The organism is Methylobacter sp., assembly GCF_036845245.1.
In the GTDB taxonomy this organism is placed as follows: domain Bacteria; phylum Pseudomonadota; class Gammaproteobacteria; order Methylococcales; family Methylomonadaceae; genus Methylobacter_A.
This window is the reverse complement of record NZ_DAIUEH010000016.1, coordinates 1-57,671: the sequence shown is the minus strand read 5'-3', so window position 1 is coordinate 57,671 and position 57,671 is coordinate 1. Positions and strand designations below refer to the sequence as shown.

Genomic DNA, 57,671 nt, shown 5'->3' with positions numbered 1-57,671 from the left:
GGCACCCTCATTGCCGATTATTTCCGAGCTTGCTGTGAGGCTGCCAGTGCCTCCCAGGTTATATATACCCTGCCGCCCGTTCAAACCACCTACCAGCAAGCTGCTTGCGGTGAGCGCATCCTGCAGGTGATTCAGAGTCATGTCATCGCCGCCTATTACTACACCATCGTCGACGATGATGTCCCCGCTGATTGTGATGCGTCCCAGCAAGGGATTGTTACCAGGGTTAACGTATTGAACGGTGTTCAACAGAGTAGGATTGATGATGTTCGAGAACTGCAAAAGTGCGTTGTCGCCCGCGATGGGAATGCGCTGAGGATTCTCGGGCGGCGGTTGAGGACTCTCGGGCGGCGGCTGCACAAACCAATTAGTTGCAATGTTCCAGTCTGTCGAACCACTTTCCGGTCCGGTCCAGTTCACGTCCGCAGATTGCCCCGAGGATGAAAATGCTACGCTGACAGTAAAAGCGACCGTCGATGCTATCTTCTTCGTTCTTCTTGTGTTCGCCATAACCAATCCCCTTAGATGACTTGGTATTTCTGACGTTGGGATAGGAAGTCCAATCCACACGTCAAAGGTTTTTAATCTGTAGCTCGTTTAAATTCAATTTCGTAGAATTTACTGAATCCACCGGAAAGCCCCTTGAGCTGTTTATGTGATCTCAACTAACTAATGAAGAAGGACTCACAATTTTTCCTGTTTTCAGTGGGGCAGACGCTAAGCCAACCTAGCGCGTCTGTAGCTCTTCTACCAAGCCTTGAAACGGATCACTCATCATGTACATGCTGAGAAAACACATAAGTTCTACGTAATACACAAAGGTATTTAAGCTACGCCTCGGCAAAGTTATCCTTCTAAAGCCATAAACTGCTTATAAGTCTGAGTATGTTTTTCTCGGAAAATTGTCACTGTGTTAATCAGGTGAGATGTTCCGAGTCCGGCTATGTTGGTCTTTGCTGAATGAAAAACTTTAACCTGATTTGCAAGACACTTCAGCCAAGCATTAAATCAATGAACAGTGGATGCTGAACTCTATCTATTAATCTACAAAAAATCAGTCGGCATGGGTGAAGCGAGTTCAGGGTAGAGGAAGCAATCAACTTAAACAATTAGTAGAAATACTTGTTCTGCAGCAAAATAATCAGCGATGGTGCAATGAGGATTTTTCGGGATGTGGCCGTCCCGCCAATTCACTGCCCAGATTGCCGATCCGTTTTGCCATGGGAGCGATACAGAACCGGCGGAGCGCTTCGAATTTGAGGAAATGCCGTCTGCACAAGTACAGCATCAGGCTTTTTTATGAGGTAATCCGACGTTTTATTGTGCATTACTGATTACCCGTTGTACCCGTTCTTTCAGCGAACGGGGCTGGTCTATGCAACTCGGCGATAATTTGCAAATCGACGAGCTACCGGCGTATATTCTTAAACAAGACGGCGAAGCTATGTTGCGGCCTCATACTGAAGTTTATTTGAGTGAAAATGCTGTAAAAAAACATTTTAAATCAGTGTATTATGTTATTTATCAGTTATTGCGGCAGCGATATTGCACGCATGGCCAGGTTTCAGTCCGTGTCAGAACTGCTAAAAATCTTAGCTGGGCCATAGGGCTAATGATATTGTATTCCCAGAAGCATTAATGGGAGACGCGTTTGGTTGGCGCGTTGTCAATTATCACTCTATGGGTGCAGAATAAGTTCTTCCAAAGCCTATTGTTACATTCGGTGCTGGTACGATGAAACAAGTTCAATCGGTTATCCCTCATATCATTGATCAACATGCTGAAGAAGCGGCATTTCTTTGGCTATTAAGGCATAACGCGGTTTATGCGCCACACTATAACTTAAAAGATCTGACCAAATTGGATGGGCGCATCGAAGCCCATATTGATGGGTTGAGAATTGCCGGCGATTATGGCTGGGAGACTTGTTGTCGTAATCTAGAGTTAAAAGAGCGTGGAGAGGTGTTTGCCGCAGCTATTCTCGCCTTAGAGGGGAATCATATTGATCGAATTAACAAGGTTTATCAGGTCGCTGAGGACGCACCGGAGACTTTAGCCGGTCTTATTTCTGCGTTCGGCTGGGTAGAGCCTCAAGCATTGCAGGGCAAAGTAAGCGGTTTACTCATTTCAGAAAATCCTCTATGGCGACAGGTAGGCATCAAAGCATGCGCCATACATCGTGTTGATCCGGGGAGATTTCTTGATCAGGCCATTCAGGATGATGATGTTCGCTTGAGAGCCTATGCGCTGAGGGCTGCCGGTGAATTGGGGAGGGTTGATCTGAAACCTGCATTGTTGGAACAGGTTAACAATCAAGATCCTTTTGTCGGGTTTTGGGCTGCATGGTCAGCGGTGTTAGTGGGTAATCGTGGCAAAGCGCTATCTTTATTACAGAGCAAAATCATTGATGATTCGACTTTCTCTGTCAAATCGATGCAAGTGGCTCTTCGTGTACTTAATCTGCAACAGGTTAAAGAGTTGTTAAAAACACTGGTGCAGAGCGATCATAGAATCCGGGAAGCCATTATCGGTGTCGGCATATCGGGCGATCCAAGCTACATTCCTTGGTTAATCAAGCAAATGGAAGCTCCGAAATTAGCAAAGATTGCAGGAGAATCTTTTAGTCTCATCTGCGGAGCAGATATCGCTTATGAGGATTTGGATGGCGAGTTACCGAAAAACTTTACTGCCGGCCCAACGGAAAACCCGGACGATGAGGAAGTAGCAATGGATCCGGACGAAGATTTGCCTTGTCCCGACCCGCTGCTGATAGATCGTTGGTGGAAACAGCACCAACACAATTTTTTACCCGGTGTTCGTTATCTTTTAGGGAAACCGGTTAATGAGCTTCAATGTCGGATGGTATTGAGATCAGGCAAACAACGTCAACGTCAGGCAGCCGCTTTGGAATTGTCGTTGTTGCAGCCGGCGACATCGCTATTTGAAACGCGGGCTATAGGCAAAAGACAGCAGAAATTGCTTTCATGAATGTAGTTGTGGGGTAGAGGAGGGGAGTTTATGGAGGATGATAAAACCGTCATCATGCCGAAAGGCGACCTCCAGAAGGAATTCGATTCGGACCGTACTGTGTTATCTCCGTTTGGATTGTATGTGAGTTTGGCAGATGCGCAGGGTAAAACAACGAAAGAATTCTTCTTTACGCATGGCTTCACTGCCGGGCGGTCACAGGATAACGATATTGTTATCCAGAATGGAGAGGTCAGCCGCCGCCATCTAGAGGTTAAACAGGAAAATGGGGAATGGTGGATTTTTGACCGGAATAGCGCTAATGGCATTTATGTTCAGGACAGGTTAGTCGAACAAAAGGCGAAACTAAATTTCCCTGCATCGGTTTTATTGGGTAATTCCGGTATTTCTTTAAAAATTCAGGCAACCACAGAATGCGGGCAGTCGGCAGAGGAGGTCTATGTCACCGCTTCACCAATAGATGTGCCGGATAAGAATACACACAGAAATTTATCTCAAGAGGCAATAAAAGCCCGCTTATTGGACGAGGGAGAGGCCGAGGATTCCGGCGACTACACCCGCATGGTGCGTCAACTGATCCATGAAGACCGCACCATTCGCGGCAAAAAATACAATAAAGTTATTCGGGCATTGGGCGTTTTATTTCTGCTGTCCGTGGCATTGGTTACTTACCAGCAGCTTGCGCTTTCTAAGGCACGAGCCTTGGCTATTGATATGTTCTATGATATGAAGACGCTGGAGGTCAGTCTGTCCAAGGCTGAGCTAATGATAGATGAAAGTGCGGAGGTGCTGGACAAAACCTTAAAGGCCGTTGTGAAGCAAAAGCTGAATGCCGAGCAAGAACAGATTAAAGCCGAGCAGGATAAAATTGCCGCAGAAAGAATACGCGTGGCGCAGGAAAGGCAAAAGCTTAACAGCATGAAAGCTAAATATCAGCAATATGTAAAAGAAGCCACCTCTTTTCGGATCAGGTTCCTTAGCGATGCGAGTTACGAAGAGGAATTGATCATCAAGGTTGCCAGGGAGCTTGGCGAGAGCGAGCTGGAGTTGCCGGATGGTTTTGTAGCGGAAGTCAGGCGGTACATTAAATCCTGGCAGGAGTCTTCAAGAATGCAACAGGCAATGGGGCGTTTTGAAGCAAACAACTATGCTGCTGAAGTTATTTCTGCGTTGGAAAAAGAGGGGCTGCCATTGTATTTTATTTATCTGCCGCTTCAGGAGAGTAATTACGATACCCAGGCGATTGGCCCTGCGACTCCCTACGGAGTGGCTAAAGGGGCATGGCAGTTTTTGGCTTCAACCGCACAGCAATATGGACTTTCATCGGGCCCCTTGGCAGACGTCAGGGAATATGATGCGCAGGACACCCGGTTTGACTTCACTCAGGCCACTCGTGCCGCAACAAAGTATTTGAAATATATCTACAGTACTGAGGCTCAGGCGTCAGGGTTATTGGTCATAGCGAGTTATAACTACGGTCATAACCGGGTCAGAGAAATGATCAAAAAAATGCCCGATAATCCCCGGGACAAGAATTTCTGGAAATTCATCCAGCGTTATGAAATCCCGAAGGAGACATATGATTATGTGTTTTATATTTTCTCAGCGGCGGTCATAGGCGAAGATCCGAAACATTTTGGCTTTAAATTTAGTCCTCCACTTTTGCTGTTAGCAACAGAACCAACTTAGGGCGGATAGCTCTTCCAAAACAAGAGGCTAGCCTACGTAGGCAAATTGGATATGATGTTCTGTCGCAAAATTCATTGAGTAGAACTCTCCTTCAAGCGGCTATTTAGAGTACGCCAAACAATATATATCTTCATTCCATGAAGTTCGACTTCAATAGTGTCTATAATCAAAACGTAGCATTTTAATATTTCTTGATGTGGCATAGTGCTGAATATTGCTCAGAAGCAGCGGCCAGATTTTCTCCCAACAACAACTATGATCAAATTCCGGCATGACAATCAACCGTGCATCATGCTGATGCAGTACTGTTGGCTGAATTAAACTTACTGGAATATTCTGATCTTTACCACCGGCGAAATGTAATTGAAATAAGGCTGGATTCAGGGGTGGCTGTTCCGCTGGATTCTTTGACCCCATGAGTGGAGTATAATCATGCAGACTGGACCAGGCTTTGATGTCCAGATTTCCGGCAATAGTCACAATGCCTTGTAAGTTTTGTACTTGCTCAGCCATAAGCATAGCCAATGTGCCTCCTCCACTATATCCGATCAATACCACTCGCTTCGTCCCTAGAGGCTTAAGAATTTGTTCCAAGGCGACAGCCATAGATTTTATGATAATCGGGGCATAGCGTTTGTCCGTCCAAAGAGTGGGCTCACAAGGCGGTATATCGCCAAACCCGTTGTAACAAGGTCGCCCCAGATAAACCGCGGGAGCGGTATCAAGCGTCATCAATCTGAACAGCAGCGGATTTCTAGGGGTCGGGTCTTTAGAAACCCATCGATTATTGATCCAGGGTGTACCATCCCCATCCAGATAAACATGCAGTTCTTCGTTATTGTTCTGCGCTTTATTTGTGTACGCAACATGTTTAAATTCTGTGCCTTGAACAATGGTTTTGTTAAAACCTAAGCGCATTGCTTCCTGATCCATGCGTACGCCCGGTGTGGTGCAGCCAACAATCATTAATGTCAGGCAGAAAATATGGATCAATCGCGCAATAGGTTTCATGGAAGGGGAGCCAAGGTCATATTCACATTATACAAAGAAGACAGAATGATGACTGCTACTGATGTTGATTTTCGGTTTCAAGAGCAGCTGATAAAAGTTGCTTGAAACTCACTCATTAGGCCCTGATTGGATTGTGGCAGGACTATTAATTTTTGAAGCGTCGAGCTGCATAATCTTTTTTTTCAACTTCAAAAGACCTTCATGTTTTGGGATAGCCTCCAACCCTTCTTCGATTTTTGCCAGACTTTCATCATAATTATTTTGTTCGAAGAGTTTTTCAGCTTCTTGCAGGACCAGATCGGCTATCTTTTCCAGCCCCTCTTTTGCCGGTTTATTGTAAGGATCAATTTCTAGTACTTGGCGATATGCCCATAATGCATTACTGCCTGAAGGAGCTGTAATATAGCCGACTTCGAAATGAATTTGGGCTAGTTCCAAAAGATCTTTAATTTTAAGCTCCTGCTCTGGCGTCAGTGCAATAACCTTATCACCCACCACATCAACAGTTGACTGGACATAAATGTATTGCCCTGCGGCAACAAGCAACGCGATCACCGTTATTCCCGCCAATAGCGAGGGCAGTACAGAACGAGGTTGCATCTCATCAATAAACTGTGAAATGGAACGGGTTCGTTTCTCTCTTTTGAAAGCCAGTGCATGGCTCAATGCATTCCATTGACGTCTTGATAGCCTAGGAATTACCGGAGGCTGGAGATTAACTTCATTGGCTTTGTGAGCGGAAAGCCTACCGAATGGATGCTTGCCGGTGAGGAGTTCATAGGTAACGCAAGCTAATGCATAAATATCGTCCCGCGGATCAGGATCTTTATTCTCAAACATTTCCAAACTGGCATAGGCCGGGGTAAGAGCCCCCAAGTCTCTGGCATTAAAAATAGTCTTATCATTAGATTGCTTGTCGGATCGTGTCGCGGCACAGGCAATGCCGAAGTCGAGAACTTTGACTTCCCCATTTTCTTTTATAAAAATATTACCGGGCTTGAAATCGGAATGGACGATGTTACGTTTATGAGCATAAGCTAATGCCAAAGCTAACCCCTTAATGATGGGCCATGCCTTTTTAAAAGCGATTCCTTTTGTAGCGGTTTCATTTATATATTCTTTGAGAGATTTGCCCTCAAGAATTTCCATCACCATATAAACATTGTCGCCATCACGATCGAAGTCATAAACATTGACAATATTCGGGTGGGCCAGCTGTTGAGTTTTTTTTGTTTCTCTTTGTAAAGCGATAAACAGTCCGGGGTCATCTTTAAACTCTTCATTCAAGACTTTTATCGCAACATCGGGGGATTCATCGCGCGCCTCTTGTCGACGCAAGTCCGTTGCTTTAAATACCGTTCCCATGCCTCCACTGCCAAGCACTTCGCGAAGAATAAAACGATTTTTAAGTATGGAGCCAACTTTTAACGTTGATACGTCGGGGTTTTCAACATGATCTTTTGTGATTATTGTAGCCTCGTCATTGTCTGTAACATTCTGTCTGAGTACAGTCGCAGCATCAACAGTTTGGTGTAGATCCTGTTTTTGATCTTCTTTAATAATAGTTTGCTGTAGGTCGTCTATACCGGCTGGAGAAATTCTGGTTGCATCATTGTTTTCTGAGTTCATCATATTCAACAAAGTAGGTTGAGTTCTTTTGTAAATGTCTCAAATTAACTTCTTGGTATAAAAAAATACGGGCTGCCTTCGTGTCCTGCATGTTGCATAGCGGAATATTGCGGCATTTGCTGAAAACCGATAGTGGCTGCTGATTGTTTAACTTGTCCGGCAATTACGCTGTAAAGTTTATAGTCTTCCATTAATCCTCGATTTGATTCGAGCGCTTTGAGTAAAGCATTAGCGAATATTGAATGGCTGTCGCTGCCGGAATCCAGAACAGGTTTTACACCGCCTGATGTCATGACTGTTCGGGCTTTACGGTTAATCATAAAATTCAGCCATTTTTCCTGTTTACTTTCCTGAATGTCATCAGGAATCCTGGCAATAGAGCTAGTCGTCATGGCGCCTGAATAACAAGAATCCGCAATCACCAGGATATGTTTGGCCAAAATAACATTTAAATATTGGGTAATGTTATGGCTGGATAACCAATTAGCAGGGTTATTCGCTTCCGCATCTGTTGGCAGCCAGTAAGCACTTTGGTCGTTTTTATCTATATCTCCATGCCCGGCATAATAAATCAGCAAATTATCGTTTTCAGTTAATGTATTGCGTAAGTTATTCAGCGAAGTCATGATCTGATGTCTGTTCGCATTAAGTAGCAATGTTGTTTTATAACCGTAACGAGTGCGTAGAATTTCATCGATTGCTTTAGCATCATTCACCGATGTTTTAAGTGCGGGCATATTAATGTAGTCATTATTACCAATGATTAACGCATAAAACCGGCCGAAATTAATTGAAGGGTATGTGCTGGAAATAGATGTTTCTGCTTTTTGATCGGCAGATTGGGTTATTTCCTGGCTAGTGGATAATAGATTAAAAGTGAATTCACTGCTGTTGCCTTGTTTGTCTTTGGCAACTATTCTTACAGTAGTTAATGGACTTGCAACGGCTATTTGGGATTTAAATATCCCGTCTTTATCCGCTTGTATAGATTGCTGGTTGACCTCTAATGTTTCTAAATCAGTAGCAGGGACAATCTTGCCGACGATGTCTTGAGACTTGGTGACAGATCTTAGTTGATAGCTTGGATAGCCACGGGTTAGTGTGATTGGAGGGTCGATAAGCTCTATTGCCGGCCCTGCTTGAACAACCTGAAGATCCAACGTCTTGAGGGTATTTTGCACAACTAAGATCGAATCTTTTAGCTCTTTGATTTGTTTTCCCTGATCCGATAAATCATTTTTTGCGTGGGTGAGATTATCTCGTAATTTTTCAACATACAGCTTATCTTGAGTGGTTTTCGCTTGTGCCGACTTCTCATCAATCTTATCCATATCCACTTTGATTTGGACAAAAGTCCGATGATAGTTTTCTTCCATTGCATGTAACTGAACATTCAAATCTCCCAGTTTGTTTTTGGCTGATTCTACCTGTTGAGTCCGATTGCGATCTTCTTGGGAAATCTTAGCCGGCTTGGGCTTGGTTATAGATTGTGTGGAATCGGTTTCCGGTTTGGCAATAACCCGACTTCGCTCATTATTTAACTTACTTTCAAGCTGAGAAACTTGTTGCTGTTGAATATCTAAACTGCTCTGATTGGTTTCCAGATCTTTTTGAAGAGAATTGATTAGCTTTTCATTGCGTATAGATTTTCCTTTTTCCTGGTTTAATTTACTGCGGGTGTTTTCAAGCTGATCTTCAATCGTAAGTAATTTCTGCTTTTGAATGGATAATTGTTGTTGAGTTTTATCCAGTTCCTTACGTAAGCTTTCAGCTTCTTCCTTGTACCCTTTAGATTCTTGTCGCAATGATTCCAATTGTTGCTGATAATTGCTGGAGACAGTGGCTTCGGTAACTGCGGCAAACTGCAAATCTGAGTTTTCAAGCCCTGACGCTTGGCGGTACCAATTTAGGGCAGCTGACTTGTCCTGTTTGACCCCCAGGCCTTTTTCATAAAGATAGCCCAGATTAATCTTGGCCCTGGAATTACCTTGATTAGCGGCTTTTAAATACCATTGGGCAGCAAGCGCAGGATCAGCAACCCCGCCCAAGCCTTTTTCATAAATTTCGCCTAAAGTGACCTGGGCTTCAGCATCGCCTTGTTGTGCTTGAGGTAACCACACTTTGAGCGCCGTAGCGTAATTAGCTCGATCATAAGCCACATATTCACCGCCACGGATTTCACAGTCGCCTGCGGTTGTTTTAATTGGGCGTCGCGCAGAAAGATAAGACATCTGGCTGCCGAGCTTGCGGATTTGCCCCGGTAATAAACAATCAACGATAAATAGCTTATCAGTTTTTTGCGGGCTATAGCCTTCAACTGATATCGCGCTGTTCAGATCAGGGACGGAACTGGACTGGCAACCAATTAATGCGGTCAAGATTGCAGTCAGGAAAAAAAAGCCTAATTTTGTAGGCGTAGAGGGCGGATCGTCAAAACAAGCTCGTTTACTTATCGGTAACATGTTGTGACCTCACAAAATTAGGAATATACCTTGCCAGGAATTATCGCAGCTGAGGTGTATATTCGAAGACTTTTAAAGAATTGTATAATAAAAAACCGTGGGGCAACAAAATTTAGAAGCTGTTTAAAAACCTAACGATTGGGTAAGCTGGGACATTTTCAAATTTTCAATATGCTCAAGGCTATCGTCGGCTGTATAGTGTGCTCAGAGGTCATTTACATGGGATCGCACTGAAATCTGTTCGGTGTGGATGTGCTAAAGCCTTATGAAATCGCTGGTTATTTTTTTGGCCCGACAGGTAGTCACTAGCTAAATCAAAAAGAGTGGGGTATGCATGTAGGCTTTGTGGCGGAGTACTTGCGGACCGAGGGGCAATTTCACTCGGCCAAATACCTAAAGCCCAGTCGTTTTCGGTGGGGCTTTTTTATGTCTGGAATGTCAGTAAGGGCGCGGTTCTGTTCAGCGCAGATTTATGACTGTAATGGATAGCAAGATTGAATGATTTTATGTGCTTAAAATGTGCCTCGCTCAGACACTTGAAACTCTTTTTGCTTGACATAGCCATCCTCTAATTTCTCCCTGGAGACGTGATAATTTTGAAGATTCTTAATGACTACGAACTTCTGATAGCGAACCGGAAGTTCTATGAGCCTCTCTGGCGTGATGCCAAGCTGGTTGAACCTGAGCACTTCAATACTTGGCCATTGATCCGCCCACTGGTGGCCAAGGCGGCTTGTCGCATGGAAGTGGCTCCCGGTTTACGGCCGCGCTTACCTGTTGAGGGCACTGCCTTTGTCGACATCAGTATGAATGCGTTGACCAAATTGGCCGCCCACGGTGGGAGGTCTGTGATGGCTTCCATTGGCAGATTGCCCTTTGCCGACGGAACTTTTGATTTGTTGTGTGCTCTCGATATTATCGAACACATAGATGATGACCACAGTGCTATGGCGGAATTGGCTCGTGTCGCCACAATGGGCGCTACCCTGTTACTTTCAACGCCGCTGCATCCCGAGATGTGGACGCCTTTTGACGATTTCGTAGGGCATCGGCGACGCTATAAACCGAAACAGATCCAGATGCTGTTGCAACACCACGGCTTTACCATAGAACGTAGTGCCGTCTTCGGTATGAAACCCCGTTCCTCATTGCTGTTGGATATCGGTATGTGGTTTTTGAAACATCGACGAGAGAGAGCCATGAAGTGGTATAACCGGGTCATGCCTTATACGATGCGTTTGCAAAAAAAACTCCAGCTTCATGAAGGCCTGATCAATACGGATGGGGTCGGTGAGATCCTGTTGGTCTGCAAGCGATTGTCTTCCGGTAGGACTTCATAAGATCTAGCGTTTATAGGATAGGAAGAGACCATATCATAAAGGGTAGGTCTCCAAATTGGCTGTTATTGCCTACTTTGGCACGAATCCTAACTCTCTTGGTTGATTGAGGAAGCAGCCCAGAATAATTGTCTTAAAAATTATTTATAAACAAGTAGCTAAACTTATTTCTTCAGAGACTTTATAGAAGAGTTGAATAAGCACGAGTTTAGTAAAACACTTTACTACGCTTGAAGACCCACGAATCGAGCGTAAAAAGCTTTATTGCTTGCCAATATCTAATTATCGGCTCAACAACAGCCTGTCGCGGCGTGATAAATAAGCGTCGCGAATCTCTCGTCCCAACAGCGCGGTATTTTTCAAAAAATCGGTGAGATATTCGTGCAGACCCCGGCCAAACGCATCTTCGATACGGCCGAAATGCAGCGCAGCGTGCTGTTCACCAGCAAGGCGACGTGCTTCCTGACCTGAGAACCCATTAATGTCGATCAAGGCTGCCTCCACTTCGTTCATGCAGGCATGCAGCGAGCGCGGCATATCGTCTCTGAAAATCAGCAGCTCGCTGACCCGCTGCGGCGATATCACGTCGCGATATATTTTTTGGTAAGCTTCGAAAGCACTGACTGATTTCAATAATGAACCCCATTGGTAATAATCTGCCGCGCCACCGACATCGCTCACGCTGGGCAGTAGAATATGATATTTCACATCCAGTATGCGTGCGGTATTGTCGGCGCGTTCGAGAAAAGTGCCCAACTTAATGAAGCTGAGTCCAATATCTTTGAGTATCGTCCCTAAAGTTACCCCACGAAACAGATGCGAACGATTCTTGACCCAGTCAAAAAAATCCCGGTATTTTTCATAATCCATTTGCCGTGGCAGACGATTGACTTCCAACCAAGTGTCGTTGATGGCTTCCCACATTTCCGAGGTAATTGCGCCGCGTACTGTGCGCGCATTTTCGCGTGCAAGCCGAAGACAGCTATAAATGCTGGCTGGGTTGTCGGGGTCCAATGCCATATAATGGGTGACAGCATCCGCTCTGGCCAAGCCATACTTGACTTCGTAACTATTGGCGCAACCGGTTATATTCAGCGGCGCATACCACAAATAGGCCTGGGTGCCTTCAATATCCAGCGGCAATAACGATGTGCGGTGCGCCACATCCAGCACTCGCGCGGTGTTTTCGGCACGCTCGATATGACGTGCCATCCAATATAAATTTTCAGCGGTGCGAGATAGCATGATTTAGTCCTCTAGTACCCAAGTGTCTTTGGTGCCGCCGCCCTGCGATGAATTAACCACCAGAGAGCCTTCGTTGAGCGCCACCCGCGTCAGGCCTCCCGGCACTATACGTACTTCCTTGCCAGACAATACGAACGGCCTTAAATCGACATGGCGTGGCGCAACGCCGGATTCCACCAGAGTTGGGCAAGATGACAGCGCCAGTGTTGGCTGTGCAATAAATTTGGCAGGTTCCGCCAAAATGCGTTGTTTGTAAGCTTCTATTTCGGCCTGCGTGCTGGTAGGGCCAACCAACATCCCGTAGCCGCCGGAACCTTGCACTTCCTTGACTACCAATTCTGGCAAATGCGCGAGTACATATTTCAAATCTTCACTCTCACTTAGACGCCAAGTCGGCACATTAGACAATAACGGTGTTTCGCCGAGATAAAATCGTATCATTTCCGGTACGAACAGATAGGTAGATTTATCGTCCGCCACGCCAGTGCCGACACCGTTGGCCAGTGCAACATTACCGCTGCAATACGCATCCATCAAACCCGGTACGCCGAGAGTCGAATCGGGGCAAAACACTCGTGGATCGATAAAATCGTCGTCCACCCGCCGATAAATTACATGCACCTGTTGCGGGCCATCGGTGGTGTGCATGTAAACTTTTTGTTGATGCACGAACAGATCCTGACCTTCGACCAGTTCCACACCCATTTGACTGGCGAGGTAGGCATGTTCGAAATAGGCGCTGTTATAAGAACCAGGTGTCATCACTACGATTACCGGATAGGCGGCATTAGGAGGTGCCGCTTCGCGTAGGGTATTGAGCAGCATTTGCGGATAATGTTCCACTGGCTCGACGGTATGTTTGACAAACAGTTCGGGAAATAAACGCATCATGGTTTTGCGGTTTTCCAGCATGTAGGAAACTCCAGATGGTGTGCGTAAATTGTCTTCCAACACATAGAAATCGTTTTCCGCAACCCGCACCAGATCGATCCCAGCGATGTGGGCATAAACCTGATTGGGGAGGTCGACACCGCGCATTTCGGGGCGATACAGTACGTTGTCCAGTACCTGATGAGCACTAATTACACCTGCCTTGATGATTTCCTGATCGTGGTAAATATCATGCAGAAAGGCATTAAGCGCACGCACCCGTTGCTTGAGGCCCCGTTCCATGCGTCGCCATTCTGTAGCACCAAAAATACGCGGCACAATATCGAACGGAATCAGACGTTCCGCCCCGCCCGTTTCGCCATAGACGGCAAAGGTGATACCCAGCCGTCGGAACAGTAATTCCGCTTCCGCGTTTCTGCGTTCCAACGTGCCATCCGGCAATTCTTTTAGCCAGTGTGCGTAGGGTTCGTAAATTTCGCGAACTGCCCCATTGTCGGCGTACATTTCGTTAAAATATTTTTTTAAAATTTTCGTATTCATATATAAATTTCGGCAAGAGTCATGCCATAAGAATATTGCATTATTTTGAGGCGGAATATAAGGACGCTAGAAGCGATCATAGCACTATATGGCGCAGTTGCGTTGTCTCGCCATTGAGGTTAATCCGAAATTTTCTTCAAAATATTTTAGGCGCTGTAGAAATGCTTGAGGATTCGGCTTCTACTTTGGAATCAATACTTAGAAAAGTTAAGTTTTTATGAGAAAGCCGTACTGTTTCCCGCCTTGCTCATCTCGTCGGTCCACTCACCAGGATATTGGGCTCGAAGGTATACCAATGCCGATCAAAGTAGGCTTCAAACCTGCCGGCAAAATCCATAGCGCCTATGGTTGGGTGGCATGCCAATGTCGCCTAAATAGCCGGTGCAGTATCGTGTAGCAATGTTCATGCAGCGACAGAAAACTATGAAGAGGTGGGTAATCACGGCAAATGCCGGTCTTCGCGTGGACGCGCCGCCATCCGGTCGGCCTCGCAATATCGGCTCCCCAATAGAAACAGCAGAGCCTCATCAGGCAGATTTGACACTGGCGTTTGGCTCGCCTGCGGGAAAAGCCACATCCGGCTGGTCAGTATCCTTCACGAGCGCATCGGCGGACAGTCTGAGCTGAGCTTGGGGGAGATTATACGGCTACACCAGTTACAAAATTGTCGCGATAGTCTGTGAGTGGAACGGGGGACTGTGATCAGGTGGTCTGGAAGGATCATGTCGGGGATGCGCGTGTAGTGCTTACTCAAAGGTAGGATCATTGGAGTCTGCTGCGGCAAGCGATCATAAGGCCATGACCGCCACCGTCCGTTACGCGTCCATCCTTGCCGCTGTCTCCGAGCTTATGTTCAGCGGTCTTACCAGTCTAGGTTGGGCAGCCGGCTGAACACCTGTCGCGTGCCTTCAGTCCATTGCTTGCCAAGCGCGCTGAAATATTCATCGCCCTCATCGAAGCGGCGACGCATACGTACTTCAAGACTGTGACATTGATAGCAGATCAGATCGATCGGCATGCCGACAGACATATTGCTGCACATCGTCGAATCGAACGAGACGAGGACACATTTTGCGGCATCGTTCAGCGAGGTTGAACGAGTGATGACTCTATCGATAATTGGCTTCCCATATTTGGTTTCCCCGGTCTGGAAATAGGGCGTCTCCAGGCTTGCCTCGATAAAGTTGCCCTGCGTATACAGCCGGAAAAGGCGAGGCGGCTCACCCGCGATCTGGCCGCCCAGTATGAACGAGGCGTTGAAGCGGACATTACCGGCTGCCATGTATTGCGCGTCGCGTTGATCGATGTCGCGCATGGCGTCCGACACCAGCATTGCGGCATCGAACATGGACTCAGCGGCCCATAAATTGGGCTCCCCCTCCTTGGCATTCCGCTGTTTGAGCATGCTGATGACAGCCTGTGTCGCGGCCAGATTGCCCGAACTTAATAGAACGATGACCCGGTCGCCAGCGCGTTCAAACACCGTCATCTTGCAAAAACGTGCAAAATTGTCGACCCCGGCATGAGTGCGCGAGTCCGACGCAAATATCAATCCGGTGTCAAGCATGATGCCTACACAGTAAGTCATGGGTCTATTTTTCCCTTATTCGTTTAAAAAATAATTCCTACAACACATGAATAGAAGTGTTTGCCGGGGGTGGCGTTGCAATTCTTGAGTATAAGTAGTTCAGCTTTAGGTCTGAAACCCCTTTCATTGCCAAAATACTGCCTCATTCCATACCACTGTGCTTTTGGCTGTATGATGGGGTTATGCTTTATTGCTGATAATACCTGACTACGGGGCTTTATCTGTACGTTGCCGAACATAGCAAGGGTGCTGTGTCAATTTTGGATGGCACCAATTGCAATTGATTTCCCTATGTTTCGTTACACTGTAGCTTCTTGCAGGTGCTCCTTAGATAGCGCGGGTTGTTGAACAAGCAGCATGATCTATGCTTCCGTTTTTACTTTGTAGCGCACGCGCTTTCATGGGGTTGCCCAAAATGAGTTTATAATGTTGCATAGTAAGCTCAACATGGTTGCGAAGGTTGTACCCCGTTTATTACTGCGATGAGATTCGACTTTGCGCCCCCGACCGACTGGAGTGATAAATATGCGCCGTCTGCTAATAAAACATGTAACCATTTACCAATACTCTGAAGCTGTAACCCTGCTGCCGCACAAATTGCTTTTACGCCCCCGTGAAGGGCGGAATATACGTATCGAATCGGCTGAGCTGGTTATTTCTCCAGCCTATCAACTGCAATGGCAACGCGACGTGTATGATAATGCCGTGGCCGAGGCAACTTTTTTTGAGCCGATCAACCAACTTTCGATCGATAGCCGTGTTCTGATCCAGCACTATGATGACAAGCCATTGGATTTTCTGGTGGCTGATTATGCGGTGTTGTTTCCTTTTCAGTACGATACCGCCGAGCGGGTTGATTTAGGGCCTTATCTATTAACGATTTTTGATCAAGACCGACCGTTTTTGAGTACGTGGTTACGGCAATTCTGGTATTCCGGCCAAGTAGTAGAAACCTATCTCCTGCTGGAATGGATCAATAAAGCGATCGCGACCGGATTCATCTATCAACATCGGGAGGAACCGGGCGTTCAAACACCGGCAACGACTTTGACCCGACGCACCGGCTCCTGTCGGGATTTTGCCACCTTGTTCATCGAAGCCTGCCACTACCTAGGCTTGGCTGCCCGCTTTGTCAGCGGTTACCTCTACTCGCCAACGCTCTCCCAGGGCCAAGGCGCAACTCATGCATGGTCAGAAGTTTACCTGCCCGGTGCCGGTTGGAAAGGCTTCGACTCTACATCCGGTCAAGTGGTTGGCAATCAACACATTCCTGTGGCTGTGAGTCGGCATCCTGAATTGGTTCCCCCTGTATCCGGCTCGTTTATAGCGGCCCCCAGCGCCAATCTTCAAGTCCCCGTAATGAGCGTATTGGTGGAGGTCGACGAAATCCCGGAGTAATTCCGGATAAAGTAGCAACCAGTCCGTGTTAAAAATGTTTTTGAATAAATCGGTTTTTCAGGAATCAAGTCACTGTTATAAAAATTAGGCATGACAGGCAATGTAAAATATGAGGCTTAAAAGTCAGTATAAATAACGAAAGTGTTTTGTCGCAAAGTTTAACTGAATAGAGTAAACCCCATCCTGCAGGCGAAGTTATCCTGCTAAAGCCATAAATTGCTTGTAAGCCGGTACATCTTTGCCAGTTATTGGAATACCCCGTTGTGGTTATTCCTTTTGCGATACAGCATTTCATTCTGTTAGAACGAAACTTACTTTAATACCGGCGTTAACCGTGGCAAGTAATTAGCTGTGATCATTACGCCAGCCAAAGTTTTGACCATGACAGCTAAAAATCAGCGTACCCAGAGTAGAATCACTCATTTGATTTCTCGTCTTAACCAAAGATAATACGGATGACTGAATTAAACTTTCGACATTACAATTTGCATGGCCATAAAAATTATGAATATTAAAATCGTTGCACTGTTACTTTTTACCGGTCTAATGTTAGCAGGCTGTAATAATCTAACACCTGTCTCAAGTTGTTCTTCTGCTGATGCACAAAAGATAATTGGTCAGCTTATTACTGAGCGGGCAGCAAAATTAACTGCTGATAAAAAGTATGACTATTATGATGGTTCGTTTGTATTCGGAGGGGTTAAAGTTAAAGCTTTGTTAGCTCAGCTTCAAATAGCAGTTGAAAATATTAATACCGTTAAAGAGGATTCAAACAACAAAAAGCTTTGCAGTGGAGTCTTAAAAGTTGCGATTCCGGCCAATATACTTGCTGATGCTAATCAAGCTAGAAAAATTCAACATGAACCAGAAATCGCTCTTTATGCCGAGCAGTTTAACATTGAAAACAGCGGCAATGTTTTCACTCAAGATATCGAATATAGAGTACAACTCATTGGTAAAAGTAAAGCGCAGCAGGTTGAGATTGAAGATGCCGGATGGGCGAATGTGCTTGATCAGATTATAACTTTTGCATTATTAAAGCCCACATTAGAAGTAAAGGATAATGTTCAGCTTGATGAGCAGCCCAAGCAAAATGTTGCGCGTGTAAAATCACAGCTAGAACAAGAAAAACCAGAGGCGGAGCAAGCAAAATTAGAAGATGATAAGCTTAGAGCTACGCTACAAAAGCAGGGGTTAGAAAAATTAAACAAAGAATTGTTGGAAGCGGAACAGGTTAAAAAAGAGATGCTTCAAGAACAAGCTTCTCAACAAGCGGCTACGCAATCATCTGCTCCCACTACAAAACAAATTTCTCCAAGTTTTAATTGCAGTAAAGCCAGCAAACCAACGGAAGTTACAATTTGTGCTCATTCAGACTTGGCTGCTTTAGATGTAAAAAACAGGGATCTCTATGATAAAGCAAAATCCATAAACGCTACCGCTACAAAAGAAATCTGGAAAGAATCCATTAAATCAAAATATGCATGTGGAACGGATGTTGGCTGTATCAAAGAAAGTTATAACCAGTCGATTAAACATTATGAGTGTGTTGGTGCTGGTAAAACTCCGGATTGTGCCGTTGATAGTGTTGATCAATAAACTGAGAGAAAAAGATACTCGCGTATTTTCCCCTGTAGATCAGTAATTAAATCTTATATAGTAGTCATAAACTGACGATCAAGCATTTGCTATATCGAACTTCCTCCATTCAATCCCAGCTGCTGTCCATGAAAAGCAGCTGGTCTGTTCACGATAATTCAGTATGAAAACCCTCAAAAGGCACGGATCGATTGCGTGCGGAATTGATTTTGGAACATCGAACACAACGATAGCCATTGCCCAAGGCAATGATGAGCAAATAACATTGGTTCCAGTAGAAGACGAGCATTTAACCATACCTTCGACCATTTTTTTTCCGACAGAAACGCCAACCGTTGTCTTTGGCCGTAAAGCCATTAAGGCTCATATCGCTCAAGAAGACGGCCGGTTTATGAGAAGTTTTAAGCGGGTGCTTGGTACGTCCCTCATGAAAGAAGGAACCCATATCAGCGGAAGAAAAACAAAATTTGAAAATATTATCGGCCATTTTATTGAAGATATAAAAAATAAAGCAGAGTTATTGGCTGACAGAGAAATTCAACATGTAGTTGCCGGTAGGCCGGTGCATTTTGTCGACGGCAATGACAAAGCAGACAAGGAGGCAGAAGGCCAACTCGAAGCCATATTCGCATCAGCCGGTTTTAAAAATATTCGCTTTCAATATGAACCCATTGCCGCAGCGTTTGCGCATGAATTAACGATGGGCGATACAGAACGCTTGGCGGTCGTTATGGACATTGGCGGCGGTACATCCGACTTTACGATTATGAAGTTATCGGAGCGCTATATTACCAAACAGGATCGCCAAGAGGATATTCTGGCTAATGCAGGGGTTCGGGTCGGCGGTAATGATTTTGATCGAGCATTGAGCATGAAATGCTTTATGCCGCTATTAGGGCTGGGCTCCCTTTGGGGCTCGAAAGGGCTGGGTTTCCCAATAACGCCTTTTTTCGATCTTTCAGAATTGAGCAAAATTCAGTACATGTATACGCAAAAATATAAAAGGGATTTAAAGGAGTTAATCAGTCAATCGAATGACAAGATCCTTACCCGTAGGCTGCTGTCAATTGTAGAGGAAGAGCAGGGGCACACCTTGATGTCTGTCGTGGAGGAAACCAAAATTCACCTTAGCTCATCTGAGCAAACAACGGCTGATCTTTCGTTCATTGAAGCCGATTTGCAAGCGCATATCGATCGGACACAATTCGAGGATAGTCTGTATGGTAATCTTGAGAGCATCCAAAAAACCGTTAATGACTGCATTGTCATGGCGGGGGTAAACGCGGACGATGTTGCTCTCGTCATCCTGACCGGCGGCGGTACCGCTATTCCGTTGATTCAAAAAATCACTCGTCGCATATTTCCATATGCCGAAATAGCTGATAGCAATCGTTTATCAAGCGTTGGGTTCGGTTTAGCGTGTGACGCCAAGCGGTATTATTTAGGATAACAGAGTCGGTGTTTTCCGCTTTATTCAGTGCACTGGAATTAGAAGGGCGTTTTTGATGAATCCCGCGCCAGGGTGCGATGGTATAATGCCTGATCTAAATTAAGGCTAACAAATGACTGAGAACAACAATCAACCCATGGAATTACACCCACTTTGCACTTATTTTCCACGGATGTCTGAGGATGAATTTAATGCGCTTAAAGATAATCTTCAGCATAACGGACAAACACACCCTATTTACACACTGGACGGCATGATCCTTGATGGCGGCAACCGCTATCGTGCGCTATCTGAACTGGGCATTGATCCCGTAATGATCGAATACACCGGCTCTAACCCGACACAATTCATCTTATCGTCAAATTTACTTCGTCGGCACTTAACGCAAGGCCAGTCTGCGGCCATCGTGTCGGCTTCTCAAAGCTGGGTCAATGCTCAGGCGGCCTCCCATTCAGGAAATACTGCGCAATTAGACACTGCAACAGCCAGGGCTAAACAGTCTGGGGTAGGGCACCGCACGCAACAGCTAGCAGACAAATTGATTAAGGAAGCTCCGGCAGAGTTGGTAAAGGAAGTTATCGATGGCAAAAAAAGTTTGAATAAAGCCATTAAAGAGATCTCGCCGCCAAAGATTGTAGCACCAAAGCCCGTTCCGGTTGCTGAGGAAAGCCAAGAAACTCAGTCGAGCGAGACTGTCGGGTTGAACAGCATAGTTGACGAACAGCAAGGTGCGGACGCTGACAATCATGTCATGCTGAAAGTGTTTGAATCTGACGATAGCGTTTCAGAGTCGATTGACGAAGTTAATAAATTAACTGAACTGAATAAGATTTTAAACGTGCGCATCAATGAATTGGTCGCTGAGAAAGAAGAAGCGATTAAGACGGCTAACTACTGGAAGGATAAATTCTTAGCGCTCGAAGCAGAGCTGAATCAGGGAATTACAACGTAATTTCAATTATTTAGACTTAACCTGATAGTGATTTATTAGAAACATCGATCAGGTTAAATTCAGCGGCCCCGTTGTTTATTCGAGACGGTTTTCTATTGAATGTCATCGTTAAAATCCGACAGTCACCATTTCCCGAGGAAAAAGGCGGGGCAAATTTGAAAAAATAGCCTGCTTTAAAGAATTACAACTTTATGAAAAGTCACATTCGCGACCTCATTCTCAAGGCCACCGGAGCCGATGCTGCCTTTGAAATCGAGGTCATTCAGCGCCTGTGGAGCGGTTATGGCGAAATCGTGCGCTATGGTTTAACGGGCGGTGACAGACGCAGTGTGATCGTTAAGCATGTGAAGCTGTCGGTTCAGAGCCGCCATCCGTGCGGGTGGAATACCGATGTATCGCATCGGCGCAAAATGCGTTCCTACCAGATCGAAACAGCCTGGTACGGGAATTGGAGCCAGCGTTGTGACACGGCATGTCGTGTACCGACCTGTTTGGTGTTCGAATCGTTCGGTGACGAGGTACTGATTGTGTTGGAAGACCTTGACGTCGCCGGGTTTCCGTATCGCCGTTCGGTCGTCCGGGATGACGAGATGCGCACCTGTTTGAACTGGTTGGCGAATTTTCATGCGACCTTTATTGACGAGCAACCTGAAGGCTTATGGCCCATGGGGACTTATTGGCACTTGGAAATTCGGCCTGACGAACTGCAAGCATTGAACGACATCGCCTTGAAAAATGCCGCATCGGCAATAGACCAAAAATTGCGCGATAGCCCTTATCAAACCTTTGTCCACGGAGATGCCAAATTGGCCAATTTTTGTTTTTCCGTTGATGGCAGCCGCGTCGCGGCCGTGGATTTTCAATATGTCGGCGGTGGATGCGGGATCAAGGACGTGGCTTACTTTATCGACAGTTGCCTAAATGAAGACGAATGCCAACGTCAGGAGAGCCAGTTGCTGGACGTTTATTTTCAGGCGCTGAAACAAGCCATTAAGACCAAACAAAAAGCCGTCGATGCCGAAGCTGTCGAGCAAGATTGGCGAGCGCTCTACCCAGTGGCCTGGACCGATTTGCACCGTTTTCTGAAGGGCTGGAGTCCAGGCCATTGGGACGCCAATAGCTACAGCGAACGTCTGGCACGCGAAGTCATCGCGCAGTTACAGAATAATCGAAGGAAATAAGATGCGTTTGTCCACAGAGGATCTGTTTTTGCTCAGCCAATGCGCTATCTCGGCCGCTTATCAGGCAGGGCATGTGATTGCCACATATTCACAACGTTCCGTCGCCGTAAACATCAAAGACGGCGGCGCCAGCCTGGCTGCTCAGGTGGTGACGGAAGTCGATCACTTGAGTCAGGACATCATCCTACAAATTTTACAGCCGACCTGCGCGATGTTCGATTTGGCCTTGCTAACGGAAGAAAGCCCGGACGACTGTGAGCGCCTGCGCAAAGATTTTTTCTGGTGCATCGATCCATTGGATGGTACCTTGCCGTTCATTGAATCGGTGCCGGGCTATTCGGTGTCCATCGCATTAGTCTCCCGCGATGGCATTCCAATGATAGGCGTGGTTTATGATCCTCTGGCACAAACACTTTATCACGCCATTAAAGACCAAGGCGCTTGGTATAACAATCAAGCGTTAAAGTTGGCGGCAACACTATCATCGATGGAGCAAACATTGACCTTCATCACCGATAAAAGCTTCGCCCAAGATCCGCTTTATCAAACTACTCTGGTCGAGCTGGAGCGCATAGCCTCAGATTTGGGTCATGTCAGTGCGACCATGTGGCTCCAAGGCGGCGCGGCGATGAATGCCTGCCAAGTTCTGAATACCCCGGCAGCATGCTATTTCAAATTTCCCAAACCGCAATTAGGGGGAGGCAGCATCTGGGATTATGCGGCGACCGCCTGCCTGTTTCACGAAGCCGGCGCACCTGTTAGCGATATTCATGGCAATCCGTTGGCGTTAAATCCTACTGGATCAACGTTTATGAATCATTGCGGCGTTTTGTACTGCGCCGATCAATCCATTGCCGATCAGGTGATGCGGTTTTATAAGGGGCTGACACAAGAATGAATACGGCGGCGTTACCCAAGTTAGAAGTCGGATCATCCGTCCTTGCCCTCAAACGGATTCAGAATTTAGCAACTGTAACAGGGAGACACACTTTAATAATAAATGATCAGATCTATCGCGAACTTTCCAGACTCCCTGAGCGTGGATTCGAGAAAGTTAATTACTGGAATATGCAATTATCGGCCAAGCACATATGAACAGCGAATCAGCTATTATACAAAGTTCTGTATTGTATCTTTCTCATGGAGGCGGCCCTTTGCCCCTGCTGGGGGATAAAGGCCACCAGAACATGGTGAATTTTATTAGAGAGGTTGCTCCACAGCTTGTAAAGCCTTCAGCTATTTTAGTCATTAGCGCGCATTGGGAAGAGAGTAAGCCAACCATTACCAGCGGGAAGTCTCCTTCATTGATTTATGATTATTATGGGTTTCCTAAAGCGTCCTATGAAATTGAATATCCCGCACCAGGTGCTCCTGAGCTAGCGAATAAGATTTTTAATCTCTTAGGAAAAGCGGGGATTGAAGCAAAACTAGACGACCAGCGTGGATTTGATCACGGTTTATTTGTGCCTTTAAAGATGCTGTATCCGGAGGCAAACATTCCTTGTGTTCAATTGTCACTGGTAAACAGCTTGCAGCCGGAAGAGCATATTCAGATGGGTAAAGCCTTAGCTGATTTGAGAAAAGATAACGTTCTTGTTATAGGTTCTGGATTTTCATTCCATAATCTCAAAGAATTTTTTATGCCATCGACAAAAGAAGCCAAAGCTATGAATGAGTCCTTCGAGCAGTGGCTGATTGAAACCTGCTCAAGCAGTCATTTTACTGAACAGGAACGGGAGCAACGGTTGAGAAATTGGCATGCGGCGCCTGCTGCAAGCTACTGCCATCCAAGAGCAGAGCACTTATTACCGTTACACGTTTGTTATGGTGTCGCCGGTTCAGCGGCAAAAAAAGTATTTCAATTTGAAATCATGGGAAAAATGGCGAGTGCATATCTTTGGTAAATCGGCTTAATTATTTACAGACAGTAATGAAATAAAAGCAACGCCCAATGTCTGAAATTAAGTATTCGATTGAAGCCCACGCTTACGATATTGTTGGCGTGGCCGCCCATGATTTTTGGGTCTTAAGAGATGAAAAAGGCAAGGTTTTAGGTCAATTGCATGGACTGGCAACGAATATTGAAAACAAGATAAAGCCGATAGGTATTATGGGCGATAAGCTGAAATTTTATCACTTTGGTTCTCGCGCTATCTTATTGGGTTTAAACCCGAATTGTGATTTGAATTATATAAAGGCAGGTCAAAAATCAAAGCCGATTTTTTCCGGTAGCTCAGCTGATGTATTAGACCGATGGGACAATGCCGTTAAAGCCCTCCCTTATCTGAATGATCTTGAAGTGCCTTATACGCCTTTTGCAATTCTTGGATTAGCTCCTATCAACAGTAACACCGCCTATACATTATTAGGTAAGCTCATGGGCATACCTGTGCATAATTTTTCGGGTTACTGGCAACCGGGATTGCGAAACATCCATAAACTTCTGACTTCTTCGCAGCTGGAATCCATGAGATATCCTCAAGAACTACCGGATATTGTTTGATTGGGCCGAGCGTGTGTTAGTTAATGACTAAGCAAAACTTATCAGGTAACGATAAAAATCCGGAAAAACTGGATGCCGATTGGATGGAGCAGATGCTACTAAGACAATGATAAGCAATAATTGTTGATAAATTTCGAGGCTCTTTACTGACAAAACCTGCAAATTTCTTACGCCTTTGACAAGGTGGGTCCAGAACGCAGGCACAGAGTCGAGTCGGCGATTCAAGGGTTAAAGTCGATGAGTGCAGGTCACTTATTCGTTTGAAACTCGGTCAAAAACTTCCCATAGCCGGCGGCTTCCATGTCTTCTACAGGAATAAACCGTAATGCAGCTGAGTTAAGGCAATATCTGAGCCCCGTTGGTTTCGGGCCATCATTGAATACATGACCCAGATGTGAGTTACCATAACGGCTGCGAACTTCCGTGCGTGGAAACAGCAGCAGAAAATCCTTTTTTTTAACGATATTCTCAGGCACTAGCGGACGAACAAAGCTGGGCCAGCCTGTTCCTGAATCATATTTATCCTTAGATGAAAAGAGGGGTTCGCCGCTGACCACATCGACATAAATACCTTCCCGTTTTTCATCCCAGTAGGCATTTTTAAAGGCCGGTTCCGTGGCTTCTTCTTGCGTCACCTGATATTGCAAAGGCGTTAGCGTTTTCTGTAAAGTTTCATCAGATGGTTTACTGTATTGCGCATTACTTTCCTCAGCATGACTGCTTATTGGGAACACGGCGACAATCATTAAAAAGAATATACTTGCTTTCATGGCATCTTTTCCCGCTATTAAGTAAAGCTCTTGATTTGATTTTATCTTATAGCGTTAAGAGACCTCAAGTAAGAGGTTTATATAACCAAAGGCAATTATTGAGCCTGATAGGCAGGCAAAACGACTCAAAATAAGGCAGGCTATTGTTCAATGATGTTACTCGATTTTTCTCTGTACCAAATGGTGTCTATTGCTCTAGTGTTCGTCTGGACCGGCTTTGTTCGGACAGGACTTGGTTTCGGTGGTGCCGCATTAGGATTACCACTCATGTTATTTATACATAATAATCCACTGTTATGGTTGCCGATCATCAGCGTGCATTTACTGTTTTTTTCCGGCTTAACGCTGCTTAACCGCTTGCATAATGTCGACTGGCCGTATTTGCGCTATTCCTCGATTTACATTATTCCTGCCGCCCTCATAGGCGTCTTTGGACTATTGAATCTACCGGTTTTATGGCTGAATAGCTTTATTTATTCGATTACTTTGTTTTATGGTTTTACCTGGTTACTGAACAGAGGCATTAACAGTCAACACGTTTGGGCGGATAGGGCGCTGTTAATTTTAGGAGGATATATTGCCGGGATTTCCTTGACCGGAGCACCACTGATGGTCGCTGTCTATATGCGTAATGTCAGCCAATACAAGTTGCGAGACACCTTGTTTGTATTATGGTTCATCTTGGTCAGTATCAAAATGACGACGTTCATTGTCCTATCCGTTGATTTGCATTTTCTAACTGCACTGACGCTTTTACCCATTGCCGCGGTAGGGCATATACTGGGATTGAAAGCTCATAACGCTATTATACGCAATGACTTGCTATTTAAACGCTGGATTGGCGGCGGCCTGGTAACCGTGAGTTTGTTTGGGTTGTGGCAGTTATTTAGCAAATTTGCTCAGGACTTTTCATGAATGAAAAAATGAAAATTGATGATTAACCATGATCTGTTGTTATCTGGAAACTGTTTTTTACGCGCGTTGCCATGTTATCCAGCCTAGTAAATTATCGTAAAAGGTATTCTTATCAACTAAAGTTGAAAATAGAGTATGCTTCCTAAACCAAAATAGTAAACGAGGTACCGAGATGCGATTTGTAGAAGAAGCAACGGTGTCGAGCGTTCTACGTATGCAGGACCTGATTCCAGTGATGCGACAGAATGTGATTGATTTCTCGCTGGGTCGAATCGCTCAACCGCCCCGCCGAATGTTTGAAGTTCAAACACTCGATGGCTGTTTCGGGAGTATGCCGGCAGCAAGCGCGCAGGCTTTGGGAGCCAAGCTTGTTACATTCTACCCAGGCAAAATGCCGAGAAGAATCTACCAGCGGTTATAGCGGTGATTGTGCTGTTCAGGCCTGACCCGGCGAACCGTTGGTGGTTCTGGATGGCCACTTAATTACCGAGATGCGAACCTCAGCCGTCACTGCGACCTATATCGACGCCATTGCTGCACAATGTGAAGACCCTCGCGATCTTGGGTGCTGGTACACAGGACAGAAGACATATTGAAGCCTTATCTCACGTCCGGAAGTTCGAGGAAATCCACATTAATGCTGGTCTACGACAAATTGGGAGGCAAAGTCTAATCCGCCTATTAGATGAATACGGAGTTATTGTCCAAATCAAAAACTGAATTATCTTTTCCATCCCTAAACTGATTGAGTATTTAACCACTGTAACAAGCAGACTGAGCCGATTAAGATGGTTCATTTGTAATGAGTTCAGATTTAACCAGATATTTAAGCTTGGAAGCGCCTTAAATTACAGTGACAACTAGGTAGATTATGGGACAAGAAGCTGAAGAATTAGATCAAATCGAAACGGTGACTCTGAACCATTATAACCAGAATGCCGAAGCGTTTTGGAATGGAACAAAAGACCACGATGTAATTCAAAATTATGAAGCCTTTTTAGCACCGTTTCCAAAAGATAAAAAGCTGGATATTTTAGACCTTGGATGCGGGCCGGGAAGAGATGTTAAATATTTCCAGTCATTAGGCCATAGGCCGGTAGGTCTGGATGGCAGTGAAGTCTTTTGCGAGATGGCTCGCAGTTATACGGGGTGTCAAATTCTTCACCAGAAGTTTCTTAGCCTGAAATTGCCCGCGCACGCTTTCGACGGTATTTTCGCCAATGCGTCCCTGTTTCATGTTCCCAGTCAGGAACTGCCACGAGTGCTTAATCACTTAAATGCTGCATTAAGGCCGGGCGGTGTTTTATTTTTATCTAACCCTCGTGGCAATGGTGAGGGCTGGTCAGGACAACGATATGGTCATTATATGCAAGTGGATTCCAGCAAGAAGTTTATCGAGGCAGCAGGATTTAAAGTGATCGACTATTATTACCGGCCTTTAGGCAAACCCAGTCATGAGCAACCCTGGTTAGCGGTTGTGGCAATTAAGCCGCCCTGATAATAGTTCAGTATTGGCTCCACCATAGCCACCCCGACACCTACCCCAAGCGTCAAATTGGAAGAGAAATTCACTATGAATACATTCAAAAGCCGTCGCCGGAGTTTTATCAAAAATGCAGGGGCTTTAGTTATTGGAAGTACCTTGCCTGTCAGCCTGGTTGAATTGGCTTTTGCGAAGAGTGACAAAAACGTTAAGGGAAAAAGAGATAAGAGTGGCACTCATATTCCAGCATCTGCACTACCAACACCCGTATTGCTTGAATCTTATGACTCTCTTTCAGGCTTCACATTCGCAACAAACAGCACGCATGCACTTGTAAATACAGGACAGTTACAAGGTTCAGGCACCATTCAAATGAACGGCAACGGTGTAAGCGCAAGTTTGAGCGCAAATAAAACGGTGTTGGCATCAGTAGATCCGACTACGCTGGGCACACTATGTTTTGCAGTCTATAAAAATCCTGATGCTGATTCAATAACGCAGGTTAAGAGTTATAGCCTTGCATTAACCCGTACCGCACAAGAAAGTTTGAGCTTGTGGACTGACGGACCCACTAGATTTCATTCGGGTTGGCGCTGGATAGCAGCAAATATAAATGAGTTTCCTGTCACTAAGGCCGCTGGCGTCGGTTCATTACAAGCTAAAGTTTCAGCCAATCAATCCTCTCCCTATAACGCACAAGTTCTTTATGACTGTCTGTATTACAATGCAAACGGCCGACCTACAATAGTCCCAACCTTTGACGATATTTACGATACAACCTATACAACGGTTTTCCCTATATTTCAATCGCTGGGCATAGTAGGAACCTGTTACGTGCCAATTGATTTTATTGGCAAACCGAACAGAATGACGCTTGCGCAATTGCAAGAGCTCTATGATGCCGGATGGGATTTAGCTTGCGATAGCACGCGTGATGACTCAAAAACAGTGCTGGACAACACAACCACAGCGCTTGCATCTATTAATGCAAATAGGGATTTTGCTGTTAGTCATGGGTGGACTCGCGCTAAAGATCATCTATGCTGGACTCACGGGCTTTGGAATGAGGTTACGGCCGATGCTTTTACCAAGGCAGGATATTTGACAGGGCGGACTACTGAAGGGCAGAGCGTTTATGATAGGTTTGGCTTGGGTAATACGGGCATTACTGTCCCTGGAATGGGATTTACAAATACCACTCCAATAACAAAAGCCACCGCACGGCTGACAGAGATTCTGTTACGGGGATCGACTCAGTTTTTCTTGCACCACGATGTTAAAACATCCCCAAGCGGCATGGGTTGGCAAGCGTCGGTTTTTTCTGATTTTTATACTAACTACGTTCATTCGCAACGACTGGCTGGAAATCTTGACGTTTTAACTGTCTCACAGTGGTATGCTCGCTGCGGTTCCGCCACTGTTCCTTGATATTTTTTGATTAAATACTTAACTCCGCCAGTCTTTTGCCATATTTGATGAGTTTTTGACACAAAAGCCGGGCTCACTTGATATAGATCGCTGACTTCACGACACGCAGGCGTAAGCTTATCCGGATAAGGAGTGGGCGTTTTCTGTTATTTCAGTTTTTCAGCAAAAATCGATTTCGTGAATTCAATTATTAATTGCTTAACATTTTATAATGATAAATGGCCACGTTTTAAGCTAAGCCCATCAATTTTCGCTGGAATTCGAGCTTGGATTCTATAAGGATGTGTTTAAGAAAGTGTCCTGTTTTAAAAAACCTTCATTCCCTCGCTCTTCTTGGTTATAAAGAGGAGGGAAGAAAGCCGTATAGCTATGCTGTTGGTTTGGTTCGTGCTGCAACAGAATTACCTTCTTTTAACTGCTCAGCATAAAACTCTTTAACCGCTTTCGGGTCAAACGTTAAAAAAGTACCGCCTGATTCAAAATGCTGAATAAAAACTTTGCCTACCGCATAAGTTGATGCTCCTGCAATAATCGGCATACTGACTGCGCCCAATGTAGTGCCGACAAATGGAATGATTTTAATTGAGCTTGCGAGTATTGGGGATAATGAGGAGGAAAATCCGCCGCCGGTTAAGGCGCCTAGAATATTTTTACCTTTATTTTGCATGAATTCAATGTCGTAAAGGTTGCTCAAGCGTCTTAGCATGTCGAGCTGGATTCCGGTAACGGCTATAAAGTCGAACATCGGAATGGGGACAATTCCTGCGGCCATGGCGCAATACATACTTGTTTGCACTATGCCCTGTGCATCTTCAGTTTTATCGTTTACTACGAGCGTATTTTCAGACATTATTACCTCCAAAATGATTTAAGTTCAGCGTTGTTCTCACTAAAAATGATACTACTACACTTTGCCAAAGATTCAAAACTTTAGACAGAGTGTGAGTGGAACGCTAACACATTTTCAATGCGGCTTTAAGAAATTTTTAATAATTAACTGTGACAAACCATGTTATTTTAATCACAATTACTACGTAATAGTACGTAAGAAATATGTGTAATTAAATACATTGGAGTGTAGCAATGGATAAAAAATTGGTTCAAAGCGTTTTTTTGAGTGTAAGTCGAGCTTTTCCGCAGAATACGGCCATTAGTGAGCCGAATCGAAATATCTCCTTTGAACAATTAAACCAGTGTGCTGATCAAGCTGCATTGCAAATAGCTGAGCATGATATAAAAAATGGCGATGTTGTAGGTTTGCTAATTGGAGCAAGCATCGATTACGTCATTGCGATGTTGGCGGTATTGAAAGTCGGTGGGATTTTCATGCCACTGGATCCGGAGACACCGAAGAAAAGGCTGGAGTTTATTATTGATAAAACGGCGCCCAAGCTGATTATCACTAATAAACCCGAGTTTGCTGAGATAGTATCCGATTATTCCGTAGCGGTCACAATGTTGGCGGCACCACAGCAGAAAACCGCTTTAGAGCCCGAGGTGGTCGTCGACGGCAATGACAGCGCCTATATTGTATTTACATCAGGATCGACCGGCTTTCCCAAAGCCATTGAAGGTCAGCACAAAGGCTTAAGTCACTTTATTCATTGGGAAATGAAAACGTTTGAGTTGACCGAAGCCACACGCGTGGGCTGGTTAGCGCCGCCTACCTTCGACGTAAGTTTACGCGATATTTTCGTACCGTTGCTGTCGGGCGGTACTTTAGTTATTCCCGATGCAGAGTTGCGCAAAAAAACCTCATACTTGCCGACTTGGTTGGCTGACAATAAAGTGACTTTACTGCATTGCGTACCGTCGCTTTTCCGGATGCTGACCAAAGAATTTCAAGATACCGCCAATCTTAACGCTTTGCCTGATTTACAAAGAATACTGCTCGCCGGCGAGCCGCTTTACGCTAAAGATGTAACGGCTTGGCGCGAGCTGTTCGGCGAGCGGATTGAGTTGGTGAATATCTATGGCCCTTCCGAAACTACGTTGGCAAAAGCGTATTATCCGATCAAAACCTTACCTGCCCAGCCGCAGGCCATGATTCCAATCGGTCAAGCCATCGCCAACAGTGCGTTGTTGATCATAAAAAACGGCCGCTTGTGCGCTATTGGCGAGATCGGCGAAATTTATATTAAAACGCCGTTCCGGAGTAAAGGCTATTACGGCGATCCTGAATTAACAGCGGCGGTTTTCGTACAAAACCCGCTGCATCAAGACAGTGAAGATATTGTCTACAAAACCGGCGACTCGGGACGTTATTTGCCCGATCACAGTGTCGAATTTTTAGGCCGTCAGGACAATCAAGTCAAAATAAACGGCGTTCGTATCGAGCTGGCCGAAATCGAACAAGCGGTTTTGATGCATGATGCGATTCGACAAGCCGTCGTCATTGCTCACGCAGTCGATAAGCAAGACAAGGTGCTGGTCTGCTATTTTGTTGCGCGTACTCCACTGAGCAATGACGCCTTACGCGAGCATTTACGCCAATGGTTGCCGTCTGCCATGCTGCCGACTTTTTTTGTGGCATTGGCGGAAATGCCGTTGAACTTACACGGCAAGGTCGACAGAAAAGCGCTGCCAAAACCGGATGAATTGCTTTACGCCGAGCATTATCAAGCGCCCGAAAACGAGATAGAAATTGAATTGGTCAGGCAATGGCAGCAGTTGTTGGGACTGAATAAAATCGGTGTAACGCATGCGTTTATCGATATGGGCGGCGATTCATTAAAAGCCATGCGCATGGTTTCCGGCATTTATAAAGCCTTCAATGTCGACATCAGTTTAAAGGATTTTTTCGCCGAGCCGACTGTACGTCAATTAGCGCGCTTGATTGCAGCGGCTAAAACAGCTGAAAAATATGCGATCCTGCCTGTGCCGGAAGCGCCGGACTATGCGGTATCGCATTCGCAAAAACGCTTGTGGCTGATGGATCAAATGCATATCGATTCGGTCGCTTACAATCTCCCGGAAGCCTTGCTGATTACAGGCGAGCTGAATATCCCGGCTTTACAAAAAGCATTGCAGACGCTGGTGCAGCGGCATGAATCCTTGCGTACCTGTTTTATCGAGCGAAACGGCGAACCCCGACAAATAATAGAAGACATCCGGGTCGAATTGGCAGTCTTCGATTTGAGCGCATTCCCCGATCCCGAAGCGCAAGCCCTAATCCATGCTGATGAGGATCTACGGCACACATTTAATTTGCAGCGCGCGCCGCTGTTCCGGACCAGCCTGCTGAAACTGGCGCCGCAACGCCATGTATTGCTGTTCAATATTCATCATATTATCAGCGACGGCTGGTCATTAGGCGTTCTGACACGGGAATGGATGTCCATTTACCAAGCTTTGCGCAACGGACAAACGCTGTCGCCGGCGCCGTTGAATATCCAATATAAGGATTATGCCGCTTGGCAAAATCACTACCTTGAGTCTCCCGACGCGTTAAAACATCGGCACTATTGGCTCACGCAATTATCCGGCGAGTTGCCGGTACTGAACATGCCGACCGATTATCCGAGACCGGCGGTGCAAACCTTCAACGGCGCGACATTGCATTTCAAGCTGCCGGATTTTGCGCTGCAACAATTCAAAACGCTGTTGAATGCGCGTCAGGCCAGCCTGTTCATGGGCCTGTGCGCGGTCGTGAAGATTTTATTGTACCGTTACACCGGCCAGCAGGATTTGATTCTGGGTACGCCGGTCGCGGGACGCGGGCATAACGACCTGGACGACCAGTTGGGCTTTTATGTCAATACGCTGGCGTTGCGCGACACTATCGATCCGGAACAATCGTTTGCCGCATTGGTCGACCAAGTCAATGCGACCGCGATTGCTGCGTTCGATCATCAGCTATATCCGTTCGACATGTTGGTTAACGACTTGACGATTCAGCGCGATATGAGCCGTTCACCGGTTTTCGACGCGATGCTGGCTTTGCAAAATAACGAAACCGGCATAACGACTGTCGACGGTTTAAGCATTGAACCGTTCACCCGGGAAAATCACTGGGATATTAGCCGTTACGACCTGCTGTTTCATTTTAGCGAAGCGGCAGACGGCTTGGAGTTGGATCTTAATTTCAATCCCGATTTGTTTGCCGAAACACGGATGCAGCGCTTAGGCAGTCATATCCTGCAATTGTTTGACAGTATCTTACAGCAGCCGGACTGTGCCGTGGCCAAGCTGCCGATACTGACCGCCGTCGAGCAGCAACGGCTGGCAAGCTTTAATCCTGCTTGCGCCGAGAGTGCCGATAGCATGACCATTGCCGATGTGTTCGAGCGGCAAGCGACATTAACGCCGGATAACGACGCGCTGGTTACGCCGGAATACACGCTAAGTTATCAGCAGTTAAATGGCCAAGCCAATCAATGCGCCAAGCGTTTGCAAACTTTAGTCCCCGAGCGTGCCGTCATTGCTGTTTACAGCGAGCGCGTCGATACTGTGTTGTTACTGGCTTGTGCAAAAGCGGGCGTGGTGTATTTGCCGATCGATGCCGGTTTGCCGGTGCAACGCATTCAGTTTATGTTGGCGCAAAGCGGCTGCCACATCCTGCTGCATAGGCCTCAAACACGCGTGCCTGCGGCATTGTCGTCCGCTTATCCTTGTTTGGTATGGGAAGGGGAGGTTGATTCCGAACTGGATGTAATTAATCCAAAGCGTGAAATCCGGGCCGACGATGTTGCTTACATTCTGTACACATCCGGGTCAACAGGGCAGCCAAAAGGCGTTAGAGTCAAGCACGACGGTTTTGTGAATATGGCGTTAGCCCAAGTTGAAGGTTTTTTTGTATCGGCCGGTGACCGGGTATTGCAATTTGCATCGGTGGCTTTCGATGCGTCGTTATCCGAAGTTTTTATGGCTTTATTCAGCGGTGCCGGCTTGGTGACTATCGACCAAGAGACGATAAACGATACCGCCGCATTTATCGATTATCTGGTGCGTTACAAAATCACCCACCTGACCTTGCCGCCGGTTTATTTGCAAGCCTTGCAACGGCAAGCGATGCCGGCCTTAAAAACCTTGATTACCGCCGGCGAAGCCCCGCATATCGACGATGCACTGCATTATGCCCGCGACTGCGCTTATTTCAATGCATACGGGCCGACAGAAGCCTCGGTATGCGCTTCCTTTTATCGTGTCGATCCGCAATCTGACTATCGTCAACGCATCCCTGTCGGCTCAGCGCTTCCGAATCTGGCGATTTATGTGCTCGATGAAGCGCTTAATCAGCAGCCTGTCGGTGTAGCGGGTGAAATTTATATCAGCGGTATCGGCGTAGCGAAAGACTATGTCAATTCGCCTGAATTAACCGCGGCAAGTTTTGTCTCGCTGCCACAGCTTTGCCCGATGACGCTTTATAAAACCGGCGATCTAGGTTGCTGGAACGAAGCGGGCCAGCTGGAATACTTAGGCCGTAAAGATCAGCAAGTCAAAGTGTCCGGGTATCGCATTGAAACAGCTGAAGTGGCTTACGCGTTACGGCAATTTCCGGAGATCGAGCAAGCCGTCGTTACCGTACAAAAAGACAGTCGGGAACAAAATGCGTTATGCGCTTACTACACCCGCGCCGAAAAAGTTGAACTATGGCCGTCGATTGCCGAATTTTATGTGTATGACGACATCGTTTACCGGAGCATGGCGACCGATCATGCCCGCAACGACCGCTATCGCGCTGCGTTTGCCAAAGTGTTGAAAGGCAAGACCGTCGTCGAAATCGGTCCCGGCCCCGAAGTGATTTTGAGCCGCTTGTGTCTTGAAGCCGGAGCCGAGAAGATTTACGCGATCGAATTGCTCGAGGAAACTTATCGCAAAGCGCAGCAAACCCTGAAACGCTTGGGCCTGGAAGATAAAATCCAGCTGTTGCACGGCAATGCGATGACAACGGAACTGCCGGAACAAGTAGATTATTGCATTTCCGAGATCGTCGGCGGTATCGGCGGTTCCGAAGGCGCGGCAAAAATCATCAATTCGGCGCGGCGTTTTTTACGCAATCCGCAGAATATGCTGCCGGTACGCAGCTTGACCAAAATTGCCGCGATTCACTTGCCTGAAAGCGACTTCGATTTCCATTTTTCGGCCATTGCCGCTCATTATGTCGAACGCATTTTCAGCCAGACCGGCTACCCGTTCGACCTGCGGCTCTGCCTGAAAGGGCTGCCTGACAGTGCAATCATATCCAACGCCGATGTGTTTGAAGATTTGGATTACACCCGGGACATTCTGTTGGAAACCGAGCATGACATAGTCCTGCATTTTGAAAAGGACAGCCTGTTTACCGGTTTCCTGGTCTGGCTTACGTTGTATCCAGATGCCGACGAAGTGATCGATATTCTGAGCAGTCCGGGCAGTTGGCTGCCGGTGTATTTACCGGTTTCGATAGAAGGCATTAACGTCGAAAAAGGCGATGTGTTTAAAGCCGCATTGCAGCGCAAACTGTGCGCGAACGGCTTGAATCCGGATTATTTTATCGAAGGTGTCTTGCATAAGGCTGACGGGCGGGAAATAGCGATTGCTTACTCCGTCTATCACAATCAACCGCAATTCCAAGCCGGCGAGTTTTATCGCCGGTTATTCGCAGGAAAAGGCGAAATTCCTGTCAGGCAGTCGCTTGCGCTGGCGAAGTTGCGTTCGTTTTTGGCTGAATCCTTGCCGGCGTATATGATTCCGGCGCATTTCACCGAGCAGGAAAGTCTGCCGTTGAATAGCTCCGGAAAAATTGACCTGAAAGCGCTACCGCTTCCGTTTACCGTAAACAGCGGCGAACAGGACGAACATTATGCCGCGCCGACCACCGAAACCGAACGACATTTGGTTGATATATGGCAAACCGTTCTGGATCAAAAACCGATCGGTATCCATGACCATTATTTTCATCGTGGCGGCGATTCGATTCGCGCAATACAGATTGTCGCTCGTTTGCGCGAACGTAATTTGAAACTGGATGTGCGCGATATTTTTCAATATCCGACCATTTACGAATTGGCGATGCAGGTCGGCGAAGTGGTTAAATCTGTCGACCAAAGCCCGGTGACTGGTGTGATTCGGTTAACGCCGATCCAACAATGGTTCTTTGCGCAAAACACGCCGGAACCCCAACATTTCAATCAAGCCGTTTTGTTAAAGCTTAATGAGCGGGCGCAAAAAGCCGATCTGCAAACCGTATTGGAGCATTTGCACCGGCATCACGATGCGTTGCGTACTCAATTTAAGCTAGGTGCTGACATCGTCCAGGAAATCTGCGCAACAGAGGGACATGTCGATTTGCAGGATGTCGATTTAGGTCAGCAAGTTGATCCAGTTAAAGGAATGCAGCAACATGCCGATAGTGTTCAGGCAAATATCGATTTAAGCGAAGGACAGTTGTTCAACGCCGTGCTGTATCGTTTACCGGATCAGGACTGCTTATTGCTGTTTTGCCATCATCTGGTCATCGACGGCGTTTCCTGGCGTATTTTGTTGGAAGATTTCAGCACAGCATACCGGCAAAAGCTTGATGGACAAGACATTACCTTGCCTCTGAAAACCGATTCTTTTAAGGCTCATGCCGAACGCTTGCAGTTGTATGCTCAAAGTGCCGAATTGAGTCAGCAGCTGGTTTATTGGCAAACTTTAGCTTCGACAGCCGATTCGAAACCGCAACCGAGTACTGCGACGATGGCCGATGTCGGCGAATATACCTTGAGTTTAAATGAAGCCGACACGCATTTATTGCTGACCGATATTCACCGCGTCTTTAATACTCGCATCGACGACGTGTTACTGGCGGCTTTGGCGATGACGCTATACCAATGGCAAGGCAGTCAGCAAACGCTAATCGAGATGGAAGGCCATGGCCGCGATGAGCTGGACGGCTTGGATACGCAACGCACCATCGGTTGGTTTACTGTCGCCTACCCTAAAGCGCTGCATTACGATCCGCAACAAAACTTGGCCGATTTGCTGAAAGAGACTAAGGAATCGCTACGTAAAATACCGAATAAAGGCTTGGGCTACGGCGTGCTGCGTTATTTGCAGAACCGGTCCGAGTTGGCGTTGACGCCGGAAATCGGTTTTAACTATCTGGGTCAAATGGATGCCGGTGATCAAAATGAGTTGTTTAGTATCGATTGGCAAGGCTTAGGCCGAGCTGTCAGCCCTCAAATGCCGCTGGCTCATGAGCTCGACATATTAAGTCTGGTCGATAAAAAAGTGCTTCAATTTCATTTTGCTTTCAACCGGCTGCGTTATGCTGACGAAAGCATTCGTCAATTAGCGGATATGTATCTGCAAAACCTGTCAACGTTGATTGCCTTTTGTATGGCGCAAGACGGCAGCGAAGTGACGCCGTCGGATTTAACCTATCAAGATATCAGCATCGACGAACTGGACTTACTGTTTACTGAATAATGGACCTGAATAAAGCAAACTTACAAGACCTCTATCCGTTATCGCCGATGCAGCAAGGCATGCTGTTTCATGCCTTGTACCAGCCGGATAGTCATGCCTATATCGAGCAAATGAGCTATGACATTCAGGGTGACTTGGATGTCGAGATATTCAAACAAAGCTGGCAACTGCTGCACAATCGCCACGATGCGCTGCGTACTGTTTTTGTCTACAAAAAATCCGCCAAGCTGTTGCAAATGGTGTTAAAGCACCGGGATGTGGAATTCAACTGCATCGATTTAACTGACTTGGCGCCGGATCAACAAGCGCAACATATCGAGCAATACCGGCAACAGGACAGAGCCAGGGGTTTTGTTTTAACGAAAGACCGATTGTCGCGGATACAACTGTTTAAAACCCATGCCGACCGCTATGTGATGATTTGGAGTGTGCATCATATTATTCTGGATGCCTGGTGCTTCGGTATCATTTATCAGGAATTGATGCGCTGTTATCAAAGCCTTTTATACAATCAGCCGCTTCGCTTGCCGCCGGCGCCGCCTTACAGCCGATATATCCAGTGGCTGGGCGCTCAAGATAAAGACGCCGCGCGCAACTTCTGGCAAAACTACCTTCAAGGCTATAATGTTGCAGTGGGCTTATATGCACAGCAGCAACAGAGCAACGATTATTGCTACGCCAGGCAAAAGCTGAGCTTGTCAAAAGCCGATTCCGACAGGCTTAAAACCGCTGTCAGAGCGGCGCAGGTTACCTTAAATACGGCGGTTCAAGCGGCTTGGGCCTTGCTGTTAAGTGCGCATAACAGCCGTAATGACATCGTGTTCGGCGTTACCGTTTCCGGACGCCCGGCAGCGGTTGTTAATGTCGAAAACACGGTCGGCTTGTTTATCAATACGGTACCTTTGCGTGTTCGTATCGACGATCAGCTCAGCCTGCCGGCATTTTTGCAGCATGTGCAGCAACAGGCGTTATCGACCGAAGCCTATCATTACTACTCGCTGGCGGATATTCAAAGCCTCAGCGAGCTCAAGCAAAACTTGCTCAACCATGTGCTGGTGTTTGAGAACATACCGCAAGCCGATGCCGATGATTCCGCCATGCAAACCAACGGTTTTGTGATCAGGCAAACCGATATGTTCGAACATCCGCATTATCCGTTTATGCTGTCGGTCAATCCCGATGCGGCTATTGAATTGACGTTAACCTATGACCGCTCGGTCTATAGCGATACGAAAATCGAGCGCATCGCGAAGCAATTGGAACATTTGCTGTTACAAATCGCTAATCAAGCGCAGGGCAGTGTTGCAGAACTTTCGATCTTGCCGGAAACAGAGTGGGCGCAAATTTTAAACCGCTTCAGTACATTAATTGAAGAACCTGACAGCAAGCTGCTGCTTGATTTATTCGCCCGGCAACAGGCCTGTTTTCCTGATGCGCTAGCCGTCAGCGACAGCAATCGGCAGCTGAATTATCGTGAATTGAATGCCAGGTCGAACCACTTTGCAAATTATTTGACCAGCCATTACGGGATCAAATCCGAAGATAAAGTCGCTGTATTATTGCCGCGAAATGTCGATTTAACTGTTGCTTTGTTGGGCATATTAAAAGCCGGAGCCGCTTATGTGCCTTTGGATAATGCGTATCCGAAAGCACGTATCGATTACATTCTGGAGCATAGCCAAGCCGCGTTATTAGTCACGGCCGATGCTGATGCCGGTTGGTCTGTTCCCGCAGTAACGGTTGAGCAAGCCGTCAGTCAATGCGCTATCGATTCGGATCCAGATATTAGCGTATTGCCTCGGCAATTGGCGTATTTAATTTATACATCAGGCTCTACCGGACAGCCCAAAGGCGTTATGGTCGAGCACGGCAATCTCGCTGTTTTTTGTATTAATTTGCGGCAACGATTCGGCTTTAACGAGAGCGACAAACTGTTGGCCTTGACCACGGTCAGTTTCGATATTTCGGTATTGGAATTGCTCTGCTCTTTGACCGTCGGTATGCAGGTTGTGATTGCCGATGATCAACAGTGCCAAGCTCCTGAAAAAGTCATTCATTTAATCGAGGATCATGCGATAACAGTATTGCAAGCTACGCCTTCGCGGTTGCAATGGTTGATTAATGCCGGAGGTGTCGAGGCGCTCGCGACATTGCGGGTTATTTTGGTAGGTGGCGAAGCCTTGCCGGAAAGTTTGGCCGCACAGCTCAAACAACTGCCGGCGACTCAAGTCATTAATGTCTACGGCCCGACCGAGGCAACCATCTGGTCGACATGCAAGAACTTAGCCGACGGTCCATTGACTATCGGCACTGCGCTGGCCGGCGAAGGCGTTTATATCCTGTCGCCCGAGCGCAAATTACAGGCAATCGGCGTTACCGGGGAAGTTGTCATTACCGGCGGCGGTGTTAGCCGCGGTTATTGGCTGGATGCTGAACGCACTGAGAAAGTATTTACCGCCGATCCATTCAGGCCTGGCCAAAGGATGTACGCGACCGGCGATTTAGGACGCTGGCTGGAAAACGGCGAAATCGAATTTTTGGGGCGTAACGACGATCAAGTTAAGATTCGCGGTTACCGTATCGAACTAGGAGAAATTGAGCGCCATGCGCTCAAACATCCGGCAGTTGCCCGGGCGGCCGTCGTTAATAGCGGCAGTGCGGAACACAGTATCTTGAGCGCATTTATCATTCCGGTTTCTCCAGAACATACGGCCGAGACCTTGGCCGTTGAACTGCGTAGGCATTTAGCGCAATGGCTGCCTGAATTCATGATTCCCAGCCGCTTTGTACTAACCGATGACTTACCGTTAAACAGTAACGGTAAAGTCGATCGTAAAGCGCTGGTTCTTAGTCTGGGTGAAATGACCCAGCCCCAGCGTCCGTACCGGGCGGCGCGGAATGATTTGGAGCAACAGGCCGTAGAGCTTTGGCAGCAGGTGCTTCAGCACCGGTCCATCGGTATCGACGATGATTTTTTCAGTCTGGGCGGCAACAGTATCAATGCGATTCAGTTGCTGTCGCAACTGAACAAATTGTACGGCAGGGATATTTTACTCAGTGATTTTTGGTCACATCCCAGCATTTTTGCATTAACCGAGGCTTTATCCGGAGATCGGCAATCGGGGATGATTGCCCTGAATACTCGGACAAACGCCCCTATGGTTTTTTGCTTTCCTCCGATTGCAGGCTTTGGCGCCGTTTTTAGAGGTTTGGCGGAACAGTTGTCATGCGCCTGTTATAGCTTTGATATTGTCCCGGACATCGATTGGATTGCTTACAGCATTGCAGCGATTAAACAAGTGCAAGCTCAAGGGCCCTATATATTGTTAGGTTATTCGGCAGGCGGCAACTATGCTTATACTGTAGCCACAGCGATGCACAGCCAGGGCGAACAAGTTCGGGCATTGATCTTGATTGATAGTATCAGGGTGACGGAAGTGACCGCTTTAAGCGAGCGGGAAAAACAGGAAATTATTGAACAGGCTTTACAAGAATCGCAGTTGTTGACCACTCTTGATAAAGAACGTGTCCGCTCGATCATGAGTGCTTATCTGGATTTTATTTTGCAGCATCCGAATCAGTCGGCGTTAACGGCAGAACTATTTTGCCTAAGCGCTGAGAACCAGGACGGATTGTCTTTACCGCGTGACGGTTTCAGCCGGGATTGGTCGACTTCAACGCTCGGTGCAGTGACTCATTATCAAGGCAAAGGCAATCATTTCCAGGTTTTGACACAGCCGCAATTGGCGCATAACGCCGAAGTAATACAAGGTATTTTAAATAGATTATGAAATTATTGGATTTTTTCAATCAGGAAAGCCGGGCGCCGAAAAGACAGATCGTTTTTACCGCCCTGATTTCAGGTTTGGCGAATGGTTATTTACTGACTATTATAAATAATGCAGCGGAAACGGTTAATAAAAGCGAAGCATTACAAATGAGTAATTTTTTCCTGTTCTTAATCGATTTAATATTATTGATTTACACCAAACAATATTCTCTAAAGCAAGCCACAGTTGCAGCGGAAGATGCGATTAATCGCGTCAGAATTCGAATAACGGATAAATTACGCTGTACTGAATTACCGTATATTGAAACGGCAGGCCATGCCAAAATATATACAAGCATTACCCAAGATACCAGTTTAATTTCAGAATCCGCGATTATTTTGATCAATGCTTGCCAGCAAATGATCGTGGTAGTTATTTGCCTGTTATATATTGCCTGGTTATCGATACCCGGATTTGTCGTTACAATTTCAGTATTAAGTATATCAGTGCTGATGTATTTATATAATTCAAAACATATTGGAGCGCAATTGCATGAAGTAGCCAATAAAGAGTCTGAGTTTTTTAACGGTATTAAAAGTATTTTGGTCGGGTTTAAAGAAATCAAGATTAACCGAAAAAAGAATAATGCATTATTCGCACATACCGAAGCGATTGCCAAAGATGCTAAAGAGATTAAAGTTGCCGCCGGCCTGCATTTTGTTATTGAGTTAATGTTTGCGCAAACCTCTTTTTATATTTTATGTGCCGCAATTATTTTCGTTTTGCCGATTTTAAGCGCGACCCAGATTGATCAAGTGGTCGGTATTACTATTGCTATTTTATTTTTATTTGGCCCGTTAAGTATGGTGGTTAGTGCATTTCCGATGTTCGTACGCGCTAATGTCGCAGTAGAAAATATTTATCAATTGGAGCATGAAATTGATTCATCCAGCAAAATACAATTGCCGACAAGCCCACAAGCGCCTGTTTTTGAAAGCCTGGAGTTCGAACAAGTCGGTTTTCATTATCCGCAGCAAGGCGAAAGTACAGCATTCGGTGTAGGACCGCTCAGTTTTAAAATTAATAAAGGCGATACCTTGTTTATCGTTGGCGGTAACGGTAGCGGTAAATCCACGTTACTTAAACTATTGGTCGGTCTTTATTACCCTTTATCAGGTAGTATTTATATTAACGATAAACTTTTGGAATCGGATGATTATATTCACTACCGTGAATTATATTCGACTATATTTACCGATTTTCATTTATTTGAGCGCTTATACGGTATTGAGGATGTCGATTATCGCCGTGTAGACGAGTTGCTAAAAACTATGGGTTTATCGAAAAAAACTACCTTTAAAAATAACGGATTTTCCAATATCGATTTATCGACCGGGCAAAAGAAGCGTTTGGCTTATATTGCCTCGGTGCTTGAGGATAAACAGATTTATATATTCGACGAATGGGCAGCCGATCAGGATCCTGAATTTCGTCAATATTTTTATGAGGTTTTATTAAAAGATTTAAAATCTAAAGGTAAGACTGTGATTGCCGTAAGTCATGATGATCGTTATTTTTTTGCGGCTGATAAAGTTATAAAAATAGAATACGGGCGAATTATTAATTAGCCGATTAGCTGGTAATAGCCGATACATACCGCATTGCTTTGATCGGCAATATATTCCATAGAGAAATCATTGTTGGGCCATGGCAGGTACACAAATAATCATAACAGTTTTGAAATAGCGAATTTACCTCATGCTCATAATAAAAAAAATAAAATCGACAGTGTATATATTGTCGTTAGTCTTTACTACAACGACTATGGCGGACGATTTTAATGAATCTATCGAAAAAACCCTTAAATTTGGGCAAGACGACGCCAGATATGGGCAAATTAAATTTGATTTACGTTATCGTTATGATAATACCGATAGTACTAATCCCAAAAAAGAGGTCGCCAATGCATCCACTGCACGTTTGCGCTTGGGTTATTTAACGCCTATCTTTAAAGGATTGCAGGCCTTTGCCGAATTTGAAGGCAATCAGGATATAGGCGTTAACAGCTATGACAGCACCATGAATGGTAAAACCCAATATGAAAAAATTAATGACCCCCAACAAAATGAACTCAATCAATTATGGGTGAGTTATAAAGGTGTTCCTAATACCGAAGCCAGATTAGGCCGTCAATTGATACAAATAGATAATGAACGATTTATCGGCGCATCGGCATGGCGACAGCTGGAGCGTACTTATGACGCTCTCTTATTAAATAATACTTCATTGCCGAATACCTCGGTTATTCTCGGATATATCAGCAAAGATCAGAATACCGACTCCACCATACAAAGCTTGCAATTACCGTTGGCGAATATTAGCTATAATTTTGCCAATATGGGTAAGTTAACCGGCTATTCCTATTTTATGGATTTTAGAGATCCTTCTGCATATGAAGCTTCCAATCAAACTTACGGTGTGAGTTTTGATGGTACGCGCAAGCTTAATGATACTTTAGGTTTTGTTTATCGGACTGAATATGCTTATCAAAGCAGTTATAGGCACAGCACTCCTTATCAAGCGGATTATTACCATATTATTGGTGGCTTTACCGCTTACGGTTTTATTGTCAAAGGAGCCATGGAGCAATTAGGAGGTAAAGGCTTAAATAAAACCTTTGATACCCCTTTAGGTTTATTACATAAATTTAGCGGTTGGGCGGATGTATTTACTACGACGCCTGATAATGGTTATCGTGATGTTTATGCCAGTGTTGAAAAAGAACTGATGGGTATCAGGTTAATAGGTTTTTACCGTGATTGGTCGGATGATACTGGTAAAAAACATTATGGAGATGAATGGGATTTTATGGTTACAAAAGAATTTTTTAAGCATTATAACCTAATGGCAAAATATGCTTATTTCAGCACAGATACCGGTGGCACAGCAATTGGTAAATTTGATACACAAAAAGTATGGTTTGGAGCTGGAATAACTTTTTGATGGACAGAATGTCTTTGATGATAAAGTCGCATTTATAGGGTTATAAATAACCTCTTAAATAATAGTTGTCATGCTTAATACACGCATAGCAATTCTTGAATATGATGGATTACTAAAAAATGAATAAAACCAAACAAGCTATTAGTATAACCCTCGCGTGTCTAATTCTTACTTTTATAAGTTCCTCAGCGGTTTCCGCTAATGATCAGCCCGTTTTAGATGAACCTCTAAACGAAATACAAGCCATTATTAAAAGGGGTAAATTGATAGTTGCTATGTATAGTCAAGATACACCGCCGTTTTATTATATGGATAAGAATAATGAACTAACTGGTGTCGATGTTGTTTTAATTAAAGGTTTTGCCGACTTATTAGGCGTAGCTGTAGAATTTGATCGTAGCGCTAAATTTCTTGATGATGTTGTTGATAAAGTTGAAAAGCATCAAGCGGACTTGGCTATTTGTAAACTCAGCATGACCTTTGGCAGGGCGCAGCGTGTACTTTTTGCCGAGCCGTATGCTAATTTGCATCAAAGTTTGTTGATTAACCGGCTTGAACTTTCCAGGCAGTTAAAGGGGCGGTCTCAAGAAGAAACCATTCAAAACTTAACCGGCAAGCTCGGCGTAGTGGCTAAATCATCTTATGTCGGCTATGCAAAGCATTTTAAAAATATGGAGATAGTTCAATATCCTACTTGGAATGAAGTGATAGACCATGTCTTACAAGGCGATATAACTGCCGCTTTTCGTGATGACGCTGAAGTGAAAATGATTTTGCGTGACAGGCCCGATACGACTTTGCATTTATTATCCGTAGTGCTAAAGGATGCCGACGACCCTAAAGGAATTGCTATGTCGTTTGATCATCGTAATTTGAAAGATTTAGTGAATTTCTATCTTAAATCATTAGATCTGAATTTATCTGCCGATAAGATAATTAATGACTATGATAATGTTATTAAAATAATTCAAATGAAAATAAAGCAAAAGGTCTAGTTATGAATCAGTTATCGAAGAAAAATATTTTGAAAGCACTGCGTAGTGGCTGGACTATCCTGATAGCGGTTAGCATAGGGATATATATAGGGCTTTTTAAACACGAATATGTAGCTTATGTTGCCCCGGTAGGTAAAATCTATTTGGATATTTTAAAAATGTGTATTTTACCTATTTTAATAACTGCTATCTCTGTGAGTATTGCGCGTTTAATGTTGGCAAAAGAAGAAAATACCTATATAGGCAGAATGTTAGTCGTATTTGCCATGAGTGTTGTTGTTTCAGGCTTTTTAGGTGTAGTAACAGGTATCATAGGTCATCCCGGTTCAGGTTATGACAAGGCGGCACTTGCTTCATTAGGTTCCATTGTCAGAGAATCCAATGCACCGGATCTTGAGATTTCTGCATACATACCTTTTGTCGCCCAAGAAAAAGAATCTTTCATTAAAGTTTTCATTGCTAATTTAATACCAGAAAATATTTTCTCTGCATTAAATACAGGCAGCAGTTTAAAAGTTCTATTTTTTACTATCTTATTCGGTTTGGCAGTGGGTTCGTCTAATAAAGTTTCATCGCATTATCTACTAACATCCTTAGATTCAGTCTATTTAGCGTTTGCCAGAATGGTGCATTGGCTAATGTATTTTCTTCCATTTGGTCTTTTAGGCTTAATAGCGAACGATGTGTCGCAGGTAGGGATAAGCGTTTTAATAGCAATGATAAAATTTGTGCCGGTGGCATTGCTGGCTTTTTTTCTGCTATTTATCTTGAGCAGTCTTATTATGTGGCGACGCACAGGTTCATTTTCCAAGCCGCTTTACGCTCTTAAGGATCCCGTTATTATGGCATTGGGGACCGGTAATTCTCTGGCTTGTTTGCCCTCAACCTTAACCGCCATGCATGAAGAACTGGGTTATGACAAGGACACGGTTGACTTGCTGGTGCCGCTAACATTTACGATATGCAGGACCGGACCTACCCTGTACTTTGCGCTGGCTGCTTTATTTGTCGCACAATTTTACAATGTCGAGTTGGGAGTAGTCGGATTTATAACCGTGATTGTCAGCTCTATTTTTGCGGGTTTGGCAACTGCCGGCGCCTCAGGTATTGTTTTATTATCCATGTTAAGTTTGGTATTAACGCCTTTAAACCTCCCTGTGGAGGCAGTATTAATATTGTTTATTGTTATTGACCCTATTGTCGGTCCATTTCGCGTATTAGCAATGGTACATACCGCTTGTGCTATCGTAACTTTAATTTTGCCTAAACAGCATAAAGTACAAGTGATAGCTAAAGCGGTGGTTCCTGCCGAGTTAAATAGCTAATTATATTGCTGTAATAATGCTAACTTCGGTCGTTGTTAGTCAAAACCTTTTAATTGGTAGCACTTACTTAACGAAACGATTTGTCCGTGCTTCTGTGTCGGGTAAAACTTCAAATATGTCAACTGGATGTAAAGTATTACCTCCGAAGCTATAGTTTCTTATTTTATGAGTTATTGAAGGCAATTTAAATTTTTTATATTTTTCAAATGCCAGGTGACAACAATATTCATTATGGGGAATAGGTATTTTCTTTAATCCCCATTTTTTATTATCAACAACAGCGTAGTCTTGATAGCTAATAATATCTTTAGGAGGTATGTTTAATCCCCGGCCATCGGCTTTCATTACGCTTTCTTTAAGAGTCCAGTAATGATAGAAACGGCTAATGGGCGCTTTATCATGGATAATATTATGCCATTCACTGTTTGACATGAAATCACTATAATAAATCATCTCTATGTCTTTAATATATTCTATATCTATTCCGATGCGTCCGTTTTCTGAGAGAGCGCATAATACATAAGCTTCCGAGTGCGATATGTTAAAGTCGATATTAGAATCAATTGAAGGTCGATTATAGTTATCAAGTTTCAAAGACTCCAGGCAGGATGAAGGGTAACCTGCTTCCAATAAAGCCAGTTTCAATAGAACTCGGCCAAATAGCGCTGCATGCCTGTCCTGCCATCGATGATACCGCAAAATTTTTTGTTGTATTTCGTTAGGTAGTAGATCGCAGTACATGCGCCACTGCTCATCGGGTAGCGGGTTGCCAAACTGGTAGCAATAGATTTTAATCATAATATGAGGTGCGTTAATCCTTTTTGACGACAATTACAGCGGAAATAATATAACATCAACACTTTAACACTTTGTAAAGCCATGGGTTTCAGCATTATTTAAAATCATATCCATAGGGTGAGTGATCAGATATTCGTTGCCATCAACTTCTTATGCGTAATTATCATGGAATTGTTTTTAAAAATAGTTTTTCGTAGGAGATTTTAAGGTTGAGCTAAAATTTTTGAAGTGAAGAAGCTAATGATTAATTTAAAAGCGCCGCTTCCATAAAATATATTACTTGTAGTGCTATTTTTTATGTTAGATATGTGATTTTTTGTATCGACCTTGAAATAACGTTACTGTTAATTGAATGCATATCCAGATAAGCTATGATAAGTTGTCCAATATGTGGCTCAGTTGGTTATACTAAAATGATAGAGCGCTATGATACAAACTTTTCAGTTATAGGCATATGCTTGATAGAGATTTAAGGAGATAGCGTGGCAATCAAACAGTTAAATTCCTTCAATTAGCCGATTTGTAATACAGTCATGTTAGTATGCATAGAAGGGTGAGTCTTACAGAGAGGTAGTTGAGTTAATTTGCCTTGCTACTATGCTGATCGTCGAGGTAGGGTATCTTTTCATTATATTGTGGGTTTCCGTTATGCAAAAAAAGAATGAAAACTGCAGAACATTATTAAAAATTAAAGATATATTCTATGTTATGAATGATTAATGGAGCCTGTATCTGCATGTTTTTGAATATTGAATAACTGGCCGAGGTCATAGGGAAGTATTCCGGCATATTTTTGACTTCAAATGGAACTGCGAGCTAGATGCTATATTTACATTAGCAATGCCAAAATATTAATATCTTATTGATGTATTTTATCGATATTTATGGAACCATTAAGTATTTTAAGGTGTAATATCCTGTATTGGTAAAGCTGAATCTTTACAATATATGGATTAGTCTTTATTATTAATGACCTGGCGCTAGGCTAATTTGTTCCTTTGAAGCTGAAAGACTTAAAATTTAGGAGTTTATTTTTTAAGTTATTTTGAATAAATGAGCCGAGTAGCTGTTTTAATTTTATATGGCATATAATAAGCTGGTGGCTTATGATTGAACTCATTTTTATTCAAAGTGCTTTAATTTTTCGCTTAAAAAAAATATTTTATTAATTTATTTACAATGAGTTATAGTAAATCGACTCTGAAAGTTTAGTAATTGAATTGTTTGCAGGTGTGTTGCTTGATCATACATTTGAATTAGTCCGGTCGGTTTGGTTCATAATTATTTAAGTTTTCGTAAATTTTATGGATTATTGAATTTTTGTGATCTTTATCTCGTTTTGGGCGTCGATCCACGAGCAGGGCAAGTTATAATTGCTTTGGCTTAATCCTTAATTAATAACAGGTACTTGTCCGTTGCGGGGCATTTTTTGCAAGAAGATAAAGGAATCATCACAGTGAAAATTAAATCTTTATTTGCTGTTACGTTGTTTGTCGGGTTCAGCCAAACTTGGGCCGCTCCTTCTGTTTCCGATAGGATCACTGTTGACTCAGTGTATAGCGAATCAGCTAACAGCGTTACTCTTCCGATAGTCGATCTAGCATCAGGGCGTTTTAGTACTGAATTATTGTTCGGTGCTTTTATAACGCAGGCAAACGGTAGTTTACTCAGCTCTGTTACTATAAATCCACTAATATCTCTTAATGATTCTAATGAAATCGTGATGGATAAAGGCTTTGATCCGGTGATTGCCGACAAGTTGAAAACCTTTTTACAAAGGCATGTCACGGAATTGGGTAAGCCCGGCGCTATTATTAGAGTGGATATGAATGGGAAAGTTTGGCGTGGTGTGATCGGTAAGAAACGTGTTGATTCGGATGAGCTGCTGAATTTTTCCGATAGACACCGAATAGGCAGTCTTACCAAAACGTTTGTAGACAGCACTATAATGCAACTGGTAGATCAAGGGGTATTAAATCTTGATGCAACGATTGACACTTATATCCCTGACGTAACTATTCCAAATAAAAGTAAAATTACAATCCGCCACTTAATTGCGCATAGAACCGGTTTGTTTAACTATGTAATTGATTATAATTTTACCGGAATTCAAAAAGCTTTGGCGGTTGATCCATTAAAGGTTTATAAGCCGACGGATTTGCTGGCTATTTCGAACAGTCAGCCGGTGAACCATGAGCCGGGAGCAAGGTATCAATATTCCAATACAGGCCTGATTTTAGCCGGTTTGATTATTGAAAAAGTGACCGGCAAATCTATAATTCAAGCAGTTCATGACTATACCGTCAAGCGCTTGGGATTGTTTCGAACCGAGTTTCCGCTGGACCCCGGTATTCAATCCAATTATATGCACGGTCACGCGGATTTTAATGGCGACGGCAAGTTAAGTTCATATAACGGTAACGAAAGACAGACTCCATATCTTGATCCTAATAATGGCAGTACAATTCCGGCATTCCCTGCGCAAGAGATCGTGAGTTATCTTGATCCTTCGGCATCCTGGGCGGCCGGCGCGATGATTTCCAATCACGATGACTTGGCAAAATGGATAAAAGCCTATGTAGATGGCGATTTGCTGACCAATAAAACATTACAGAGCCAAGTGCTTAGCGATTGTCTGCCTTCAGCCCCTGATTATGGCGCTTCTTATTGTTTGGGTATGGTCAAGGTAACATGGCCGTTTAATACGACCGATCCGACTAAATGGTGGTTCGGCCATTTAGGTCAAATTAACGGTTACGATAATGCGGTATTCCGTAATACCAGTAAAAATATTACGATCGGCATGACTAATAACAACTATTTTATAGGCACGGATGCTAATCTTGGCACCGGTGTTTTAATCTTCGATTTGTTGAATATTGTCGATCCGCTGCCTGCAAGCACAACGACTGCTAATGCCGGATTTATGCGTCCGCCGTTGAATCCTGAAGACTTAGGCGGTCAATAAGTAAAAAATGCCATGTATAAGGTAGAAGTAGTCTTCTGCCTTGCTGTCTCTTAATTAATCATTGCCGTGCAAGAATTTTCTATCAAAAATTTAGTAGAGCTATTCCGTTATAGAGCGCAACAAACACCCGATCAAACGGCTTATACCTATCTTAAAGAAGGTATCGTTGAGGAAGGGCGGCTAAGCTATGCCGAGTTGGATTGTAAGGCGAGAGCGGGCGCGGTTGTAATCAGGCGTTATGTGCCTACAAATGGCCGGGTGTTGCTACTGTATCCGCCCGGCATCGACTTCATGGTCGGTTTTGCCGCTTGCTTGTATGCGGGTGTCATCGCGATACCTGCGCCGCCCCCCGATACGGTTCGCCTTAAAAGAACGCTGCCCCGCTTAAAAGCCATCGCCAAGGATGCAGAGGCTAGTTTGGTTTTAAGCAGTGGCGAGCTCATTGAGTCAATTAAACAAAAATCGGCAAATGCAACGCAAGCGGCGATGGAGACTTTTGCCGTCGAGCATTGGTTGGATTATTACGACTTAAATGATGCTTCGGAGGACGATTGGCAGATGCCGGCAATTGTTCCTGATAATCTGGCCTATCTGCAATATACCTCGGGTTCTACAGCGACGCCGAAAGGCGTGATGATGAGCCATGCCAATTTAATGCATCACTTGGCGCAAATTCAGCAAGCCTGGGCTTATGATAAAGACAGCGTTAGCGTCACCTGGATGCCGTATTTTCACGATTACGGACTGGTTGACGGCCTGTTGGAGCCGCTGTTTACCGGAATCCCTTGTTATATCCTATCGCCTCTGACTTTTTTAAAGCGTCCTCTGCGTTGGTTGCAGGCGATTTCCAAATACCGCGGCACGCACACGCAAGCGCCTAACTTTGCTTATGCTTATTGCCTGGAAAAAATCAGCGACGAACAACTTAAAGAACTGGATTTAAGTTGTCTCAAAGTGGCCAGCAATGGCGCCGAGCCGGTCCGAATGGAAACGGTCGAAGCATTCAGCAAACGCTTCACCACATGCGGCTTTCGTGCCGAATGTTTGTATCCGGCTTATGGCTTGGCCGAGGCGACTTTATTGGTCGCAACCAAGCCGCACGGCGTTTTGCCTTTGTTCCATCAATTAAACGCCGAGCAGCGCCAGGATGATAACATTCAAGGCACTATCGTCAGTTGTGGACCCCCGATCGGAATAACCGAGGTTAAAATCGTTAAACCGGGCAACATGACGCTTTGCGAGGAAAACGACATCGGAGAAATATGGATCAAAGATCCCGGTGTTGCTCAAGGCTACTGGCAAAACGAACACGCGACAAATGATACGTTTCATGCCTATACCAGCGACGGGCAGGGACCTTATTTGCGTAGCGGCGATTTGGGGTTTTTACGCGGCGGCGAGTTATTTATTACCGGCCGATTGAAAGATTTAATCATCATTAACGGCGTCAATCATTACCCGCAAGATATCGAATGGACGGTGATTCAGGCGCATTCGGCGCTACGTCCCGAACATGCAGCGGCGTTTTCGGTGATGGTCGATGATCAGGAGCGTCCGGTTGTCGTGGTCGAACTAAACCAAAACAACGACGACTCTCAAGCAATCGTTCAAGCGATCCGTACCGCTTTGGCCGAGGCGCATGAACTGGAAGTTTATGCGGTAGCCTTGCTAAAAAAAGGCACTATCCTCAAAACCTCCAGCGGAAAATTGCAAAGGTACGGTTGTAAGCAGGCATTTTTACAAGAACGCCTTGAGACCCATGAACTTTGGCAACAGCCAAACGCGGTAAAAACAAATACAGTCAGCGCAGGCACTTTGGCTGATTGGCTGGTGGCGAAACTTGCAGAAGCGTTAGGCATTGCCACGGAAACGATAGACGTCGACCAGGTTTTCTCAGTCTATGGGCTTTCGTCCCGGCTTGCTGTCAGCCTAGTCGGCGAATTGGAAGATTTCTTAGCGGCTAACGGCAGCAAAGACTTGGAATTATCGCCGACTTTATTATGGCAATATCCGACCGTCGCAACCTTAGCCGCATTCGTGCAAACGCAGCTACAAAGTTTCGCGCCTGTGCCGCGCACAACACAGGACCATAGTAGCTTGGATCAAGCCCCGATTGCGGTAGTGGGCATGGGCTGCCGTTTTCCCGATGCCGACAACCCGGACGAATTCTGGCAGCGGTTGGTCGACGGTCACGATGCGATCAAGGATATTCCGACACAGCGTTGGGATGCGGATAGCTATCCGCAAATCAATACCCGCCGCGCAGGCCTTTTAAATCATGTCGATCTGTTCGACGCCGAGTTTTTCGGTATTGCCGACAAAGAAGCCGATGCGATGGATCCCCAACAACGTCTGGTGCTTGAAGTCGCTTACGAAGCACTGGAATATGCCGGCATAGCGCCTGAAAGTCTGGCGCAATCCGAAACAGGGGTATTTATCGGCATCAGTACCGACGATTATGCGGCCTGGCAATTGAGTTCAACCGATGCAATCGACGCCTATGCGAGTACCGGCAAGACCTTCAGCATCGCCGCTAACCGACTTTCATACATCCTAGATTTACACGGCCCCAGCATGGCTGTCGATACCGCGTGTTCGTCGTCGCTGGTCGCCATTCATCAAGCCTGCCAGAGTTTACGCCAGCAAGAATGCTCGCTTGCGCTAGCGGGCGGAGTGAATCTGGTATTGTCTCCGCAAATGATGGTGGCTCTGTCGTCCGCCAATATGCTGTCGCCGGACGGGCAATGCAAAACGTTCGCCGCCGATGCCGACGGCTATGTGCGCGGTGAAGGCTGCGGCGTGGTCGTATTAAAACGCGTGGAAGATGCCGAACGTGATGGTGATCCAGTTTTGGCCGTGATCCGCGGTTCCGCAGTTAACCAGGACGGCCGCAGCAACGGCCTGACTGCTCCGAATATGAACGCCCAACAAAGTGTCATTAGAAAAGCCTTGGCCAATGCTCAAGTCAAGCCCGAAGCCGTCAGCTATATCGAAGCGCACGGTACCGGCACGCCGTTAGGCGACCCGATAGAAATGGACGCTTTATTAAGTGTGTTCCGGCAAGCTCCGGAATTGAACGTAGGCTCGGTAAAAACCAATATCGGCCATTTGGAAGCCGCGGCCGGTATCGCCGGTTTGATTAAAGTAATCCAGTCATTGCGTCATCAAACCATACCCGCGCATCTGCATTGCCATACTCGCAATCCGTTGATTAAACTGGACGGCAGCGGTTTTAGCATTCCTGCAAAAACGCAGCCTTGGCTGGCTGAACAGCGGATAGCCGGAGTCAGCTCATTCGGTTTCGGCGGTACTAATGCCCATATCGTGGTTTCCGAAGCAAAAAACCGGGAACTTCGAACGATAGAAAGCGAAAAAACTCAATTGCTCGCAGTCTCGGCCAAGAGCGCCGATGCATTGCAACAACTGCTACAGCGTTATATCGATTTTATTAAATTCCGTCCGCAACTGAATCTTGCCGATTTATGCTACAGCGCGGCCTTGGGCCGTAGCGATTTTAATTTTCGCACTGCGCTGGTAGCCGATACGGCATCGGATTTACTCGACGCACTGCAAAACGAAGTAGCGAAAGCGTTTACAACTGTTGCGAAGACTTCGCGCAAAATCGCATTTTTATGCACCGGGCAGGGCGCGCAAACCCGGCAAATGGGCTTGCTGTTATACCAGACCGAAGCGGTTTTCAAAGCCGCGATCGATACCTGTGAACAGTTGTTGGCCGATGAACTGGAGCTGGCGTTAACGGAGGTCATGTTCAATGACGACGATTATTTGCTGAATCAAACCGGTTATACACAACCGTTATTGTTTTCTCTGCAATATGCGCTGGGGAAACTGTGGCAAAGTTGGGGCGTTCAACCGGATATTTTGCTGGGCCATAGCGTCGGCGAATATGCGGTCGCCTGTTTGGCCGGCGTTTTCGAATTGAAGGATGCGATCAAATTGATTGCTGCGCGCGGGCGCCTCATGCAGGCGTTGCCGGCCAACGGCAGTATGGCGGCTGTGTTTGCGGAAGCCGGAGCGGTCGAAGCCGCGATAGCCAAAGTAAATGGGCGGGTTGTGATTGCCGGATATAACAGCCACCGCTTGCAAGTCATTTCCGGCGAGAATGACGCTATCGCAGCCGTATGCGAAACATTGCACGAACAAGGCTTCAGCTCGCAGCCATTGGTAGTATCGCATGCGTTCCATTCGCCGTTGATGCAGGACATGTTGGCCGCGTTTTCCGAAGTCGCGAATAGCTGCAATTACCATCAGCCTAACATCGCTATCATCTCCAGCTTGACCGGAAAACGGATCGATACGGAAATGAGTTCGCCGGATTACTGGATTTCGCACATCATCGAGCCGGTCCGCTTCTCGTCAGCCGTGGCCGCCTTGTTGGAGGAAGGCTGCGATATCGCGATTGAAATAGGCCCGCAACCCCATGCTTCGGCAATGGCGCAGAAGGCAACCGGCGCGGAAGCCGTACAATGGCTGCCCAGTTTAAAACGAGGCGCTGGGGATAGGGATGTGTTGCTGTCGGCCGTAGCCAAGCTCTATCAACAAGGCATTAATATCGACTGGCGCGGCATGTACGGCGCACATGCGTGTCAACGCCTGAACGGTCTGCCCAGTTATCCGTTCCAGCGGCAACGTTACTGGCTGGATACGCAGCCGGTGTTTTTCAGGGACGCGGCCGGTCCTTTGCCTGATTTGCTAAACAAGCTGATCAAGCAAGCGGAACAAGCGCCTCAACTTTATTATCAATGGCATTGGCAGCTTGCACCGGTAATATCGGATGAATCATCCAAAGCGCAAACGTGGCTGATTTTTTCAGACCATAGCGGCATCGCGGCTGAACTACTCGAAACGTTGATAGGCGCAGGCCATCGTTGCCATCTGGTGTTTCCGGGACCTGAGAACAGCCTGTTAGCGTCAGGCCATGGTTGGCAGATAGAGCCGACTGCATCAGGCTTGCGCTATTTGCAACAGCAACAGCTGCCTGAAGTGCGAGTCGTCCATCTATGGAGCCTGGACCTGAGCGTCGACTTGCAAGCCGACAATGTTATACAACAACAGGCATTGTCGTGTTTCAACGTAATGCATATCCTGCAACAATTGCCGGTACACAGTTTGTGGCTGGTAACCAGGCATGCCTATGCGTTGAACGAAGGCGAGAATATCCAGCCGAATCAAGCGCCGCTATGGGGTATGGCGAAAGCCATTGTCCTGGAATATCCGAAGGTTTTTCGTGGAATGATCGATATCGGCACCGATGGAGATGTCGTGCCGTTAGCAGCCGAATTAAATACAAAAAATACCGAGTTGGCAGTCGCGCTAAGAGGCGATCAGCGTTATGCCGGTCGTCTGCTGCCTTATCAATTAGCCCAAACCGGGCAAGCATCGAACATCATAAAAGGCGACGGCACTTACCTGATCAGCGGCGGCTTAGGCGCATTGGGCCTGCAAATAGCCAAACGTTTGGCCGAGTTGGGCGCAAAAGACATAGTCCTGCTGGCCAGACGGCCGGTCGGGGATGAGCACCGGCCTATGCTGGATCAATTAAGCAAGCAGGGCTGCCGCGTGCATACTTTGCAAGCCGATGTTGCTTCCCTCAAGGATATGCAGACTGTCGCCGAAAAGCTCAAACAATTGCCGCCGCTATCGGGTATTATCCATGCCGCCGGTGTGGCAAACGATAAGCCGCTGGCCGAATTGACCGAACAGGATTTTATCCAGACCCTGAGGGCAAAAGTGCAAGGCGCCTGTTTGCTGCATGAATTAAGCCTTGATTTGAAGCTGGATTTCTTTTGCCTGCTATCTTCTATCGCCTCGGTCTGGGGCGCGAAACAACGCGCCCACTATGCGGCCGCCAACCAATTCCTGGATGCGTTAAGCGCTTATCGCCGGCAACAAAGCCTGCCGGGGCTCAGCTTGAATTTCGGGCCTTGGCAAGGCGACGGCATGGCTTCCGGTTTGGCAGGGGAACTCGCGCAAAGCGGTATCAGGGCCTTGAATCCGGAGCAGGTTTTGGCCGCGTTGCCGCAAATCTTGTCCGAGCCGGCATCGCAAATTATTGTAGCCGACGCGGATTGGTCCATGCTGTCTGCGCTGTTTGCCGGTTATGCCGGAGCAGGATTATTCGAACATTTGCTCAACGCAACTGACACATCCGGTATTGTCGAGCAAATTGATCGTTTCCTTGATGAACTGCGTCGTGCGCCGAAAGACCGGCAACAGACACTGCTATCCGAACGCTTACAAAGCGAACTGAAGCAAACGCTGGGTTTGAAAAACAACAAAGTTGTCGACACCGAACGCGGTTTTTTCGAAATGGGCATGGATTCGTTGATGGCCGTGCAATTCAGAACGCGCCTTGAAAACCTGTTAAGCCTCAATTTACCGGCAACCTTGGCGTTCGATTATCCTAACATTCAGCAGTTAACGGTTTTTCTGTCAGCCGAACTTTTACACGAACAAACAGCGGTAGGCAATATTCCGGAAGTTGCGGATAATGATCAGCTTGCGTTAGCAATCGACTTTGAATTGACTGCCTTGGAAAACTTATTACGGGATCTAGCCTAATGGACGCAACCAACGACGCTTCGGCCCGGCGGATTTTAAATGCGCTTAAAAATGCGCGGGAAAAGATCGAGCAATTGCAACAGACTGACCGGGAAGCTATTGCGATTATCGGCATCGGTTGTCGTTTTCCGGGCGGAGTCGACAGTCCTGAAAGCTATTGGCAGCTGTTATCCGAAGGTAAGGATGCCGTTGTCGAGGTGCCCGCGCAACGTTGGGACAGTCAAAGATATTACCATCCGGAAGCCAATAAACTCGGTTTTACCAACACGACGCGCGCAGCGATCCTCGATCATATCGACCAGTTCGATCCGCAGTTTTTCAATATCTCGCCGCGTGAAGCGGTTAATCTCGATCCGCAGCAACGCTTGGTTTTGGAAACGGCTTGGGAAGCCTTGGAACGGGCAGGGCAGATGCCCGACCGTTTGGCGGGGACTCGCGCCGGGGTATTTGTCGGCATTACCGCGAACGATTACAGCCAATTGTCCGATGACATTGCGCGATACGATGCGTATTTCAACAGCGGCAACAGCCTGAATGTAGCCGCAGGCCGGTTATCCTATACCTTGGGCTTTACTGGTCCGAGCATGGCGGTCGATACCGCCTGTTCGTCGTCGTTGACCGCCGTGCACCTGGCTTGCCAAAGCCTCAAACAGCGCGAATGCCGCTTGGCTTTGGCCGGTGGCGTTAATTTAATGTTGTTGATACAAAATAGCGTTGCTTTGTCCCAAGCGGGCATGCTGTCGCCGGACGGCCATTGCAAAACTTTCGACGGGTCGG

At 45.8% G+C, this 57,671-nt stretch carries 35 protein-coding genes (1 of these 35 running past the window's edge); 25 read left to right on the top strand and 10 right to left on the bottom strand.

All coding sequences use genetic code 11. The features are described 5' to 3' along the window. Positions 1–510, bottom strand: the 5' end (the start) of a protein-coding gene (locus tag V7051_RS08970; RefSeq protein WP_333874606.1) for an autotransporter family protein. It extends 2,175 nt beyond the left edge of the window; the window shows 510 of its 2,685 coding nt (coding positions 1–510); its start codon is at positions 508–510; its stop codon lies off the left edge, out of view. A gap of 661 nt (positions 511–1,171) precedes the next feature. Between V7051_RS08970 and V7051_RS08965 the strand changes: the two genes are divergently transcribed. The 3 genes from V7051_RS08965 to V7051_RS08955 all read left to right on the top strand — a co-directional run bounded on the left by V7051_RS08965 (position 1,172) and on the right by V7051_RS08955 (position 4,677). Further along, positions 1,172–1,303 (top strand): hypothetical protein, encoded by a 132-nt coding sequence (locus V7051_RS08965; protein ID WP_334181135.1) that lies wholly within the window; start codon positions 1,172–1,174, stop codon positions 1,301–1,303. A 431-nt stretch (positions 1,304–1,734) separates the two neighbouring features. After that, a complete protein-coding gene (locus V7051_RS08960) occupies positions 1,735–2,988 on the top strand; it encodes a TIGR02270 family protein (protein WP_333874607.1) in 1,254 nt (417 codons plus the stop codon). Between the two features lie 30 nt (positions 2,989–3,018). Next, complete coding sequence (locus V7051_RS08955) at positions 3,019–4,677, top strand: transglycosylase SLT domain-containing protein (RefSeq protein WP_333874608.1); 1,659 nt, start codon at positions 3,019–3,021, stop codon at positions 4,675–4,677. Between the two features lie 150 nt (positions 4,678–4,827). Here V7051_RS08955 and V7051_RS08950 read toward each other — a convergent pair whose 3' ends face one another. From V7051_RS08950 to V7051_RS08940, 3 genes are all read right to left on the bottom strand, one after another. After that, positions 4,828–5,610, bottom strand: coding sequence for an alpha/beta fold hydrolase (locus V7051_RS08950; RefSeq protein ID WP_333874609.1), 783 nt, complete (start codon positions 5,608–5,610; stop codon positions 4,828–4,830). Between the two features lie 186 nt (positions 5,611–5,796). Next, positions 5,797–7,320: a serine/threonine-protein kinase gene (locus V7051_RS08945; RefSeq protein WP_333874610.1), complete on the bottom strand. Its 1,524-nt coding sequence runs from the start codon at positions 7,318–7,320 to the stop codon at positions 5,797–5,799. 41 nt (positions 7,321–7,361) lie between these two features. After that, positions 7,362–9,779 carry a caspase family protein gene (locus tag V7051_RS08940; RefSeq protein WP_333874611.1) on the bottom strand — a complete coding sequence of 806 codons (2,418 nt, stop codon included), beginning with the start codon at positions 9,777–9,779 and terminating at the stop codon, positions 7,362–7,364. A gap of 596 nt (positions 9,780–10,375) precedes the next feature. Here V7051_RS08940 and V7051_RS08935 point away from each other — a divergent pair. Next, positions 10,376–11,119, top strand: a complete 744-nt coding sequence (locus V7051_RS08935; RefSeq protein ID WP_333874612.1) for a class I SAM-dependent methyltransferase — start codon at positions 10,376–10,378, stop codon at positions 11,117–11,119. Positions 11,120–11,398: 279 nt separating this feature from the next. On the opposite strand, the gene V7051_RS08930 is transcribed toward V7051_RS08935, so the two are convergent. From V7051_RS08930 to V7051_RS08920, 3 genes are all read right to left on the bottom strand, one after another. Beyond that, positions 11,399–12,361 carry an alpha-E domain-containing protein gene (locus tag V7051_RS08930; protein WP_333874613.1) on the bottom strand — a complete coding sequence of 321 codons (963 nt, stop codon included), beginning with the start codon at positions 12,359–12,361 and terminating at the stop codon, positions 11,399–11,401. Between the two features lie 3 nt (positions 12,362–12,364). Next, positions 12,365–13,792: a circularly permuted type 2 ATP-grasp protein gene (locus V7051_RS08925; RefSeq protein WP_442919640.1), complete on the bottom strand. Its 1,428-nt coding sequence runs from the start codon at positions 13,790–13,792 to the stop codon at positions 12,365–12,367. A gap of 862 nt (positions 13,793–14,654) precedes the next feature. Further along, the gene (locus tag V7051_RS08920) at positions 14,655–15,380 is read right to left on the bottom strand and encodes a peptidase (protein WP_333874614.1); all 726 of its coding nucleotides are present in this window, start codon (positions 15,378–15,380) and stop codon (positions 14,655–14,657) included. 525 nt (positions 15,381–15,905) lie between these two features. Between V7051_RS08920 and V7051_RS08915 the strand changes: the two genes are divergently transcribed. From V7051_RS08915 to V7051_RS08880, 8 genes are all read left to right on the top strand, one after another. After that, the gene (locus V7051_RS08915; protein WP_333874615.1) at positions 15,906–16,778 is read left to right on the top strand and encodes a transglutaminase family protein; all 873 of its coding nucleotides are present in this window, start codon (positions 15,906–15,908) and stop codon (positions 16,776–16,778) included. Positions 16,779–17,282: 504 nt separating this feature from the next. Then, positions 17,283–18,377 (top strand): lysozyme inhibitor LprI family protein, encoded by a 1,095-nt coding sequence (locus V7051_RS08910; RefSeq protein WP_333874616.1) that lies wholly within the window; start codon positions 17,283–17,285, stop codon positions 18,375–18,377. Between the two features lie 163 nt (positions 18,378–18,540). Then, a complete protein-coding gene (locus tag V7051_RS08905) occupies positions 18,541–19,827 on the top strand; it encodes an Hsp70 family protein (RefSeq protein WP_333874617.1) in 1,287 nt (428 codons plus the stop codon). Between the two features lie 112 nt (positions 19,828–19,939). Next, complete coding sequence (locus V7051_RS08900) at positions 19,940–20,779, top strand: hypothetical protein (RefSeq protein WP_333874618.1); 840 nt, start codon at positions 19,940–19,942, stop codon at positions 20,777–20,779. Positions 20,780–20,970: 191 nt separating this feature from the next. After that, positions 20,971–21,960, top strand: coding sequence for an oxidoreductase family protein (locus V7051_RS08895; protein ID WP_333874619.1), 990 nt, complete (start codon positions 20,971–20,973; stop codon positions 21,958–21,960). A 1-nt stretch (position 21,961) separates the two neighbouring features. Further along, entirely contained in the window at positions 21,962–22,858 is an 897-nt protein-coding gene (locus V7051_RS08890) for a 3'(2'),5'-bisphosphate nucleotidase CysQ family protein (RefSeq protein ID WP_333874620.1), read from the top strand. A 193-nt stretch (positions 22,859–23,051) separates the two neighbouring features. Beyond that, positions 23,052–23,864: a DODA-type extradiol aromatic ring-opening family dioxygenase gene (locus tag V7051_RS08885; RefSeq protein WP_333874621.1), complete on the top strand. Its 813-nt coding sequence runs from the start codon at positions 23,052–23,054 to the stop codon at positions 23,862–23,864. A gap of 47 nt (positions 23,865–23,911) precedes the next feature. Next, positions 23,912–24,463 (top strand): hypothetical protein, encoded by a 552-nt coding sequence (locus V7051_RS08880; RefSeq protein WP_333874622.1) that lies wholly within the window; start codon positions 23,912–23,914, stop codon positions 24,461–24,463. A gap of 248 nt (positions 24,464–24,711) precedes the next feature. On the opposite strand, the gene msrB is transcribed toward V7051_RS08880, so the two are convergent. Next, on the bottom strand, positions 24,712–25,233 hold the full coding sequence (msrB, locus tag V7051_RS08875) for a peptide-methionine (R)-S-oxide reductase MsrB (protein ID WP_333874623.1): 522 nt from the start codon (positions 25,231–25,233) through the stop codon (positions 24,712–24,714). Positions 25,234–25,383: 150 nt separating this feature from the next. Between msrB and V7051_RS08870 the strand changes: the two genes are divergently transcribed. The 4 genes from V7051_RS08870 (at position 25,384) to V7051_RS08860 (ending at position 29,059) form a co-directional block, all read left to right on the top strand. Continuing rightward, on the top strand, positions 25,384–26,148 hold the full coding sequence (locus V7051_RS08870; RefSeq protein ID WP_334181134.1) for a TSUP family transporter: 765 nt from the start codon (positions 25,384–25,386) through the stop codon (positions 26,146–26,148). Between the two features lie 172 nt (positions 26,149–26,320). Next, entirely contained in the window at positions 26,321–26,569 is a 249-nt protein-coding gene (locus V7051_RS24640) for a hypothetical protein (RefSeq protein WP_442919641.1), read from the top strand. 450 nt (positions 26,570–27,019) lie between these two features. Beyond that, complete coding sequence (locus V7051_RS08865) at positions 27,020–27,646, top strand: class I SAM-dependent methyltransferase (protein WP_333874624.1); 627 nt, start codon at positions 27,020–27,022, stop codon at positions 27,644–27,646. Between the two features lie 75 nt (positions 27,647–27,721). Next, a complete protein-coding gene (locus V7051_RS08860; RefSeq protein ID WP_333874625.1) occupies positions 27,722–29,059 on the top strand; it encodes a polysaccharide deacetylase family protein in 1,338 nt (445 codons plus the stop codon). A gap of 367 nt (positions 29,060–29,426) precedes the next feature. On the opposite strand, the gene V7051_RS08855 is transcribed toward V7051_RS08860, so the two are convergent. Then, a complete protein-coding gene (locus V7051_RS08855) occupies positions 29,427–29,909 on the bottom strand; it encodes a YcjF family protein (protein ID WP_333874626.1) in 483 nt (160 codons plus the stop codon). Positions 29,910–30,142: 233 nt separating this feature from the next. Here V7051_RS08855 and V7051_RS08850 point away from each other — a divergent pair, with 233 nt between their 5' ends. The 6 genes from V7051_RS08850 to V7051_RS08825 all read left to right on the top strand — a co-directional run bounded on the left by V7051_RS08850 (position 30,143) and on the right by V7051_RS08825 (position 46,546). Next, entirely contained in the window at positions 30,143–37,453 is a 7,311-nt protein-coding gene (locus tag V7051_RS08850; RefSeq protein WP_333874627.1) for an amino acid adenylation domain-containing protein, read from the top strand. After that, positions 37,453–41,244 carry a non-ribosomal peptide synthetase gene (locus V7051_RS08845; RefSeq protein ID WP_333874628.1) on the top strand — a complete coding sequence of 1,264 codons (3,792 nt, stop codon included), beginning with the start codon at positions 37,453–37,455 and terminating at the stop codon, positions 41,242–41,244. Before V7051_RS08850 ends, V7051_RS08845 begins: the two co-directional genes overlap by 1 nt. Further along, entirely contained in the window at positions 41,241–42,851 is a 1,611-nt protein-coding gene (locus V7051_RS08840; protein ID WP_333874629.1) for a cyclic peptide export ABC transporter, read from the top strand. The genes V7051_RS08845 and V7051_RS08840 overlap by 4 nt, the downstream gene beginning before the upstream one ends. A 196-nt stretch (positions 42,852–43,047) precedes the next feature. Then, the gene (locus V7051_RS08835; RefSeq protein ID WP_334168736.1) at positions 43,048–44,226 is read left to right on the top strand and encodes an alginate export family protein; all 1,179 of its coding nucleotides are present in this window, start codon (positions 43,048–43,050) and stop codon (positions 44,224–44,226) included. A gap of 119 nt (positions 44,227–44,345) precedes the next feature. Beyond that, positions 44,346–45,221, top strand: a complete 876-nt coding sequence (locus V7051_RS08830; protein WP_333874631.1) for a substrate-binding periplasmic protein — start codon at positions 44,346–44,348, stop codon at positions 45,219–45,221. A gap of 2 nt (positions 45,222–45,223) precedes the next feature. Further along, on the top strand, positions 45,224–46,546 hold the full coding sequence (locus tag V7051_RS08825) for a dicarboxylate/amino acid:cation symporter (RefSeq protein WP_333874632.1): 1,323 nt from the start codon (positions 45,224–45,226) through the stop codon (positions 46,544–46,546). 63 nt (positions 46,547–46,609) lie between these two features. On the opposite strand, the gene V7051_RS08820 is transcribed toward V7051_RS08825, so the two are convergent. Then, on the bottom strand, positions 46,610–47,344 hold the full coding sequence (locus V7051_RS08820; protein ID WP_333874633.1) for a 4'-phosphopantetheinyl transferase family protein: 735 nt from the start codon (positions 47,342–47,344) through the stop codon (positions 46,610–46,612). A gap of 1,456 nt (positions 47,345–48,800) precedes the next feature. Between V7051_RS08820 and V7051_RS08815 the strand changes: the two genes are divergently transcribed. From V7051_RS08815 to V7051_RS08805, 3 genes are all read left to right on the top strand, one after another. Then, positions 48,801–50,312, top strand: a complete 1,512-nt coding sequence (locus tag V7051_RS08815; RefSeq protein WP_333874634.1) for a serine hydrolase domain-containing protein — start codon at positions 48,801–48,803, stop codon at positions 50,310–50,312. Between the two features lie 66 nt (positions 50,313–50,378). Next, positions 50,379–56,894 carry a type I polyketide synthase gene (locus V7051_RS08810; protein ID WP_333874635.1) on the top strand — a complete coding sequence of 2,172 codons (6,516 nt, stop codon included), beginning with the start codon at positions 50,379–50,381 and terminating at the stop codon, positions 56,892–56,894. Beyond that, a partial coding sequence (locus V7051_RS08805) for a polyketide synthase (RefSeq protein ID WP_333874636.1) occupies positions 56,894–57,671 on the top strand: 778 nt, incomplete at its 3' end. The genes V7051_RS08810 and V7051_RS08805, both read left to right, overlap by 1 nt.

Excerpts from the sequence above, each read along its gene's own strand:
- V7051_RS08960 (WP_333874607.1), top strand. The coding sequence starts at position 1,735 with ATGAAACAAGTTCAATCGGTTATCCCTCATATCATTGATCAACATGCT.
- V7051_RS08845 (WP_333874628.1), top strand. The coding sequence starts at position 37,453 with ATGGACCTGAATAAAGCAAACTTACAAGACCTCTATCCGTTATCGCCG.
- V7051_RS08930 (WP_333874613.1), bottom strand. The coding sequence starts at position 12,361 with ATGCTATCTCGCACCGCTGAAAATTTATATTGGATGGCACGTCATATC.
- V7051_RS08835 (WP_334168736.1), top strand. The coding sequence starts at position 43,048 with ATGGCGGACGATTTTAATGAATCTATCGAAAAAACCCTTAAATTTGGG.
- V7051_RS08840 (WP_333874629.1), top strand. The coding sequence starts at position 41,241 with ATGAAATTATTGGATTTTTTCAATCAGGAAAGCCGGGCGCCGAAAAGA.
- V7051_RS08830 (WP_333874631.1), top strand. The coding sequence starts at position 44,346 with ATGAATAAAACCAAACAAGCTATTAGTATAACCCTCGCGTGTCTAATT.
- V7051_RS08850 (WP_333874627.1), top strand. The coding sequence starts at position 30,143 with ATGGATAAAAAATTGGTTCAAAGCGTTTTTTTGAGTGTAAGTCGAGCT.
- V7051_RS24640 (WP_442919641.1), top strand. The coding sequence starts at position 26,321 with ATGCGATTTGTAGAAGAAGCAACGGTGTCGAGCGTTCTACGTATGCAG.
- V7051_RS08895 (WP_333874619.1), top strand. The coding sequence starts at position 20,971 with ATGAAAAGTCACATTCGCGACCTCATTCTCAAGGCCACCGGAGCCGAT.
- V7051_RS08965 (WP_334181135.1), top strand. The coding sequence starts at position 1,172 with ATGTGGCCGTCCCGCCAATTCACTGCCCAGATTGCCGATCCGTTTTGC.
- V7051_RS08950 (WP_333874609.1), bottom strand. The coding sequence starts at position 5,610 with ATGGATCAGGAAGCAATGCGCTTAGGTTTTAACAAAACCATTGTTCAA.
- V7051_RS08890 (WP_333874620.1), top strand. The coding sequence starts at position 21,962 with ATGCGTTTGTCCACAGAGGATCTGTTTTTGCTCAGCCAATGCGCTATC.
- V7051_RS08945 (WP_333874610.1), bottom strand. The coding sequence starts at position 7,320 with ATGATGAACTCAGAAAACAATGATGCAACCAGAATTTCTCCAGCCGGT.
- V7051_RS08915 (WP_333874615.1), top strand. The coding sequence starts at position 15,906 with ATGCGCCGTCTGCTAATAAAACATGTAACCATTTACCAATACTCTGAA.
- V7051_RS08880 (WP_333874622.1), top strand. The coding sequence starts at position 23,912 with ATGTCTGAAATTAAGTATTCGATTGAAGCCCACGCTTACGATATTGTT.
- msrB (WP_333874623.1), bottom strand. The coding sequence starts at position 25,233 with ATGAAAGCAAGTATATTCTTTTTAATGATTGTCGCCGTGTTCCCAATA.
- V7051_RS08920 (WP_333874614.1), bottom strand. The coding sequence starts at position 15,380 with ATGACTTACTGTGTAGGCATCATGCTTGACACCGGATTGATATTTGCG.
- V7051_RS08955 (WP_333874608.1), top strand. The coding sequence starts at position 3,019 with ATGGAGGATGATAAAACCGTCATCATGCCGAAAGGCGACCTCCAGAAG.
- V7051_RS08870 (WP_334181134.1), top strand. The coding sequence starts at position 25,384 with ATGATGTTACTCGATTTTTCTCTGTACCAAATGGTGTCTATTGCTCTA.
- V7051_RS08940 (WP_333874611.1), bottom strand. The coding sequence starts at position 9,779 with ATGTTACCGATAAGTAAACGAGCTTGTTTTGACGATCCGCCCTCTACG.
- V7051_RS08855 (WP_333874626.1), bottom strand. The coding sequence starts at position 29,909 with ATGTCTGAAAATACGCTCGTAGTAAACGATAAAACTGAAGATGCACAG.
- V7051_RS08820 (WP_333874633.1), bottom strand. The coding sequence starts at position 47,344 with ATGATTAAAATCTATTGCTACCAGTTTGGCAACCCGCTACCCGATGAG.
- V7051_RS08900 (WP_333874618.1), top strand. The coding sequence starts at position 19,940 with ATGACTGAGAACAACAATCAACCCATGGAATTACACCCACTTTGCACT.
- V7051_RS08825 (WP_333874632.1), top strand. The coding sequence starts at position 45,224 with ATGAATCAGTTATCGAAGAAAAATATTTTGAAAGCACTGCGTAGTGGC.
- V7051_RS08885 (WP_333874621.1), top strand. The coding sequence starts at position 23,052 with ATGAACAGCGAATCAGCTATTATACAAAGTTCTGTATTGTATCTTTCT.
- V7051_RS08905 (WP_333874617.1), top strand. The coding sequence starts at position 18,541 with ATGAAAACCCTCAAAAGGCACGGATCGATTGCGTGCGGAATTGATTTT.
- V7051_RS08910 (WP_333874616.1), top strand. The coding sequence starts at position 17,283 with ATGAATATTAAAATCGTTGCACTGTTACTTTTTACCGGTCTAATGTTA.
- V7051_RS08860 (WP_333874625.1), top strand. The coding sequence starts at position 27,722 with ATGAATACATTCAAAAGCCGTCGCCGGAGTTTTATCAAAAATGCAGGG.
- V7051_RS08865 (WP_333874624.1), top strand. The coding sequence starts at position 27,020 with ATGGGACAAGAAGCTGAAGAATTAGATCAAATCGAAACGGTGACTCTG.
- V7051_RS08925 (WP_442919640.1), bottom strand. The coding sequence starts at position 13,792 with ATGAATACGAAAATTTTAAAAAAATATTTTAACGAAATGTACGCCGAC.